This window comes from Streptomyces sp. NPDC041940, from assembly GCF_055589465.1.
Window position 1 is genome coordinate 149,040 of record NZ_JBVJBP010000014.1, and the last position, 55,521, is coordinate 204,560.

Here is a 55,521-nt window from a genome sequence, read left to right on the forward strand (position 1 = left end):
CGGTTTGGGGCCGGGTCGTCTCGGCGTTGGGCCTGGTCATGTCGGCCTGAGGCCTGGTGGTCTTGGTTTGGGGCGTGGTGATCTCGGTTTGGGGCCGGGTGGCTTCGGTTTGGGGCCGGGTCGTCTCGGCGTTGGGCCTGGTCATGTCGGCCTGAGGCCTGGTGGTCTTGGTTTGGGGCGTGGTGATCTCGGTTTGGGGCCCGGTGGCTTCGGTTTGGGGCCGGGTCGTCTCGGCGTTGGGCCGGGACATGCCGGCCTGGGGCCTGGTGATCTCGGTCCGGGGCCCGGTGGCTTCGGTTTGGGGCCGGTTCGGCTCGGCCTGCGGCCTGGGCATGGCGGCCCGGAGCCCGGGCGTCTCGGCCTTCGCACCGGTCATCTCGACCTGTGGACTGGTCATCGCAGGGCCTCCCCGGCCGCCCCGGCTCTGTCCCCGGGCGGGGCCTGCCGCCGTATTCGGTCGGCCGTGTGCTGGTGCAGGGCCCGCATCGGGGCCGCGGTCTTCAGCAGCATCTCGTCGTACTCCGCCTCCGGATCGGAGCCGAGCACGATCGCGCCGCCCGCGCCCAGATGCAGCTGGCCGTCGGCGAACACGGCGGTACGGATGACGATGCTGAGATCCGCGCCGCCGCCGCACCCGAAGTAGCCGAGTGCGCCGGAGTACACGCCCCGGGCCTCGGTCTCCAGCGAGTCGATGATCTCCAGCGTGCGCAGCTTCGGCGCGCCGGTCATCGACCCGCCCGGGAAGCAGGCCCGGACGCAGTCCACCGCGTCCGTGCCCGGCCGCAGCCGTCCCACCACGGTCGAGACGAGCTGATGCACCGTGGCGTACGTCTCCGTGGCCATCAGCTTGGAGACCCGCACCGACCCCGTCCGGCAGACCTGCCCCAGGTCGTTGCGGAGCAGATCGACGATCATCAGATTCTCGGCCCGGGTCTTGTCGTCCGACGCGAGCGCGTCCCGCAGCCGGGCGTCCTCCTCCGGTCCGTCGCCCCGGGGCGCGGTCCCCTTGATGGGCCTGGCCTCCGCGGTACCGTCCCGGCCGATCTTCAGGAACCGCTCGGGCGAGGAGCCGGCCACCTCCAGCTCCCCGAACCTCAGGAACGCCGCGTACGGGGCCGGGTTGTCGCGGCGCAGCGTCCGGTAGAAGTCGAGCGCGTCGGGCGGAGCGGGTAAACGGGCGGCGTTCGTGAGGCACACCTCGTAGCTGGTGCCGGCCCGCAACTCCCGCTGGCACGCCTCGATGTCCGCGAGATAGGTCGCCCGGTCGCGTACGAGCCACGGCTCGGCGGCGCCGGGGTCGGCCGGGGCCGCAGACACGGGCAGGGGCGCCCGCTCCGTCGCCACGCAGCTGAGGTCCGCCAGCGCGCCCTCCAGCCAGTCCGCGGCCTCCCGGGCCGCCTGCGGGGTGTCCTCCGCCAGGCATACGGCGTAGGTGAAGCCCTCCTCGTGGTCCACCGCGATCACCCGGTCGGCGAACAGCCAGGCGGCGTCCGGGGCGGGGGAGCGGTGCCGGTTGGGCGAGCCGCAGTCGGCCTTCACCTCGTAGCCGAGGTAGCCGACGTAGCCCCCGGTGAAGTCGAACGGCAGCCCGGTCGCGTCCACCCGGCGATTCGTCAACTGCCGCTTCAGATAGTCGAAGACACTCGCCGCGACCTTCCGCACCGGCCGCCCGGCCCGCTCGATCTCACAGCGCCCGGTGGTGACGTCGTACCGCACGAACTCCGCGAGCGGCCCGCTGTCGTCCCCCAGGAACGAGAACCGCGACCGCCCGGGCTCGACCAGCGAACTGTCCAGCCAGAACGACCGGGGCGACCCGGCGAACATCCGGCTGAAGGCCGCCTCGGTGTCGACAGCACCGGTGACCCGGCGGGTGTGCAGCCGGTACCCCACTCGTCCGGGGCGCCGGGGGCGGGGAATGGCGACGGTGGGCGCCGCCGCGGGTGGCAGGGGGACGTCGGCGCCCGCGGTGGCCCCACCGTCTCCGGCCGCTCCGGCCCCGTCAGCGCGGGACATCGCCGAGACGGGGAAGACAGCGGCAGGCCGAGGCCCCGCGGCCCGCGTCGGGCCCGCCTCGCGCCCGCCCTCGGAAGCGGCCGCGGCCGGACTGCTCACCGCAGCCCTGGCGTCGGCGACGGTTGCCGCCGTGGCCCTCCGAGCCCCCGTCGGTCGCCGGACGCCCGCGTCGCACTCCGGTACCAATGCCCGGCGTCGGGCCGGTGCCTCGGGGGACGGGACCGCCGTGTTCTTCGTGCGCAGCTTGCCGGCGCGCTCGGCGGTCAGGTTACGGAAGTTCACGAGCATGCGGTGGCCGTACTCCGTGAGGACGGACTCCGGGTGGAACTGCACGCCCCACAGCGGCCGGCTGCGGTGCCGCAGTCCCATCAGGACGCCGTCCTCCGCCCAGGCCGTCGCCTCGAGCGCCGCAGGCAACGGCTCGCGCACGGCCAGCGAGTGATAGCGGACGGCGGTGAAATGCTGCGGCAGGCCCTGGAACAGATCCCGTGCGTCGTGCCGGACCGCGGAGAGGTGCCCGTGCCGCGGCTCCGGAGCCGGCCCCACCACACCCCGCTCCCCGAGCGCGATGCCCTGATGACCGAGACACACGCCGAGCACGGGAACCGGGGAGGTCGCGAGCAGCCTGGTCCCGATGCCGAAGTCTCGCGCGTCGCCCGGGTGCCCGGGGCCCGGGGACACCACCAGATTGTCGAACTCCCGGAGATCCGGAATCCCGTCGACGGGCGCGTCGTTACGCACCACCACCGGCTCCTCGCCATTGACCTCGGCGATCAGCTGGAACAGGTTGTACGTGTACGAGTCGTAATTGTCGATGAGCAGGGTCTTCACCCGCCCACCTCCCTCTGTTCGTTCGCGGACCTAAGTGGCCCGGCGTTTGTGCCGCCCACGAAGCGCCTGGAGCGACGGGTACAGCCATTTCCTGAAGAAACGCTGAAGGCGCGGCATGAGAATCCAGGTGACAAGGGCGGTCACACACAGACATAACAACAGCGTGCGTATCAGTGCGTTGAGATCACCGAGATAGGGAAGAATCGTCAGATTGAACAGGAGCACCGGCGGGAAAACCGCGCTCATATTCACGAACCACAGTTTCCATTTCTTCGGCGGCGCCGGCGGCGCGGGCGTCAGAGTCTGCGCTTCGAACCAGGCCCGGGCACCCGGCACCCTCCGGCGCTCCGCCTCCCGGGCGACCCCCTCCAGCCGGGCGTCCCACTGTGTCCGGGAAAGCGATTGCTCCCAGGCCAGGGCCGACCCCTCGCTGGCGAAGCGATAGACGACATGCCACTCCGCCCCTCCGTCGACAAGTACCCCACCCCCCAGAAACCCCGGCTGCCGCGCGGTCGCGCCCAGCATGGCCCACCCCCATGAGTGGAAGTCGGCCGCACGGCCCGGCGACACGCGATAGGCCACGGTGACCGTGACGGGATTACTGGTCACGCCGTCCCATACGGAAAGCGGTTCCCGCGCGTTCAAGTTTCAACAAACAATTTTCCGGCCGCCCGGAAGTTGCCCGGAAGCCGTCCGGAAGCCGCCCGGAACGTGAAGCCTCACGGCACGCGCACCCCCTGCGGGAAAGACCAGCTCACTTCGGTGCGACCGCGTCCTCCCCGGCTTCCCCGGCCGCCCCGCCCCCGGACTCCACCGGCGCCTCCCCGAACCGCGACAGCGCCAGCGCCCCGGCCACCGCCACCGCGAAACCGAGCACCGCCAGCCAGCCCAGCCCCTCCCGGGTACGGTCCCCGAGCCACACCACGCCGATCAGCGCGGGCGCGACCGTCTCCCCGAGCACCAGACCGGCGGTCGCCGTGGTCACCGAGCCGCGCTGCAGGGCCGAGGTCAGCAGCAGGAACGCGGCCCCGCCCCCGAGCACCAGCGCGTAGGCCGCCGGATTCGTGAAGAGCTCCCCGGGCGACAGCCCGTCGATGAGCCGGACCGCCACCTCCACCACCCCGAACCCGCAGCCGGCCCCCAGGCCGAGCGCGAGCGCCCGCCCCCGCTCCGGCAGCCGCCCGCCCACCGCCCCGAGCAGCAGCACCCCGCCCGCCGCCCCGAGCATCGCCCACCTCAGCCAGGCCGGCCCGGACTCGTCGCCCTCCGCCCCGGCCGCGAGGCCCAGCAGCGCGAGCCCGGCGCACACCACCCCCACCGCCCCCCACTCCATACGGCTCAGCCGCACCTTGAGCAGCCGCGCCGCGACCACGGCCGTCACCGCGAGGCTCGCGGCCAGCGCCGCCCCCACCGCGTAGATCGGCACCGACCGCAGCGCCACGATCTGCAGCAGGAAACCGAGCCCGTCCAGCGCGAGCCCCACCAGATACCGCCACTGCCGCAGCGCCCGCCACAGCAACGCCACGTCCCCGCCCGGGCCGGTCGCCGCAGCAGTCCGCGCGGCCATCGCCTGCAACACCGTCGCCGTACCGAAGCAGACGGCCGCACCAAGGGCGCACACCATTCCAAAGATCACAAAACGACAGTAGGGGAGGGGGCGCGGGCAGGGGGGCATGCGCGCCCGCTCTCACCCCTCTCTAGGCTGACCGCTCGGCGGTACACGGCGCGATACCCGAAGCGGTACCCGACGCCGTGCACGACACGAAGAACACGGGGGAGAGACGAGCATGGCCGAAACACGACGGCGTCTGCGCTCCAGCACGGTGGTGCTGGGCGGCATGGGTGTCCTCGCGGCGACCCTGTCCGCCTGCGGCTCCGACCCGGACCGCCGCTGCGTGGACCGGGACAGCTACGACTACATCAACGGCTACAAGATCGTCGCCGACAAGAACTGCAACGCGTCCTCCTCGTCCGGCTCCTCCTACGGCAAGGGCAAGGGCGGTAAGAAGACCGGCAAGACCACGACCTCGGACGCCGACTGGTACTACGACGCCGACGTCAGCGGCGGCTACGCCGACCACGGCACCTTCAGCCGCAGCGAGGCCGTCGACCGGGGCGGCTTCGGCTGCTCGGGCTCCGGCAGCGGCGGCGGCTGAACGGGCCCGGGCAGATGGAACGCCGCACCATGGAGCCCCGCCCGGGCTGGCAGCAGACCGTCGAGGAACAGGGCCTGATCTACCCCCTCACCCGCTACCCCGACGACTCCCTGCGCCCCTACTGGGACGAGAGCGCGTACTACGTCTTCACCCTGCCGGAGATCGAGGCCCTGGAGGAGGTCGTCGAGGAACTCCACCGCATGTGCCTGGAGGCGGCCCGCCACATCGTCGCCGAGGACCGTTTCGCCGACCTCGGCATCACCGACCCCCGCGTCGCCCACGCGGTCGCCGAGTCCTGGCACCGCCGCGCCGAACTCCCCTCCATCTACGGCCGTTTCGACCTCCGCTACGACGGAACCGGCCCGGCCAAGCTCCTGGAGTACAACGCCGACACCCCCACCTCACTGGTGGAGGCCGCGTCACCCCAGTGGTTCTGGATGGAGGAGCGCTTCCCCGGCGCCGACCAGTGGAACTCCCTCCACGAACGCCTGATCGACGCCTGGAAGAAGCAGGCCGCCCTCCTCCCGCCGGGCAGCCCCCTGTACTTCGCGTACTCCTCCGCCGACGAACTCGGCGAGGACATGATGACCGTCGCCTACCTCAAGGAGACGGCCGAGCAGGCGGGCCTGGAGACCGACTGGATCTCCATGGAGGAGATCGGCTGGGACCGCCTCTCCGGCCGCTTCGTCGACCAGCGCCTCCGCTTCATCCGCAGCGCCTTCAAGCTCTACCCCTGGGAGTGGCTCACCACCGACCGCTTCGCCGGCCACGTCCTGGACACCCTCGACAACGGCGGCGGCACCGGCTCCACCCTGTGGATCGAACCGGCCTGGAAGATGCTCCTCAGCAACAAGGCCCTGCTCGCCATCCTCTGGGAGCTCTACCCCGGCCACCCCAACCTCCTCCCGGCCCACCTGGACGGCCCCCGCGACCTGCCCGCCCAGGGCTGGGTCGCCAAGCCCCTCCTCGGCCGAGAGGGCGCCGGCGTCACGATCCACGACCCGGGCACCGCCCCCGTCGTCCGGGACGAACCCTGCGTCTACCAGCAGCTCGCCCCCCTGCCCGACTTCGACGGCAACCGGGTGGTCCTCGGCGCCTGGGTGGTCGAGAACGAGTCGGCGGGCCTGGGCATCAGAGAGTCGTCCGGCTTGATCACGGACGAGTACGCAAGGTTCCTGCCCCACGTGATCCTTTAGGACCTGCTTTTCAGGGGCGCGGGGAACTGCGCGACCAGCCACAACGAAACCCGCACAGGTGGTCCGGTAGGCTGATCGCCGGGCCGTGACTGGCGCGCTGGGATGGGACTGACCATCGGGAAGCGGCCCCCGGACCTGGTTGAACCCAGGGGACCGGAACTGTGCCGTGCGCCTGGGCCGTACCGTGAACGCCGAACGCAACGTCCGGAGGTCCCCCATGCCCGAGCAACTCTCCCCCGCTTCCACCGCCTACCGCGCCGCGCTGGACGTCATCCGCACCGTGGAACCCCGCGTAGCGGACGCCATCGGCCAGGAGGTCGCCGACCAGCGCGAGATGCTCAAGCTGATCGCCTCCGAGAACTACGCCTCCCCGGCCACGCTCCTGACCATGGGCAACTGGTTCAGCGACAAGTACGCCGAGGGCACCATCGGCCGCCGTTTCTACGCCGGCTGCCGCAACGTCGACACCGTCGAGTCGCTGGCCGCCGAGCACGCCAGGGAGCTCTTCGGCGCCCGCCACGCCTACGTCCAGCCGCACTCCGGCATCGACGCCAACCTCGTCGCCTTCTGGGCCGTCCTCGGCGCCCGCGTGGAGGTGCCGTTCCTGGAGAAGACCGGCGTCCGCCAGATCAACGACCTCACGGACGCCGACTGGGCCGAGCTGCGCCAGGCCTTCGGCAACCAGCGCATGCTGGGCATGTCCCTGGACGCCGGCGGCCACCTCACCCACGGCTTCCGCCCGAACATCTCCGGCAAGATGTTCGACCAGCGCTCCTACGGCACCGACCCGGCCACCGGCCTGATCGACTACGAGGCCCTGCGCGCCCAGGCCCGCGAGTTCAAGCCGCTGATCATCGTCGCGGGCTACTCGGCCTACCCCCGCCTGGTGAACTTCCGGATCATGCGCGAGATCGCCGACGAGGTCGGCGCCACGCTGATGGTCGACATGGCGCACTTCGCCGGCCTGGTCGCGGGCAAGGTCCTGACCGGCGACTTCGACCCGGTCCCGCACGCCCAGATCGTGACGACGACCACCCACAAGTCGCTGCGCGGCCCCCGCGGCGGCATGGTCCTGTGCGACGACTCCCTGAAGGACCAGGTCGACCGCGGCTGCCCGATGGTCCTCGGCGGCCCGCTCCCGCACGTCATGGCCGCCAAGGCCGTCGCCCTCGCCGAGGCCCGCCAGGAGTCCTTCCGCGACTACGCCCAGCGCATCGTCGACAACTCCCGCGCCCTCGCCGAGGGCCTGATGCGCCGCGGCGCCACGCTGGTCACGGGCGGCACGGACAACCACCTCAACCTGATCGACGTCGCCTCCTCCTACGGCCTCACCGGCCGCCAGGCCGAGGCCGCCCTGCTCGACTCGGGCATCGTCACCAACCGCAACGCGATCCCCGCCGACCCGAACGGCGCCTGGTACACCTCCGGCATCCGCATCGGCACCCCGGCCCTGACCACCCGCGGCCTGGGCACGGCGGAGATGGACGAGGTCGCCGGCCTGATCGACCGCGTCCTCACCAGCACGGAAGCGGGCACGACCAAGTCGGGCGCCCCCTCCAAGGCCCAGCACATCCTCGACGCGAAGGTGGCGGACGAGATCTCCCAGAGGGCGACGGACCTGGTCGCGGGCTTCCCGCTCTACCCGGAGATCGACCTCGGCTGAAGGTCTTAAGGGGCGCGGGGCCGCATCCATATGCGGCTCCGCCGCGGGGCGCGACCAGCCACAACCGGTCCGCGGTTCCCCACCCGCCGAAACCACCCACACCCCTCTGAGACAATAAGAAACATGGCCTCTGACCGACCCCGCGTGCTCTCCGGCATCCAGCCCACCGCCGGCTCGTTCCACCTCGGCAACTACCTCGGCGCCGTCCGCCAGTGGGTGGCCCTCCAGGAGACCCACGACGCGTTCTACATGGTCGTCGACCTGCACGCGATCACCATCCCGCAGGACCCGAAGGACCTGCGCGCGAACACGCGCCTGGCCGCCGCCCAGCTCCTCGCCGCCGGTCTCGACCCCGACCGCTGCACGCTCTTCGTCCAGAGCCACGTCCCCGAGCACGCCCAGCTCGCCTGGATCATGAACTGCCTCACCGGCTTCGGCGAGGCCGGCCGGATGACCCAGTTCAAGGACAAGTCCGCCAAGCAGGGCGCCGAGCGCGCCTCCGTCGGCCTGTTCACGTACCCGATCCTCCAGGTCGCGGACATCCTGCTCTACCAGGCGAACGAGGTCCCGGTCGGCGAGGACCAGCGCCAGCACATCGAGCTCACCCGCGACCTCGCCACGCGCTTCAACGGCCGCTTCGGCGAGACCTTCACGCTCCCCAAGCCGTACATCCTCAAGGAGACGGCGAAGATCTACGACCTCCAGGACCCGTCGATCAAGATGAGCAAGTCGGCGTCCACGCCGAAGGGCCTCATCAACCTCCTCGACGAGCCGAAGGCCACCGCGAAGAAGGTCAAGAGCGCGGTCACGGACACCGACACCGTCATCCGCTTCGACGCGGCGGAGAAGCCCGGCATCAGCAACCTCCTCGGCATCTACTCGACCCTCACCGGCGAGACCGTCGCCGAGCTGGAGGCGAAGTACGAGGGCAAGGGCTACGGCGCGCTCAAGACGGACCTCGCGGAGGTCATGGTCGATTTCGTGACGCCGTTCCGGGAGCGCACCCAGCAGTACCTGGACGACCCCGAGACGCTCGACTCGATCCTCGCCAAGGGCGCCGAGAAGGCACGCGCGGTCGCCGCGGAGACCCTTTCCCAGGCGTACGACAGGGTCGGTTTCCTGCCCGCCAAGCACTGAACCCGCCCCCGCGCACAGCCGTACCACCCGACAGCGCTGTACATCACTCCGGTTGCGCCTGCCCGTAACCCGGTCGTGGCCGTACAGTCGATAACCGGGTGGTCGTATCAGCGACCCGCCAACTGAACGACAGGAGACGACGTGGGGACCGTAACGATCGGTGTCTCGATCGCGGTCCCGGAGCCTCACGGCAGCGAGCTCCAGCAGCTGCGCGCGGGCTTCGGCGACGCCTCGGCTCACGGCATCCCCACCCACGTCACCCTGCTGCCGCCGACGGAGATCGACGAGGACGCCCTGCCGACCGTCGAGGCGCATCTGACGGAGGTCGCCGCGGCAGGCAGGCCGTTCCCCATGCGGCTGTCCGGCACGGGCACGTTCCGGCCCGTCTCGCCGGTCGTGTTCGTCCAGGTCGCCTCGGGAGCGGAGTCCTGCACGGGGCTCCAGGAACAGGTCCGCGACCCCGTCGGGCCGGTCCCGCGCGAACTGCAGTTCCCGTACCACCCGCACGTCACGGTGGCGCACGGCATCGACGACGCGGCGATGGACCGCGCCTTCGAGGACCTCGCCGGCTACGAGGCCGAGTGGCCCTGCACCGGCTTCGCCCTCTACGAACAGGGCTCCGACGGCGTCTGGCGCAAGCTCCGCGACTTCCCCTTCGGCGGCGCGGTCGTACCGACCCAGGCGGGCCCCGCGGAACGCGGCTCGGTCCCCACGCGCTGAAACGGAATCAGATCGGCGGCCGCGTCAGATCGGCAGCCGCCGGAACACCCCGCGCGGCAGGTGGCGCAGTGCCGCCATCACCACGCGCAGGGCGCCCGGTACCCACACCGTCTCCGAGCGGCGGCGCAGACCCAGTTCCACGGCTGTGGCGACGGCCTCGGGCGTGGTCGCCAGGGGCGTCTCGGACAGACCTGCGGTCATCCGCGTACGGACGAAGCCGGGGCGTACGACCATGACGTGCACGCCCGTGCCGTGCAGCGCGTCGCCCAGGCCCTGCGCGAAGGCGTCGAGGCCGGCCTTGCTGGAGCCGTAGATGAAGTTCGCGCGGCGGGCCCGCTCGCCCGCGACGGAGGACATGACGACCAGGGAGCCGTGCCCCTGGGCCTGGAGCGCGCGGGCGCACACCAGGCTCGCCGAGACCGCGCCGGTGTAGTTGGTCTGCGCGACCCGCACCGCCGCCTCCGGCTCCCGCTCGTCACGCGCCTGGTCGCCTAGGAGGCCGAAGGCGAGCAGCACCATGTCGATGTCGCCCTCGGCGAAGACCTTGCCGAGCACGGCCTCGTGGGAGCCGGGGTCGAGCGCGTCGAAGGCGATGGTGTGCACATCGGCCCCGAGCCCGCGCAGCCGCCCGGCGGCCTCCTCCAGGGCGGCCGAGGGGCGGCCCGCGAGCCAGACCGTGCGGGTGCGGCGGGCGATCAGCCGGCGGGCGGTCGCCAGCGCGATCTCCGACGTACCGCCGAGGACGAGCAGGGACTGGGGGAGACCGAAGGCGTCCTTCATGACAGCTCCTTGAGGTTGCCTAGAGGTGGAGGCGGCGGGCCAGGTCGGACACGAACACCCCGTGCGGGTCCAGTTCGGCGCGCAGCGCGCGGAAGTCGTCCAGGCGTGGGTACATGGCCGCGAGCAGCTCCGGACGCAGCCGGGCGTCCTTGGCGAGGTAGACGCGCCCGCCCGCGTCGGCGACCTCCTCGTCGAGTTCGTCGAGGAACGCCCCGAGGCCGGGCAGCCCCGCCGGGATGTCCAGCGCCAGCGTCCAGCCCGGCACGGGGAACGACAGCCAGCCCGGGTCGGACTCCCCGAACCGCTTGAGGACGGCCAGGAAGGACGGGCAGCGGCGCTCCGAGATACGGCGGACGACGCGGCGCAGCGCGTCCTCCCGGCCGTGGCCGACGACGAACTGGTACTGCACGAAGCCGCCCCGGCCGTAGACCCGGTTCCAGTGCGGCACACCGTCCAGGGGGTGGAAGAAGGCGGAGATCCGCTGGAGCCGGCCGACCCGCGCGCGAGGGGCCTTGCGGTACCAGAACTCGTTGAAGAGGCCCACGGTCGTCCGGCTGAGCAGGCCCTCGGGGACGACGGCCGGGGCGGCCGGGAGGCGGGCGGTGCGGAAGGCCAGCGGGTCCGTGCGCAGCCGGGCGGGCAGCGCGTCCAGGGGCGCGTGGTCGCCGCGGGTGAGGACCGCCCGGCCGGTGGCGGCGCCCCGGGCCAGCAGGTCGATCCAGGCGACCGAGTAGCGGTAGCGGTGGTCGGTGGCCGTCAGCCGGGCCATCAGGTCGTCGAGGTCGGCGGCCCGTTCGGTGTCGACCGACATCAGCGAGGTCTCGACCGGCTGGAGGCGGATCGTCGCGGTGAGGATCACGCCGGTCAGCCCCATGCCGCCCGCGGTGGCGTCGAACAGGGGCGTGCCCGGGACCACCGTACGGATCTGGCCGTCGGCGGTGAGCAGTTCGAAGGACAGCACGTGCCGCGCGAACGAGCCCGAGACATGGTGGTTCTTGCCGTGGATGTCGGCGCCGATCGCCCCGCCGACGGTGACGTAGCGCGTGCCGGGGGTGACCGGCACGAACCAGCCGAGCGGCAGCAGCACCCGCATCAGCCGGTGCAGGGAGACGCCCGCGTCGCACAGCACCGTGCCGCCGGCGGCGTCGATCGCGTGGACGCGGTCCAGGCCCGTCATGTCGAGCACGGCACCGCCCGCGTTCTGCGCCGCGTCCCCGTACGCCCGCCCCAGGCCCCGGGGGATCCCGCCGCGCGCCCCGCACTCCCGGACGGCCGTCGCGGCCTCCTCGTACGTCCTCGGGCGGATCAGCCAGCCCGCGGTGGGAGCGGTGCGGCCCCAGCCGGTGACGGTGGTGTGGTCCGGGCCCATGACGTCCGGGTCGGAATCGGTGTCGGCAGACATGTCCGTGACCGTATCGCCCTCTTGTGAGCGATTAGTTAGCGAACATGGCATCCCTCCCCGAAATGGGTGATTAATGGGATGTCGCTCAATATTGCCGGAGTTCGGGCCGCGCGGGCGTGAACAGTGAATCCACATGGACGACCTCGACGACCCGCACGACATGGACCACCGGATCGTTTCGGCGCTCAGGGCGTGCGGCACCGACCCACGCGTGGCAGCCGCCGCGCGTGCCCTGTCCTGGGCCGGGGAGCACGCGGCGCTGTGGCTGGCGGCGGGGCTCGCCGGAGCCGCCGTGGACGGCGGGCGGCGCGGTGCCTGGCTGCGCGGCACGGCGCTGACCGCCGGGGCGCATCTCGTCAGCATGGGCGTGAAACAAGTCGTGCGCCGACCCCGCCCCGCGCATGTCGAGCCCCTGGTACGCACCGCCGGCCGGCACTCCTTCCCCAGCTCGCACGCTGCCTCCGCCACGGCCGCCGCCGTCGCCTTCGGCGCCCTGGGAGCGCGCGCGGTCCCGCCGCTGGCCGCCGCCGTGTGCGTCTCACGGCTGGTGGCCGGCGTCCACTACCCCTCGGACGTCGCGGCCGGCGCCGCCCTCGGCGCGCTCACCGCCCGGCTGGGCGCCCGCTGGGTGAAGGGAGGCGCCCGACATGACTGAGGCGCCCGCCATGACCGAGACGGCCGTACTGCGGCAGCGCGCCGGCGAGGAGCGGCCCGCGCCACCCCGCAGGGGCGGTCTCCTGGCCGGTCTCCTCAGGACCGCGCGCCCCCGGCAGTGGATCAAGAACATCCTCGTGGTCGCCGCCCCGGCCGCCGCCGGCGAGCTCTTCTCCCGGCACGCGGTCGTGCAACTCGCCCTGGTCTTCGTCCTCTTCACCGCCTGCGCCGCCGCCGTCTACCTCGTCAACGACGCCCGCGACGCCGAGGCCGACCGCGCCCACCCCACCAAGCGGCACCGCCCGGTCGCCGCCGGGCAGGTCCCGGTGCCGGTCGCCTACGCCGTCGGCGGCGTCCTCGCCGTCCTCGCGCCCGCCGCCGCGGCCCGGCTCTGCTCCCCGGCCGTCGCCGCCCTGCTGGCCGCCTACCTCGGCATGCAACTGGCCTACTGCATCAGCCTCAAGCACGTCCTCGTCGTCGACCTCGCCGTCGTCACGACCGGCTTCCTGATGCGGGCGATGATCGGCGGACTCGCCCTCGGCATCCCGCTGTCACGCTGGTTCCTGATCACCACCGGCTTCGGCGCGCTGTTCATGGTGTCGGCCAAGCGCTACTCCGAAGCCGTGCAGATGGCCGGAAGAGCGGGCGCCACGCGCGCGTTGCTCACCGAGTACACCAGCGACTACCTCCGCTTCGTCTGGCAGCTCGCGGCCGGGGCCGCCGTCCTCGGCTACTGCCTGTGGGCCATGGAGGAGGGCGGCGTCCCGCACACCAGCGTGCTGCCCTGGCGGCAGCTGTCCATGGTCGCCTTCATCCTCGCCGTCCTCAGATACGCCGTCTTCGCCGACCGCGGCACGGCCGGCGAACCCGAGGACGTCGTCCTGCGCGACCGGGCGCTCGCCCTCATCGGCCTGGTGTGGATGGCGATGTACGGCCTGGCGGTGGCCAATTGGTGACCACGCGCGCGTGGCGAAGCCGGCCGGCCCTCCCCTCACGCCGGGAACTGACCGGCTTCGCCACCGCCGGTCTCCTCGCCTACGCCGTCGACCTGGCCCTGTTCACCTGCCTGCGCGGCCCCGCCGGACTCGACCCGCTCACCGCCAAGGCCCTGTCCTTCGTGGCGGCCTGCTCGGTGGCCTACGCGGGCAACGCCCTCGGCACCTACGGATCCGAGCGGGTCCGGGGCTGGCGGCCGTACGCCGTCTTCTGCGCGGTGAACCTCGCCGGGGCCGCCGTCCAACTGCTCTGCCTCACCGTCAGCCACTACGGCCTCGGGCTCACCTCCCAGCGTGCGGACACGGTCTCCGGCGCTGTCGTCGGCATGGCCCTGGCCACGATTCTGCGGTTCTGGGGTACCCGTACATGGGTGTTCCGGGCGGAGGGCAGAAGCGGATCATGGACTGGCTGAAAAAGCTCCCGATGGTCGGGCCGTGGGTGGAGCGGCTGATGATCACCCACGCGTGGCGGTCGTACGAGCGGCTGGACCGCGTGGCGTGGACGCGGCTGGCCGCCGCGATGACCTTCACCAGCTTCGTCGCGCTGTTCCCGCTGCTGACGGTCTCCGCGGCGATCGCCGCCGCCACGCTCGGCAAGGACCAGCAGGACAAGCTGCAGGACAAGATCGCCGAGCAGGTGCCCGGCATCTCCGACCAGCTGGACATCTCGGGCCTGGTCGACAACGCCGGCGCCATCGGCCTCATCGCGGGCGCGCTGCTGCTCTTCACCGGCATCAGCTGGGCCGGCTCCATGCGCGAGTGTCTGCGCGCGGTGTGGGAGCTGCCCGAGGAGGAGGAGAACCCGGTCCTGCGCTACGCCAAGGACGCGGGTGTCCTGATCGGCCTCGGCGGCGCGATCCTCGTCACCCTCGCCGCCTCCGCCGTCGCCTCCGCGATGGTCGGCTGGATCATCCGGCAGCTGGGCATCGACGAGGGCGGCTGGGGCGGGGTCCTGCTCCGGATCGCCGCGTTCCTCGTCGCCGTCCTCGCGGACTTCCTGCTCCTCCTCTACGTCCTGACACTCCTGCCCGGAGTGGAGCCCACGCGCCACCGCCTGGTCGTCGCCGCGCTGACCGGCGCGGTCGGCTTCGAACTCCTGAAACTGCTCCTCAGCGGCTACCTCCAGGGCGTCGCCGCGAAGAGCATGTACGGCGCGTTCGGCGTCCCCGTGGCCCTGCTGCTGTGGATCAACTTCACCTCGAAGCTCGTCCTGTTCTGCGCGGCCTGGACGGCGACGCAGAGCAAGGAGGACGAACTCCCGGACACCGGCCACCGCGCCCCGGACGGGTCGGGCGGCACGTCGGATCCGGCGGTGGCGAGCGGCGGGTGACCTGGAGGGCGCCGGGGGTGCCGCGGTGGTGCTGGTCCCTGGGTGCCAGCCGGCGCCCTCCGGCGGTGGCTGGGCAGGGGCTGGCTGCCGGGTGTGAGTTGTCGTCGTTGGGGCGGGTCGGGTGGCGTGTTGGGCCCGGCCGTTGGCGGTTGACCGGATGGTGCCGCCTGCGAGCGGTGCCGGCGCCCCCCGGCGATGGCTGAGCAGGGGGGGGCTGGCCCCCGGGCGTGAGTTGTCGTTGTTCGGGCGGGTCGGGTGGCGAGTCGGTCCGGCGGTGGTGGGTGGCGGTTGACCGGATGGTGCCGCCCGCGAGTGGTGCCGGCGCCCCCTGGCGATGACCGGGCAGGGGCTGGCTGCCGGGTGTCAGCTGTCGTCGCCCGAACGGGCCCGGCGGCGTACCAGGTCCGGCAGGGGCCAGCGGCGGTTGATCAGGAAGGCGCCGGCCGCGAGGAGCACCAGCACGCCGGCGGTGATGCCGAGCGCGGTCCCGATGCCGCTGGAGCCGTCCGCGGCGGAGGCGCCGGCCACCGGCTCCGAGCCGGTTCCGGCCTTGCCGCCGTCGCCCGAGCCACCGGCCTCGCCGGAGGGGTTCGCGCCGGGCCGGTCATTGCCCTGCGCGGCGCTCTTCGGCGGCACCAGCTCACCGACCGGCTGCACCTTCCCGGCCGCCTTGAACCCCCAGTCGAACAGCCGGGCGGTCTCCTTGTAGACCTCGTTGTGCTCGGGCTTCTCCGGGTTCATCACCGTCACCAGCAGCACCTTGCCGTTCCGCTCGGCGACCCCGGTGAAGGTGGCACCCGCGTTGGTGGTGTTGCCGTTCTTCACGCCCGCGATGCCCTGGTAGACGGGCACGTCCGAGTCACCGCTCAGCAGCCGGTTGGTGTTGCGGATCTCGAAGGACTTGCGGACGGACTTCCCCTTCTTGTCCTTCTTCGTCTCGCCGGGGAACTTCGCGCTGACCGTCGAGCTGTACTCCCGGAAGTCCTTCTTCTGCAGCCCCGAACGCGCGATCAGCGTCAGGTCGTACGCCGACGAGACCTGCCCCTCGGCGTCGTAGCCGTCCGGGCTGACGACATGCGTGTCGAGGGCCTGGAGCTCCTCGGCGTGCGCGTTCATCTCCTTGACGGTGTTCTCGACGCCCTTGTTCATCGCGGACAGCACATGCACCGCGTCGTTGCCGGACTGCAGGAAGACACCGAGCCACAGATCGTGGACGGTGTACGTCTCCTCCTCCTTTATCCCGACCATGCTGGACCCCGCCCCGATACCCGCCAGGTCGGAGGGCACGACCTTGTGCTCGGTCGTACTGGGGAACTTCGGCAGCAGTGTGTCCGCGAACAGCATCTTCAGCGTGCTCGCCGGGGCCAGCCGCCAGTGCGCGTTGTGCGCGGCGAGCACATCACCGGTCTCGGCGTCCGAGACGATCCAGGAGCGGGCGCTCAGGTCCTTCGGCAGCACCGGCACCCCGCTCGCCAGGTTCACCTGCGTCCCCGGCCGCCCGAGCCGGGCACCGCCCACGCCCGACATCTTCGCCGGGGGAGTGACCGACGGACTCGCCGACGGGCTGCCCGAGGGCTTCGGGGCCGCGACGGCGACGGGCGCGGCCAGGGCGAGGGACGACAGGACGGCGGCGGTGACCAGCAGGGATCCCCTGGTGGTCTTCTTCGGTGCGGGCACGGTCGGAAACGTACATGCCGTACGCAGGGAAGTCCCGCTTCCACCCCCACCCCGGGAACGGAACAGGACACGCTCTGGCGATACTGGACTCATGAAGCTCAGCCGCCCCGTCTCCTGGTTCCTGCTCGCCTTCGGGGTGTGGAGCTGGGTCATCTGGATCACTTTCGTCAAAAACCTTGTCAAGGACGGCAGCGGGCTCGCCTTCGACGACGGTCATCCCACGGCGTACTTCTGGGTGCACCTGGTGCTCGCCGTCGTGTCCTTCGTATTGGGGACGGTCGTCGGGGCCATCGGGTTGCGTGGTCTGCGCGCACTGCGCCGGACGTCATAACGGCAATCGGGAGACACAACACCGTGGCCATCGTCTTCGTACTCGTCGCACTGCTGGTCCTGGCCGTCATCGTGACGGCCAACTGGTACGTGTGGCGCCGCCTGTTCCGCGACACGACCCGCGGCCCGGGCCTCACCCGCCGCGCGGGCGCGGTCCTGATCGCCGGCGGCTGGATCCTGGCGATCGCGGCCCTGGTCGCCGAACGCTCCGGCGCCCCCTTCTGGCTCCAGCAGACCCTCGCCTGGCCGGGCTTCCTGTGGCTGGCCCTGTCGATATACCTGCTGCTGGCGGTCGTGGCGGGCGAGGTCGTACGCCCCCTGCTGCGGCGGTACCTGGAACGCCGGGACAGGGCGAGGGCCGAGGCCGGGACGGGGCCGACGGCGTCGACCGCGGACCAGTCACACACCACGACGCCCCAGGACACCGACGAGGGCCCGCACACCCCGGCCGCACCGGGCGGAGCGACTGATGCCGGGACGGCGCCCGCCCCGAAGGCGGGCGTCGGCGCCGCGGCGCCGGGTGTGGCGGCGGCAGCCGCAGCACAGGCCGGCCTCCGCGGCGGAGCGACCGCCTCCGCGCCGGCTGCCGGCCCGCGGGCGGGCGCGGGTGCCGGAGTGCCGAGCGGACTGGCTGATGCCGGAACGGCGGCCGATGCGCAGACCGACGTCGGCGCCGGACCCGGTGCGGCACCGGCTGCCGCAGCACCGGCCGGCCTCCGCGGCGGAGCGGCTGACGCCGGGACGGCGGTCGACCCGCAGGCCGGCGTCGCCGCCGCGCCCGGTGCGGCACCGGCTTCCCCGGCGGCACCCGCCGCACAGGCCCACCCCCGCGCCGGAGGGACCGCCTCCGCCACCCAGCCCCACCCCGCGACGGCCCCCACCCCCGACGACGCCCCAGAACCCACCCCGCAGCTACTGGGCCCCACCCCCACCACCGACCACCCCGCCCCCACCGGCCCCTCCCGCCGCCTCTTCGTCTCGCGGGTCGTCGCCGGGGCCGCCGCGGCCGCCGCCGTCGGGACGGTCGGGTACGGCACGTACGGCGTGCTGCGGGGGCCGAAGGTCAGACGGGTCACCGTCCCCCTGGCCAAGCTGCCGCGCGCGGCGCACGGCTTCCGGATCGCGGTGGTCAGCGACGTCCACCTCGGCCCGGTCCTGGGCCGCGGCTTCGCGCAGACGGTCGTCGACACGATCAACGCGACCCAGCCCGACCTGATCGCGGTCGTCGGCGACCTGGTCGACGGCAGCGTCAAGGACCTCGGCCCCGCCGCGGCCCCCCTGGCCCGGCTGAGGGCCCGTCACGGTTCCTACTTCGTCACGGGCAACCACGAGTACTTCTCCGGCGCCGAACAGTGGGTCGAGGAGGTCCGGAGCCTCGGCATCAACCCCCTGGAGAACGCCCGCCGGGAACTCCCGTACTTCGACCTGGCCGGAGTCAACGACATCGCCGGCGAGGAGGAGGGCCAGGGCCCCGACTTCGCCCGGGCACTCGGCGACCGGGACACCGCACGCGCGTGCGTGCTGCTCGCCCACCAGCCCGTCCAGATCCACGACGCCGTCGAACACGGCGTCGACCTCCAGCTCTCCGGCCACACCCACGGCGGCCAGCTCTGGCCCGGCAACCTCATCGCCTCCGCCGCGAACCCGACCCTCGCGGGCCTGGAGCGCTACGGCGACACCCAGCTCTACGTCTCGCGCGGCGCGGGCGCCTGGGGCCCGCCCACCAGGGTCGGCGCACCCTCGGACATCACGCTGATCGAGCTGGCGTCGAAGCAGGCCTGATCCGGACCGATCCGCCCATCGGTAAGTTCTTTCCCAAGTCGGCGGATCTCCCTTCCCGGGGGTCAAAAGCCTGTGATTGTGTGAGGCCGCCACGAAGGGGTGTGGCATACGCACAAGGGCCTCAACGGGCCCAAAGGGCCTGGGGAGGACAAGGCCGATGCGATCGATTCGCATGCGGATACTCGCGGGGCTGCTCGTACTGGCCGCCGTGGGCGTGGGCGCCTGGCAGTTCCTGCCGTCGAGGAGCGACGGCAGGACCATCACGGTGGGCACGACGGACGCCGTCACCTCGCTCGACCCGGCCGGTGCCTACGACGCCGGCTCCTGGGCGCTGTTCAGCAACGTCTTCCAGTCGCTGCTCACCTTCACGCCGGGCGGCACCGCCCCCGTACCGGACGCGGCGAAGAGCTGCGCGTTCACCGGCGGCGACCTGACGACGTACCGCTGCGACCTGCGCTCCGGCCTGACTTTCCCGAGCGGCCGGACGATGACCGCCGAGGACGTGAAGTACTCCTTCGACCGGATCCTGCGGATCAAGTCGCCCGTCGGCCCGGCGCCCCTGCTCGACACCCTGCGCTCCGTGGACGCCGACCGGCTGACCGTCACCTTCCACCTGTCCTCGCCCGACGCGACGTTCCCGTTCAAGGTGGCCACCGGCGCCGGCTCCATCGTCGACCACACCGCGTACCCGGCCGCCGGACTGCGCACCGACAACGGTGTCGACGGCACCGGCCCGTACACCCTCACCTCCTACACGAAGAACGCCGAGGCGGTCCTCACGCCCGACACCGGCTACCAGGGCGCCGTCAAGGGCGGCGCGGACCGCTCCGTCGAACTGCGCTATTACGACACCCCCGACGCCCTCGACACCGCGTGGAAGGACCGTCAGGTCGAGGTCGCGACCCGCCAGTTGCCGCCCCAGGTCCTCGCAAGCCTCAACCCGAGCGACCCCGCGCAGCGCGTCTTCGAGGCGGACGGTTCCGAGACCCGCAACCTGTACTTCAACACCCGCGCGGGCAAGCCCCTGCACAAAGCCGAGGTGCGCCGGGCCATGGCGTGGCTGATCGACCGCGAACGGCTGGCCGCCACCGTCTACGACGGCACCGTGGACCCCCTGTACTCCCTCATCCCGGCGGGCATCACCGGCCACACCGCCTCGTTCTTCGACGACTATCCCGAGCAGGACGCGAAGAAGGCCCGGCAGTTGCTCACCAAAGCCGGCGTCACCCTGCCCGTCCGCATCACCTACGGCTACGCCAAGGGCCGCGGCGCCGGTGCCCAGGAGGGCGCCGAGATCAAGAAGGAGCTGGAGGCGAGCGGCCTGTTCAAGGTCACCCTCCAGGGCTACGAGTGGACCGCCTTCCAGAAGCGGTGGGCGGACGGCAAGCTCGACGCGTACGCCGTCGGCTGGGTCGCCGACTTCCCCGACCCGGACACCTTCGGCGCCGCGCTCGTCGGCACCGGCAGCGCCATGAACACCGGCTACAGCAGCAAGACCGTGGACCGCCTCATCAAGGACAGCCAGCGCTACGCCGACCGCGGCGAGGCCGACCGGGACTTCCGCGAGGTGCAGCAGACTGTCGCGCAGGACGTGCCGGTGCTGCCGCTGTGGCAGGCGAAGGAGTACGTCGTCACCACCGAGGACATCGGCGGCGGCCAGTACCTCACCGACGGCACGGGCGTCTTCCGCCTCTGGAGCCTCACCAGGCTCTGAGATGCCCTGCGCGGCCTAGGACTCGGTGCGCCGCGCCGCCGGGTCCGGGATCGCCCGGGTCATCCCCGGCAGGAAGTCCGTGAACAGCTCGTGCACCTCCCGCACCAGGGGCCGCAGCACACGGAAGCGGGCCAGGGCGACACCCCGCGAGGTGAGCCGGGCCCCGCGCTCGGCGAGCCGGTAGCTGCGCTCCCGCCCCTCCGTACGGTCGAAGATCCAGTACAGGACGAGCCCCATCTGGGACAGCCACATCAACTCGGGCAGGATGTCCCGCAGTTCCTCGGGCACCTTCGTCTTGGTCGCCCCGGCCAGCACCTCCCGGTGGACGCTGATGGCCTCCACGCGCGCGTGCTCCGACTCGGGGGAGAAGGGGCTGAGCGGGCTGTCCGGGTCGGCGGCGTTCTTGAAGAACTGCACCGCGAACTCGTGGTAGGGCGCGGCGATGTCCAGCCAGGTCCGCAGGACACCCGCGAGCCGGGTCTCCAGGTCGGTCTCCCGGTCCAGGATCTCCCGGACCGCCACCTGGTGCTCGGCGGCGATCCGGTCGTAGAAGCCCTGGATCAGGTGCTCCTTGCCCGCGAAGTAGTAGTACGCGTTGCCGACGGAGACCCCGGCCTCCTGGGCGATGGCCCGCATCGTCGTCTTGTCGTAGCCGCGCTCCTGGAACAGCCGCATGGCCGTCTCCAGGATCAGGGCGCGGGTCTGTTCGGACTTCGTGGGGGTGGCGCCGTCGTCGGGGCCGTCGTTCTTCGCGGACACGGGAAGAGAGCCTAACGTCAGCACCGGTGCGGCTACCGAGGGGCGCAGGTGCCGTCGGCGCAGCCCGGCGCGGTGTAGGTCCAGCCGGTGTCCGGCGCGTACGCCCACCCGTCCGCGCCCCGGTACACCCGGCCGCCCCACCCCGTCCCGCCCCACTGCGACCCGCGCCACTTCGCGGCGGCCAGCACCGCGCCCTTGGCCAGCAGGGCGCCGGACGGGGTGCTCAGCCGGTGGGCGAGCGGCCGGTGCTCGCGCAGCGCCCACAGGGTGACGACCCAGGCGGCGGGCCCCCGGTAGATCTGCCCGGCGTCGCCGACGACGGTGATCTCGTCGAGGGTGGCGCCGTGATCGAGTCCGGGAAACCGCCGCCGGGCCTCCTCGGAAGCGGCCGGGACCAGCTCCAGCGGCACCAGCTGCCGCTGCCGCAGGAGCCAGTCGCGCAGGAACGCGCACAGGGAGCACTCGGCGTCGTACAGAACGGTGAGCCGGCGGACCGGTGCGGTGGCGTTCATACCGGTCTCCGCTCAGGCCCGGGCCGACGGCGCCGCCCAGCCCTGCGGTGGCACGGGCGGCACCTGCTCCCGCTCCATCACACCCCGCCGCCGGATCCGGTTCAGCACATAGACGTTGGCCAGGTGCATCACGCCGAGCACCAGCAGCACCACACCGAGCTTGGTCGAAAGGGCCTCGAAGACACCGCGCGTGTCCGTGATGGTCTCGTCCCCGCTCAGATACAGCGCCACGAACCCGAGGTTGACCAGATAGAAGCCGACCACCAGCAGGTGGTTGACGGCATCGGCGAGCTTCTCGTTGCCGTGCAGCACATCGGCCAGGAACACCTTCCCGTTCCGGCTGAGCGTGCGAGCCACCCAGATGGTCAACGCGACGCTGACCAGCAGGTAGATGACGTAGGCGATGACCGTGCGGTCCATTGCCCCACCCTTCTTGAACACGTTCAAAACGCTGTCGAGGATGACTGTAGACCCTTTTTTGAACGTGTTCAACACGCGGTCGCGGTGATTGTCAGTGGTGCCTCGTACTGTCTGCGGCATGGCAATCGTGACGTTCGTCGACGAGACGACAGCGGGGGAGCGGCGGACGGCCTGGGGGCTGGAGATCGCCGAGGAGCGGCTGACCGCGCGGGAGTTGATCCGGCGCCGGGTGTTCCAGGAGGTCGCCGAGTACAACGCCCGCACGCCCGAGGTGTTCCAGGGGCTCGTCCAGCCCGAGGACACCGAGCGCGTACTGAACGGCTACGCGGTGCGCACACCCCGCCGCATCGACCCCGAGGCGCAGACGGCCCTGGCCCTGCGCGCCTTCGCCGGGAACGGCTTCCTGGTGCTGGTGGGGGACCGTCAGATCACGAACCCGGACGAGGAGATCGAGCTGCCGCTCGGCACCGAGGTCACGTTCCTGAAGCTCGTCCCCCTGGTCGGTGGCTGATGAGCGCCTTCCGCACACCCCGGTCGCACACGGACCGGCTGCGCAACAGGATCGCCGACGGCGACATCGGCCGGGTCGCCGACGAGGCACTGCGCATCATGGACTCCAGCCGTGGCGCCTGGGGCGGAGGCTGGGAGCAGGTGCTGGACCAGCTCCGGGACCTGCCGGCCGAGCGCCGCCGCGAGCTGCTGCACGCCCTGGCCGACCGCTTCCACCAGGCCGGTGACGACACGGAGGCCCGCTGCCGCCATCTCGCCCTGTGCGGCCTGGTCTCCGAAGGCCTCACCGACGACCCGCTGGCCGTCGAGCGGCACCGGGCCCTGGCCGACCTGGCCCGGCACCAGTCCTTCTGGTACGCGGTCCGCTTCGACGTGCTGGCCCGGGCCGAACTGGCCGTGGGCCGCCTGCTCCCCGCGCCCGTCGTGGCCGTGGTCCGCCGCGCGGCCCTGGACGCCTACCGCGCGGACGACCTCACGGAGCTGGCCGGGCAGCTCACCGACCCCGTCCTCAACGTCGGCGAGGAATGGGCCGACCAGGCCATGCGCGACGCCACGGCCCCCGAATGGCAGGCCCTCCTCGCCCACGCCCTCACGGCCACCGCCTCCAAGCCCACGGCCAGGTGGGACAAGGGCGCCCGCGCCCTGCTCGACACCCTCGGCACCGACCACGTCCGCGCACGGCTTCACTCCTGGCTCGCCCTCGTCGGACGCCCCCGCACCCTCCCGCTGGAGCGCCGCGCGTGGGAGCCGGACATCAACAACGCCTACGACCCGTACAACGCGACCGCCCTGCGCGGCCTGGCCTGGCTTCTCTCCCTCCTGCCGCCCCACCCCGACACGGCCCGGGCCCTCGGTGCCCTCGTCGAGACCTCACTGCGGAAGGCCGCGGGCATCGGACCCCGCAATCCCAAGGTCGCCAACGCGGGAGTCGTCGCGCTCGCCCGCATCGACAGCGAGGCCGCCCTCGCCGAACTCGCCCGGCTGGCCACCCGCGTGACGTACAAGAACACCGCCAAGCTCCTCGACACGGCCCTCGAGGCGCGGGCCGGCGCGCTCGGCCTCAGCCGCGAGGAGATCGAGGAACTGGCGGTCCCCGCCTACGACCTCACCGAGGTCGGCCGGGCGGAACACCGCTTCGGCGCGGCGACCGCGCTGCTGGAGATCCAGGGCACCCGGGCCGTGCTCGGCTGGCGCAACGCCGAGGGCAAGCCCGTCAAGAGCGTGCCCGCCGCCGTGAAGCGCGACCACGCCGACGACCTCAAGGAGCTGAAGACCGGGCTCAAGGACATCGACAAGATGCTCTCCGCGCAGAGCGAGCGCCTGGACCGTCAGTTCCTGGCCCGCCGCACCTGGTCGTACACCGCCTGGCGCGAGCGCTACCTCGACCACCCCCTGGTCGGCACCCTGGCCCGCCGCCTGCTGTGGACCGTCGACGGCACGACGGCCGGATTCGCGGACGGCGAGCTGCGCACCTTGGCCGACGAACCGCTCACGGAAGGCACACGGGTCGAACTCTGGCACCCGGCCGGCCATGAACCCGCCGAGATCGTCGCCTGGCGCGACTGGCTGGAACGGCACGGCATCACCCAGCCGTTCAAACAGGCCCACCGCGAGATCTACCTGCTCACGGACGCCGAGCGCGCCACCGGCACCTACTCCAACCGCTTCGCCGCCCACATCCTGCGCCAGCACCAGTTCCACTCCCTGGCCGCCGTCCGAGGCTGGCGCAACAAGCTCCGCCTCTGCGTCGACGACTCGGCCCCGCCGGCCACCCGCGAGCTGCCCCAGTGGGGCCTGCGTGCCGAGTACTGGATCGAGGGCGACGGCGAGGACTACGGCGTCGACACCACCGACTCCGGCAGCTATCTGCGCCTGCGCACCGACCAGGTCCGCTTCTATCCGATCGACGCCCCGCAGAATTCGGCACACTGCTCCGGCGGCGAGTACGGCATGTGGCTCCGCGACGGCCAGGACCCCGTCGACCCGCTCCCTCTGACGGACATCCCGCCCCTGGTCCTCTCCGAAGTCCTGCGCGACGTCGACCTGTTCGTCGGCGTGGCCAGCATCGGCAACGACCCGACCTGGCAGGACGGCGGCCCCGGCGGCCGCTTCCGGGAGTACTGGACGTCGTACGGCTTCGGCGAACTGAACCAGAGCGCCGAAACGCGGCGCGCGCTGCTGCGACGTCTGATACCCCGCCTGGCCATCGCCGACCGCTGCACCCTGGAGGCCCGCTTCCTGCACGTGAAGGGCGAACGCCACACCTACAAGATCCACCTCGGCTCGGGCAACATCCTCATGACCCCGAACGACCAGTACCTCTGCATCGTCCCGAAGTCCGACCCGGCCGCCCCGGGGACGGGCTACCTCCCCTTCGAGGGCGACCGCGTGCTGGCGGTCATCCTGAGCAAGGCGATGCTCCTGGCGGCGGACACGAAGATCACGGACCCCACGATCCTGAGCCAGTTGTGACTCAGTCGCTCGTCTTCGGCCGGCCGGCCTTGAGGATCTCCGCCACTTCGAGGGTCACCTTGGCGCCGATGGAGTCCGGGAGAGTGACGAGCTCGCCGGGGGCATGGGGGCGGTGGTTCTCGTAGGTGCTTCCGGCCGGGTCGGTCAGGACGTGGAGGCGCTGGTGCTTGCGGTCGACGACGACGTAGACGGGCACCTTGGCCTCGGCGTATGCGGCGACCTTGGTCTTGAGGTCGTCCTTCCAGTTGCCGGAGGTGACCTCCAGGACGAGGCGGAAGCAGGCCGGATCGTACGCGTTGTTCTCGACGAAGTGCTCGTCGATGTCGGCGTCCACCACCACGAGATCGGGGATGGCGTAGTCCTCGGTGCCTGTGGGAAGCCAGAGTCCAACGTTCTGGAGGACCTCGGTTTCGCCGTCGTCCAGACCTGCTGCGATGAACGGGCGCATGAGTTTGGTCAAGGCGCGGGCATGAGGAGCATCCGGGGACGGGGTCACGAGGAGATGGCCTCCGATGATCTCGACGCGGTAGCCCGGATGGCGCTCCATGATCTCGTCGGCGATGGTCGTGAGAGTGACCGGCTCTTCGTGGTCGAAGGGCTGCTCGACGGAAGCTGCGGACATCAGGTGCCTCCTGGGAACTGGTGTCGAGAGCATCATCGTAGGTCGGACCCGGCCCACACGTCCGTCCCGGAGGTCTTCACCCGAAGGTATGGCATATGCCCGAGGGCCCCGTTCCCAGCGGAAACGGGGCCCTCGAAAGCTGCGGAGGAAGACCTCAGAAGCGGCGCGTGATCAGCGCCCGCTTCACCTCCGCGATCGCCTTCGTGACCTCGATGCCGCGCGGGCACGCGTCCGTGCAGTTGAAGGTCGTGCGGCAGCGCCAGACGCCGTCGCGGTCGTTGAGGACCTCCAGGCGCTGCTCTCCGGCCTCGTCGCGCGAGTCGAAGATGAAGCGGTGCGCGTTGACGATGGCCGCCGGGCCGAAGTACTGGCCGTCGTTCCAGAAGACCGGGCACGACGAGGTGCAGGCCGCGCAGAGGATGCACTTCGTGGTGTCGTCGAAGCGCTCGCGGTCCTCGGCCGACTGGAGGCGCTCACGCGTCGGCTCGTTCGTGTCCTTCGTGATGAGGAAGGGCATGACGTCGCGGTACGCCTGGAAGAACGGCTCCATGTCGACCACGAGGTCCTTCAGGACCGTGAGGCCCTTGATGGGCTCGACCGTGATCGGCTTCTCGGGGTTGATGTCCTTGATCAGCGTCTTGCACGCGAGGCGGTTCTTGCCGTTGATCCGCATGGCGTCGGAGCCGCAGATGCCGTGCGCGCAGGAGCGGCGGAAGGTCAGCGTGCCGTCGACGTCCCACTTGATCTTGTGGAGGCCGTCGAGGACGCGCTCCTTGGGGTCGATCTCCAGCTGGAAGTCTTCCCAGGACGCCTCGGCCGAGACCTCCGGGTTGAAGCGGCGGACCCGGAAGGTGACGGTGATGTAGGGGGAGTCGGCGAAGCCGGGCTCGGGCTGGCCGGCCGCTTCCGCCTTGTCCACAACAGGGGTAGCCATCAGTACTTACGCTCCATCGGCTGGTAGCGGGTCTGGACGACCGGCTTGTAGTCGAGACGGACGGTTTCGGAACCGTCGGCGCCGACCTCGCGGTACGCCATGGTGTGCCGCATGAAGTTGACGTCGTCGCGGTTCGGGTAGTCCTCGCGGTAGTGACCGCCGCGGGACTCCTTGCGGGCGAGCGCGGAGACCGCCATGACCTCGGCGAGGTCGAGCAGGTTGCCCAGCTCGATGGCCTCCAGCAGGTCCGTGTTGAACCGCTTGCCCTTGTCCTGGATCGACACGTTCTTGAACCGCTCGCGCAGCTCCGCGATCTTCTCGACCGCGGTCTTGATCGTCTGCTCGGTGCGGAACACCATGACGTTGGCGTCCATGGTGTCCTGCAGTTCGCGGCGGATCGCCGTCACGCGCTCGGTGCCGGTGGAGTCGCGCAGGCGCTCCACCTGCTCGACCACGAGCTCCGCCGGGTTCTCCGGCAGCTCGACGAACTCCGCCGTCTGCGCGTACTCCGCGGCGGCGATGCCCGCGCGCTTGCCGAACACGTTGATGTCCAGCAGCGAGTTGGTGCCGAGGCGGTTGGCGCCGTGGACCGAGACGCAGGCGACCTCGCCCGCGGCGTACAGACCGGGAACGACGGTGGTGTTGTCCGCCAGGACCTCACCCTCGACGTTCGTCGGGATGCCGCCCATGACGTAGTGCGCCGTGGGCTGGATCGGGATCGGGTCCGTGTACGGCTCGATGCCGAGGTAGGTGCGGGCGAACTCCGTGATGTCCGGGAGCTTCGCGTCCAGCTGCTCCGGCGGGAGGTGCGTCAGGTCCAGGAAGACGTGGTCGCCCTCGGGGCCGCAGCCGCGGCCCTCGCGGATCTCCGTGTAGATGGAGCGGGAGACGACGTCACGGGACGCGAGGTCCTTCATGACCGGCGCGTACTTCTCCATGAAGCGCTCGCCGTCCTTGTTGCGGAGGATGCCGCCCTCACCACGGGCGCCCTCCGTCAGCAGGATGCCCATGCGCCAGATGCCGGTCGGGTGGAACTGGAAGAACTCCATGTCCTCCAGCGGCAGACCCCGGCGGTAGACCGCGGCCTGGCCGTCGCCCGTCAGCGTGTGCGCGTTGGACGTCACCTTGAAGAACTTGCCGCAGCCGCCGGACGCGTAGACCACGGACTTCGCCTGGAAGACGTGGATCTCGCCGGTGGCGAGCTCGTACGCCACCACACCGGCCGACTTCCGGACGCCGTCGACCTCGGTGATCAGCTGGTCCAGGACGTAGAACTCGTTGTAGAACTCCACGCCCTCCTTGACGCAGTTCTGGTACAGCGTCTGGAGGATCATGTGGCCGGTGCGGTCGGCCGCGTAGCAGGAGCGGCGGACCGGGGCCTCGCCGTGGTTACGGCTGTGGCCGCCGAAGCGGCGCTGGTCGATGGTGCCGTTCGGCGTGCGGTTGAACGGCAGGCCCATCTTCTCCAGGTCGAGGACGGAGTCGATGGCCTCCTTCGCCAGGATCTCGGCGGCGTCCTGGTCGACCAGGTAGTCACCGCCCTTGACCGTGTCGAAGGTGTGCCACTCCCAGTTGTCCTCCTCCACGTTGGCCAGCGCGGCGGCCATGCCGCCCTGCGCGGCGCCCGTGTGGGAGCGGGTGGGGTACAGCTTGGTCAGGACCGCGGTGCGGCTGCGCTTCGTCGACTCGATGGCGGCGCGCATGCCCGCGCCACCGGCGCCGACGATGACGGTGTCGTACTTGTGGATCTTCATGATTCTCGCAGCCCCGTGCCTAGCGGATGTTCGGGTCGAAGGTGAAGATCACCAGCGTGCCCAGCAGGATGGTGAACACCGTGGCGGTGTAGAGCAGGCCCTTGAGCCACAGCCGGGTGTTCGCGCGCTCCGCGTAGTCGTTGATGACCGTGCGCAGGCCGTTGGCGCCGTGCAGCATCGCGAGCCACAGCATCAGCAGGTCCCAGACCTGCCAGAAGGGGCTCGCCCAGCGGCCCGCCACGAAGGCGAAGCCGATCTTCGACACGCCGCCGTCCAGCACGAGCTGGATCAGCAGGTGGCCGAGGACCAGCACGACCAGCACCACGCCGGACAGGCGCATGAACAGCCAGGCGGCCATCTCGAAGTTGCCCCGGGTCGACTTCGGGGACTTCTTGGTGCGCTTGCGCGGGGCCTCGATGAAGGGGGCCGGGTTGTCGACGGTGTAGACGGCGTCGCCCTCGACGGGGCCGACGCCGGCGGCGGTCTTCTCAGACGTGGACATTGGCGTCAGCTCCCGAACAGTTCACGAGCGGCGTGGCCGAGGACGGGGTAGATGGCCCCGAGCATCAGCACGGCCCACAGGGCGACGACGGTCCAGAGCATCTGCTTCTGGTAGCGGGCGCCCTTGGTCCAGAAGTCGACGGCGATGACGCGCAGGCCGTTGAGCGCGTGGAAGAGGATGGCGGCGACGAGGCCGTACTCCAGCAGCGCGACGATCGGCGTCTTGTACGTGGCCACGACGGTGTCGTAGGCCTCAGGGGACACGCGGACGAGAGCGGTGTCCAGCACGTGAACGAACAGGAAGAAGAAGATGAGGACGCCGGTGACTCGATGAGCCACCCAGGACCACATTCCTTCCCGGCCGCGGTACAGCGTTCCAGCCGGCACGGAAGTTTCCTCCGGGAGCGGGGATTGGGGCCGCGCCGGCTTGGTGTGTCGGTCGGGCCCGGCCGGGTACGGTCCACCGGCCCCCAGCATCGTAGCGATGTGCTGCCGCTGGGCTGCGCCGGGGTCCCTGGGTGTGATCAAACTGGCATGCAAAGAGGTACAGGTGGGCTAGTGCGGCCAGGGGGTGGGGTGTCCTGTCATCGGCCGGGTGCGGGTTCGCTGTGGTTGATCGCGCAGTTCCCCGCGCCCCTGAGGAGGGTGTCGATCAGCCGTTCTCTCGCCAGGCGCCGTAGCTCATCGGCCACCACCGCTCGCTCTTCCTCGGGATCGTTGGTCAATCGTGATCGGACGGCTTCCAGGAGACGATCGAGGGTCCCTCCCGGGGACACCCCGTCCAGGCAGATGACGAACACATGGCCGAAGCGGGCCTCGTAGGCGGCGTAGGCGGCGCTGAGGGCCGTGTGGGCCGCGGCGTAAGTGTCCGGCGGGAGCGCGGGCAGGGGCTCGGCCGCCAGGGCTTCCGTGAGATCGCCCCATGCCAGGTCGTACGCCGCCTCGTCGGCGGCGGCGAGCAGGGAGGCCAGGTCCGGATAGGGGCGGTGTTCCGCGACACGCCGGGACCAGCGGTGGCTGCGCAAGCAGGTGAGGAGCGTCTGCTCCAGCTCCTGCGCGGAGGCTGCGTTGACGTGCTCCACCGGTATGGCGGCTCGGCCGGGGAGGTCTGGGAGATGGTGCGCGGGCAGCGTGGATCCTCGTGGGCGTCACGTGTGTCGGCAGGGCAAGGTGTGAGAGATGTGACGTCACGCTATCGAGTGCGACCGAGACGTGTCCGACGGATGCCCGAATTTCACCCGGGGGAGAGAGTTTCGGAACGTGTGGTGGACGCGCGCCGGGCGGCCATGGGTTTTAGGTTGGCCGTGTGAGTCAGCACAGGCGCCGGGAAACGGCGAAGCAGGTGAAACAGCGGCCAGTGCTGGTCGTGGCCATGGCCGTCGCACTGGTCATGGTCGCGGCCGGGGTGAGTCTCGGGCTCTGGGCGGCCTCGGACGGTGACGGCGGGTCCACGGGGACGGAGGCCAGACCCTCCCAGGGCCGGACCGCTGCCGCCCCGCAGGGCACCTCGCCGGAGAGCAGCCCGAGTCCCAGCCGCTCGTACGCCCTGTCCAAGGCGCCGCGGACGATCCCCGCCGTGCGCGACCACGAGCCGGCGCGCGGCCCGGGCTGGCAGCCCGGGAGCGGCGACCGCGTGGTCGTGGACGACGCCTCGCTGGCCGACGAGGGACGGCTGGTCGCCGGTGAGCTGGGGCTGACCTACGCGGGCGAGAAGGACGACCGGCGCGCCGGGGACCTGCGGCTGGCGCTGGGCGGCGACAAGAAGGCGAACCCGGAGTCGTACGTCATGACCGTGCGCGACGGGCGCGCGGAGATCACCGGGCCCACCGACGCGGGCGTCTTCTACGGCACTCGCACGCTCAAGCAGGAGACCCACGACGGCGGCACGGCGCCCGAGGGCGTGGTGCGGGACGAGCCGGCCAAGCCGCAGCGCGGCTTCATGCTGGACATCGCGCGCAAGAACTTCACGGCCGGCTGGATCGAGGACCGGGTCCGGGAGCTGGGCGATCTGAAGTTCAACCAGCTCGGCCTGCACTTCTCCGACGACCAGGGGTTCCGGATCCAGTCCGACACGCAGCCGGAGATCGTGTCCCAGCCGCACCTGACCAAGGCGCAGGTGCGGAAGATCATCGACCTCGCGGAGAGCCGGCACATCACCGTCGTGCCCGAGATCGACTCGCCCGGGCACCTGGGCGCGGTCCTGCGCGCCCACCCGGACCTCCAGCTGCGCACCGCGCAGGGGTCGGCGGTGCAGGGCGCCATCGACATCTCCAAGCCCGAGAGCGCCGAGATCGTCGACGAGCTGCTGAACGAGTACGCGGAGCTCTTCCCCGGCAAGCCCTGGCACCTCGGGGCCGACGAGTACCAGGCGCTGGTCCGCTCCGACCCGGAGGCGGCGTTCCCGCAGCTGGCCGCCGCGGCGCAGAAGAAGTACGGCTCCGGCGCCACGGTCGCCGACCTCACCACGGGCTGGCTCAACGACCGGGCCGCCACCGTCCGCGAGCACGACCGCACCCCGCGCGCGTGGAACGACGGCTTCTTCCGCGGCACGTCCGTCGAGCCCGACAAGGACATCCAGGTCGCCTACTGGACCGGCAAGGAGATCGGCGCCCGGGAGCCCCTGGAGTACCTGGAGGCGGGCCGGAAGGTGATCAACTACAACGACGAGTACCTGTACTACGTGCTCGGCGAGCCGCAGACCTTCGTCTATCCGACGGGGCAGCGGATCTACGAGCAGTGGACGCCACGGGTGCTGCGCGGCAGCACGGCGGTGCCGGAGCGCTACGACGGGCAGATCCTCGGCGGGAACTTCGCCGTCTGGTGCGACCTGGCCGACTCGCAGACGCAGGACCAGGTGGCGGCCGGGATCCGGATGCCGCTGCGGGCGACGGTCCAGAAGCTGTGGGACCCGGACCGGCCCGAGCTGTCCTGGGCGGAGTTCCGGGCGCTGGCGGACAGGCTCGGCTGACTCCCCACGAATTGGCCCATACGGCTGCGAACTCCCGTACGACTGTGGTGGTCTTCTGACGGGAGTCGGATCGAATATGCCGGGGGGAACCGGAACATGGGCTACTGGGGTTACTTCGTCGTGGGCAGAGCGGAGCAGCCACTGGCGGAGCTGGCCGCGCTGCCGGGGGCCGAGGGCGGTATGACACCGCACAGCTCGGCGTCCGGCGGCTGGCAGCTGTGGGAGTACCCGAGCGGCGAGGGCGACATCGGGAACATGAACGACCTCGCCCGGGAGACCGGGGCGCCCGCGCTCTTCGGGTACGTCATGAACAGCGAGTGCGTGGTGCTGGAGGCCGCGGCGCCTCAGAGCGGGGCGTGGACGACCTGTCTCGCGCGGACCGCGATGGCCGGCTACTTGGGAGCGGACCGGGAGGGCCTCACGCTGGAGGACTACTTCCTCGAACCCGGCGACGCCGCCGAGCGCGCGGTGCGCTGGGCCGCCGAGGCCGGACACGAGGTGAACGCCGACGCCCTGGTGGACGTACTGACTTCAGACCCTGATCCTCTGGCCGAAAACCTCTTTTTCCGTTTCCTCGACAGACTCGGCGTGGTGCCCCTGTGACACTCCGGGGCTGTTGCGCGCAGTAAGGGGAAGTGCGGGTTCCGTGAGGGGCGAGGGCTGGTAGCGGCCTGGTTGGGCCCTGGAGATGGCCCGCGGAGGGAGGCGTGGATGAGCCTGGTGGAGTTGATCGCACAGGCCGACGAGCGAGGGCTGGCCGCGAGCGGGCTGGCTTGTTTGGATCGGTGCGTGCCCCTGCTGGGCGGCGACGACGAGATCCTGCGGCCGCTGTGGGCGAGCCTCACCGACGACGCCGGTCCCGGCGACTGGGGTGACGGTCTTGAGCAGGCGCGCGGGAAGCTGGACGCCGCCGGCGACGGGGACGAGGCGGTCGCGCTCGCCCACCGGATGCTCGAGGCCGCCCCCGCGGAGCGGTCCGCCGCCGCGGTGCGGGTGTGGGCCGACGCCTGCTCAGTCGCCTCCCTCCAGATCCACCGCCTCCTCGACACCGCCCCGGACGAGGCCTCCTCGGTCGACACCCGTCGCCAGGGCCGTACGGAGGGCATGTCGCCGCTCGTCGCCGCCGAACTGCGCCGCCAGGTCGTCGTCCTGGAGGTCCTGGCCGGACACGGTCCGGCCGGGCTGCGGCGGGCGCTGGAGGTGTCGACGGAGGGACGCCGGGTGCTGCGCGCCGTGGTCTCCCGCCGGACCCGGCAGCGGGGCTAAACCTCGTTCCTGAAAGAGTCCTGTGATTGTCGTAGGACCGAGGTGGGGCGGTCCTGCACCACTTCCGGAAAGTCGCCGATTCCGCGTGACGAAACGCCGCCCCGCAGCGCATTGAAGAGGTGTGACGACTCAGCAGGAGACCAGGCCATCGGCGGCTGCGAAGCCGCTGCGGTGGGCGGCGGACACGGTGGCGACGATGCGCGAGGGAGCACGACTGCGCCTCGACTACTCGGCACAGAGTCTGTGGAGCATCGACCGCATGATCGACGGGATACGGCGGGAAGGAGCGCCGTACGCGGCCGTGGAGGAGGTGCTGCGCGGGTTCGGGGCCTATGCCGGTGAGGTGATGGCGCGGCAGACCGGGGCCGAGTGGTGGGCCACCGGCGGCGACCACTGGATACGCACCCCCGACGGGCGCCTCTGGGACCCGATCGACGAGGCCCGCCGCTGCTACGGCGGTCATGGATCGCTGCGGCTGCTGTGCCGGGACGCGGTGGGCACGGCGCCCCGGCCGTAGCGTCAGCGGGCGAGCATGCCCTCGATTCCCAGCTCGGCGAGTTCCTGCTCCCAGTCCGGCCCTGGTTCCGGCCGCGGTTGCGTCTGTGGTTCCGGAGTCGGTTGCGGCGCGACGAGCGTGCCGGCCTTCGAGGCGAGGGAGCGGATCTCGGGCAGGTCGTCGTAGAGGTTCTGTCCGGGGCACTCCGTCGGGGAGCCGTCGCGGTGCCCGGAGATGCGGTTCAGCGTGACCCTCTGGCCCGTCTGGTACTTGCCGTTGTCGGCACCGGAGGTCAGCACCACGGTCCCGGCCGGGTCGAGGCCGTACAGGCCGAGCTTCCAGGCCGCCACCTTGGCGACCGACGCGCGCACCGCGGCGTTGGTGGTCGCCGTGGAGTAGTCGCCGAGCACCGACACGCTGCTGGTGGCGGTGTTGAAACCGTAGGTGTGCGCGCCCAGGACGGGCTTGTCGATGCCGCCCGCACGGCCCTCGAAGACGGTTCCGCACTTGTCGACGAGGAAGTGGTAGCCGATGTCGTTCCAGCCGTTGCTCTGCACGTGGTAGAGGAACACACCGCGCACGACCGACGCCGACTGGGCGCAGGTGTAGTCGTTGGTGCCCGCCGTGTGGTGGACGAACATCGCCTGGGTGCCGGAGGTGTAGGTGGGCGGGTCCTTCACCAGGGACTCGTCGGCGCCCCAGGCGGAGCGCGACGTCACGGTGGGGCGGCCGGCCGGCGGCAGCGCTCCGGGGGCCGGTTCGACGACCGAGGTCTGCACGGCGTCCGACCCGCCGTCGGGGTCGACCAGTTCGACGCGCAGCCCCCGCGGCAGCCGCCCGCCGGAGACGCGCACCTGGACGCCGTCCGAGGGCCCGGTCCACAGCGGCTGGGTGCCGCCGCGCACCCCGGAGTGGTCGTGGTCGGGGCCGCTCTCGGGCGTGCGTACATCGGTGTCCAGCGCCCGCCACGCGCTCCACTCGCCGCTCTCGCGGGAGCGGGTGCGCACATACGCGGTGCCGTCCAGGGCGGCGTCCGGGTCCGCCCAGGTGACTCCGACCATGCTGAACGGCTCGGTGGTGCGCGGGGCGAGGGACCGCTTGTGCGGGTCACCGTCCGGCACCCGGACGGTGTACACGCCGTCCGAGGACGACGCCCGGGCGGGCTGGGCCAGACCGAGGGCACCGAGGGCCAGAGCGGTGGCGACGGCGGTGCGCAGGAGGGGAGATGGCATACGGCGCTCGCCTTTCGTGGGGCGGTTGCATCCCGTGCAGAGCTCCCCGGTACGTCACTTGGCCCAAACCTCCGCGGGCCGGCGCTCCCGAGGACGGCGGGTCGGGTTGACCCGAACGGTGGTCGGCCTCCGGGCGCCTGACGCGCTGTGACACTTCCGCCCGCACCGGCGCTGATCACCCTGAGGGCGTGGAACGGGAGGGCGCGCACTCGGTACGGACGGGGACGGTACGTGGGTCAGGGAGCGGCACCCCGGCGCATGCGGGCGTACGACGGGGAACTGGGCGCGGCCGTCGCGCGGGCCCAGCAGGGCGACGAGGCGGCCTTCGCGGTCGCCTACCGGCTCGTGCAGCCCGGCCTGCTCGGCTATCTGCGCGGCCTGGTCGGGGACGACGCGGAGGACGTGGCGTCCGACGCCTGGCTGGAGATCGCCCGGGACCTGGGGAGGTTCCAGGGCGACGGGGCCGGTTTCCGCGGCTGGACGGCGACCATCGCCCGGCACCGGGCGCTGGACCATCTGCGCCGGCAGCGGGTACGGCCCCGGCCGGCCGTGCTGGAACAGGACGTCCTGGACCTGCCCGGGCCGCACAGCACGCACGACCAGGCGCTGGAGGCCCTGTCCACCGAGCACGCCCTGGAGCTGGTCCGCGGGCTGCCCCGCGACCAGGCCGAGGCCGTGCTGCTGCGTGTCGTGGTCGGCCTCGACGGCCCGGCCGCCGCGCGCGTCCTGGGCAAGCGGCCGGGCGCGGTACGCACGGCCGCGTACCGGGGGCTGAGGCGCCTCGCCCGGCAGTTGGGCGCGGAGGGTGTGACGGATGAGGCTCCCCGGACGCTGGGGGAGTCGACGTGAACAACGCTCAGCTTCTCCGGCGGGGCCGGAGGGACAGCGCGGTCGCTCCGTCCTGAACAGGCCGGACGCGCGGGACGTACTGGTGGCCCGGCGGCCGTGCGGCCGTGCGGATCGAGCACGAACCGAGCACGAACCGAGCAGGAACCGAGCAGGAACCGAGCAGAATTCGAGCAGGAACGGAATCGGACATGGGTGAACGGCAGAGCGGCGGCGGGCTTCCCGGCCGTCGTTCCCGCCCCGCCCTTCCCGACGCCGAAGTCGAGGCGCTGATCGTCGCCTCCCTTGTCCGGGACGGTGTCGACGCCGAGGCCGAGCAGCGGGCCGTGGCCGCCTTCCGGGCGGCCCGGGACGCCGGGGCCCACCGCGGCCGTGCCCGCCGCCGGGACGACCGGGGGCCCGGGGGGCGATGCCACCCGGGGCCGTCCCTGCGGACGACGCTCTCCGTGCTGTTCGCCGGTCTGATGCTGGTCGGTGTCGCCATGGGGCTGCTCGGCGCGGCGGGCTTCCCGGCGGACGACGGCCCCGAACGCCCGGCCCCCGCCCCGGCCACCGAGGACGACTGCCGCGACTACCGGGAGGTCGGGGGAGACGGCCAGGGCGTGAACGAGACGGTCTGGCAGCGTCTCGTGGCCGCGGCGGGCGGTGAGCGGAACGTCACGGCGTACTGCACGGCACAACTGGCCGAGCCGCCGTAGAAGTGTCCTGAGGATCCTTCCGGTCCTCCTTCAGTCGCACAGGCTCGCCACCACGAGGCTGTCGAAGGCGAGTCGGCCGGACTGCCACGCGGTGACCCGGAGCGCGGCGTCCTCGCTCGCGTCCTGCGCGGGGAGCCGGGTCGCGGAGATGCGGCAGGGGAGGTCGAGGGTCAGGGGGGCGTGGAAGGCGCTGCGCAGTTCCACGGGGAGCACGCGGTACGGGGCGCAGGCCGCCTGTGCGGCCTGGCGGGCGGCCTCCAGGAGCACCATGCCGGGGATCTGGTGGGTGGGGTGGTCGAAGAGCACCGGGTGGCCGGGGTCGATCCGCAGGTCCCAGTTCAGGCCCCGGCGGGCGGCGGCGGAGCGGGGGACGCCGAGGACGACGTCGCGTTCGTCGAGGCGGCCCACGATCGCGGGCGGCACGGGGTCGGGCAGGGGCGGGTACCCGCCGCCCTCCCCTGCGGCGGGGTCCCGGGGGGCGGACGCGCGCAGGGTCAGCCGTCCCGCGCCGGCGAAGTCGTCGCCGCGCAGCAGGTCGGCCTCCAGGGTGAGCGCGGTCGGGGGGCCGTGGCGGTGTGTGGCGCCCCGGACGGCCGTGGCCGCGGCCTCCAGGCGCATCTCGGCGGGGCGGGTGCCGAGCAGGATGACACCCGGCACGACCTCGAACTCCAGTTCGGTGATGGTGAAGTGATGGTCCGCCGGGACGCCGTAGTACGTCTGGCCGACCAGGACGGAGGCCTGCCGTAGCGACTCCGCTGTGAGCAGGGGGTCGTACCAGGCACCCGCGATGGGGGCGTAGAAGTGATGCCCGCGCGGCCACTGCGCGCCCAGCCGGAACGTGTCGGGGCCCAGCCGCCTCCAGTCGGTGATCAGTACCTCGGCCACGGCGCTGCGGTCGACGAGGTGACGCGGGGCGGTCCGGACGAAGCGGAGGTCGGCCTCCGGCCCGGCATCCGGCGGCAGGGGGAGGGTGAGCGCCTCGGGTATCGGATCGGTGTGGGACACGCGGTTGCCTTTCTCATGGGCGTCGACGCGACGAACGCGTCCCGGGGCGGGTCCGGGGCGGGGCCAGTTCGGGGGCAGGGGGAGCACGGAGCCGGGCCCAGGGCCGGGGCGGGCGGATCTCGGAGTCGGGTCCCGGGGCGGAGTGGGTCGGGTCCCCGGCTGGGCGAACCGTCCAGCCGGGCTGTGCCCCGCGCCGGGCCGAGGACGCCGGTGGCCTCGGATCGGCGGGTGGCGGGCGGGGAGGGTAGGTGCGGGTGCGGGTGGGTGCTGATGTGGGTGCCGGTGTGGCGGGTGGTGAGCGACGGCTCCGGTCGGCCCACCCTTCCGGGTCCGGCAACCTCGGCCACCCCGGTGCGGGGTGCCGCGTCGTGCCTGGCGGCCCGGCCCTTACAGCGCCCGGTCCCGGTGCGGGAACGGGACCGTAGCCACGATGAAGGCCGTGCCTGCGACTGGGACTCGGTGCCTGAGCTGGATCAGTGCTGGAACAGGGCCCGTAGCCATGGCCGAGGCCCTGCCCGCGGCGGGATCCGGTGTCTGTGCGGAACCCGGTGCCCGCGCTGGACCCGGTGTCCCCGGCTGGGACTGCGTGCCCCCGGCTGGACCCGGTCCCCCCCCCGGCCGGGACCCCGTGCCCCACCCGTTCCGCCGCCGGAGGCAGTGGCGTCGGGCCGTGTCCGGAGGGTGGCGGGTCAGGCCGCTGCCAGGGCCGTGAAGCGGCCGGCGTGGAAGACCAGGGGGCCCGCCTGGGCCGTCAGGGCGCCTTCCAGGGCCTCGGCGATGACCAGTTCGTGGTCGCCCGCCGGATGGACCGTGGTGATACGGCAGTCCAGCCAGCCGAGACCGTCGGCGGGGATGGGATGCCCGGCACGGGTCGTGGACCAGGCGCCTGTGGCGAAGCGGTCGGCGCCCTTGGTGCTGAACAGGCGGCACAGCTCCGCGTGCCGGTCGCCGAGGATCGTGACCGCGAAGGAGCCGGCCTCGCGGATCGCCGGCCAGGTCGAGGAGGTGTCCGCGGCACACAGGGCGACCAGCGGCGGGTCGAGGGAGACGGAGGTGAAGGAGTTGACCGCCATGCCCTTGGGGCCTTCGGCCGTGTCGGCGGTGACCAGTACCACTCCCGTGGTGAACCGGCCGAGTATGTCGCGGAACGAGCGTTGCTCCAGCATGAGTTCTTTCCGATCGGGTGGGACGCACGGCCGGGCCGACGCAGCGGCCCGGCCTCGCGTGACATGACGTGGCATACGGCGGGCTCGGCGAGGACGCTTCCTCGCACCAGGTGCTACAGCGCGCTACTTCTTCCGGCTGGCGATCGCGAAGTCCACCGCCTCCTGCGGCCGGGCCGCCGAGCCGTTGATGCGGGGGGCGACATGACGGGCCAGCAGCTCCATGCTGCGGTTGGTCTTCTCCCAGGACGTCCAGTCGGCGACGTAGACGAGCAGCGTGCCGAAGCCGCCGGTGATCTCGTGCAGCCGCTCGATGCCGGCGACCACGTCGTCCACCGAGCCGACGAGCGCGCCGCCCGCCTCGACCCGGGCCTCCAGCGCCTTCTCGCGCGGCACGTCGGGGCTGAGGACCTCACGGCCGGCCGCCTTGCCGAAGTACTCGAACAGCCAGCGGTCGTAGCCCTCGCGGACGTCCGCGAACGCCTCCTCGCGGGTCTCGGCCACGTGCACCGGCAGCGCGATACGCCACTTGTCGCGGTCCAGGGTCTGCCCGTGCTCGGCGGCGGCCTCCTCCGCGTACTTCCACTGGTGGGCCAGGTTGATGTGCGCGGGGGCGCCCGGCGTGAGGAGGGCGAAGGGCAGCGCGAACGAGGTCATGCTCAGCCCGTACTGGCCGATCAGGCGCGGGCTGGACTGCGAGGTGCCGGAGGTCGCCACCGCGACCTCGATGCCCTGCGGGCTGAAGCGCGGCAGCTGGAGCTTGGCGTCGCGCAGGTCGAACCAGTCCGTCTGCTGGGTGATCCGCTCGTCGCCGTTGACCAGCTCCAGGACCGTCGGCAGGGCCTCCTCCAGGCGGCGGCGCTGCACCGGCTGCTCCAGGCCGAACATCTTCGCGTCGAAGGGCACGCCCGGGCCGACGCCCAGGATGTACCGGCCGCGGGTGAGGTGGTCGAGGTGGACCGCCCGGCTCGCCACGTGGAAGGGGTGGTGGCCGGAGAGCGGTACGACGCCGTGGGCCAGCTTGATCTGGGTGGTGCGCTGGGAGGCGGCGGCTATCAGCGTCTCGGGCGCACCGACCAGGCCCCAGCCCAGCGTGTGGTGCTCGCCGAACCACGCCTCGTCGAAGTTGAGGTCGTCGACGTACTCGACGAGGTCCAGGTTGCGGCGGATCGCGAGGTGCGGGTCCTGGCCGGTCTCGTGGACGGGGGACAGGAAGAGACCGATACGGCTGTGCATGACAGACCTCCGGGAAGCAAGTCGTGGAAGAGGGAAGAGAACAAAGACAGGAGCGGGGAGCGAGCGGGGGTCAGGCGACCCGGTACACGGCGTCCTTGAGCGCGCGGACCTTCTCGTAGCCGGCCGTCAGGGCCGTCTCGTCCGGCGCCGTGAGGAACACCCGCATCGAGCTGGTCAGCAGGTCGACCGTGGGCCTGATCCGGGCGCCGGGCGCGTACTTGACCGCCGCGAGGAAGACGCTCTCCAGGCCGCGGATCTCCGCCACGGCCGCCTCGTCGACGCTGTCGACGACACCGTCGAGTTCGGTGGGGGCGTTGTAGACGACGGCGGGCTGAAGCCTCGTGTACGTCCGGCCGGCGTACTCGGCGCGGAACTCGTCGGGCCGGGTGTACGCCCGCGCGGTGAGCGCCGCCTGGTTGTGGCCGAGGCACACGTCGTGGAAGGGGGCGTTGATGTTGCCGTTGAGGCGGGTGCCGATCTCGACCAGGACGGGGCCCTCGTCGGTGACGATGACCTCGGCGTGGGCCGGCCCCCAGGCGACCCCGAGGGCGGCGAGGACCTCGTCGACGTACGCGGTGAGCTCGGCGACCACCGGGTTCTCGTACGGGTCGGCGAGGAGGTCGCGGTTGTAGATGTTCTTGCCGGACGGCAGCAGCGTCTTCTCGTACTCCCAGACCCCGCAGACGTACCGCTCGCCGCCGCAGCTGACGGTGTCGACGATGTACTCGGTGCCCTTGAGATAGGACTGCACGAGGATCTCGGTGTTGGCGAGGCCGAACATGTTCGGGGCGTCGAGGACGGTCCGGGCGGCCGCGCGGACCGCGTCGGGGCCGTCGCAGACGAAGACGCCGTCGGAGGCCGCCGAGCTCAGCGGTTTGACGACCACCGGGTAACTGCCGTGCTCCTCGGCCCAGTCGACCGCCGCGTCCGGGTCGTCGGTCTTGAGCTGCCGCGCGCAGCGCACCCCGGCGCGGCGCAGCGTCTCGATCATCTCGTACTTGTCGCGGCGGGCCGGTGACAGCGCCGAGCCGTTGGAGGGGACGCCGACCGCCTCGCTCAGCCGGTCGGCGAGCGGCACGGACGACTCCTGGCCGGCGATCACGCACACGGGGCCGAGGGCGCGCAGCCACTCGACGAGGGCGCTCTCGTCGCCGTGTCCGGCGATGTTCTCCCGGTAGGCGGTGAGGTCCGGCGGTGCCATCGCCGGGATCAGCTCCGGGGTGGACTGGACGTGGACGACGTCCGTGCCGTACGCGGCGAAGGCGGCGGGGTAGAAGTTGCCGGCGGAGTAGCCGTCGACGATCACCGCCACGGGGCGCGTGGGGCTGTTGCTCATGAGGTGGCCTCCGGTTCGGACGTGGACTCGGCCTCGATGAAGCGGGCCAGGCGGGCGATGCCCTCGCGGATCGCGGCGGGCGTGAGGTTGCTGAAGCCGAGGCGCAGGGCGCGTTCGCCGCTGCCGTCGAGGTGGAACATGCTCATCGGCGCCCAGCTGACCGCGTAGTCGCGGGCCGACCGTTCCATGGCGACGAGGTCGGCCTCGAAGGGCACCTCGACGACCAGGAAGAAGCCGCCGCGCGGCCGGTTCCAGCGCACGCCGTGCTCGGCGTACCGCTCGGGTGGGAAGTGCTCGGCGAGGGCGTCGAGGGTGGCGGCGAGCCGCTCCTGGTAGACGGCGGCCAGGTCGCGGGTGGCGGAGCGCAGGTCGTAGCCGGCGTCGACGAGGATGCCGCCGATCGCGGCCTGGGAGAGCGAGGACGAGCCGACCGTGAACATCGCCTTGGCCTTGGAGAGTTCCTGGGCGAGGGTGCGCCGGGTGCCGTCCTCGCCGACGACCTCCCGGTCACCGACCAGATAGCCGAGGCGGGCGCCCGGGAACGCGGACTTGGCGAAGGAGCCGAGGTAGACGACGTCACCGCGGGTGTCCAGCGCCTTCAGCGTCGGCAGCCGCTCCTCGTCGTCCGCGAAGAGCCCGTACGGGTTGTCCTCCAGGATGGTGAACCCCTCCTCGGCGGCCAGCGCTAGCAGCCGCCGCCGGGCCTCCAGGGGTACGACCGTGCCGGACGGGTTGGAGAAGTCGGGGACCAGGTAGAGCGCGGCGGGCCGCTTGCCCTCGGCGCGCACGGCACGCACGGCGGCGGCCACGGCCTCCGGTTCGAGGCCGTTGGGCCCCTCGGTGATGCCCTTGACCGGAATGTCCAGCATGCGGGCGGCGCCGCGAATACCGACGTACGCCGGGGACACGGACAGCAGTACGTCGTCGGGCGAGCGGAACAGCCCCCGCAGGGCGACGAGTGCCGCCTCCTGGAAGCCGTGCGTGATCATGATGGCATCGGGCGCGACATCGATGTCCTCGTCCTTGGCGAGCATCCGGGCGACCTCTTCCCGGATGAACCCGTTGACGGGTCCGTACTGGAAGTGCAGCCGGGTGACGCGCTGCTCGGGCACCCCCTGCTCCCGCAGGTGCGCGATGTACCGGTCGACGTAGTACGAGAGCTTCGTGAGGTCGTGCGTACCGTCGTGGGGCGCACCCGACGAGAACGACAGCGCCTCGGGGAACCTCATCGCCGTCTCGCTGAGCAGCCGCATCGAGTCCATGCCCGGATCGACGATCCCGGCGTGCAGGGCTTCCCGGCGCAGAGGGGTGGGGGTTTGCTGAACTGGCGTCACGAGCACGTCAGTCGGTCCTTTCGGGGGAGGCTTGCTTCATTACGGGGAGGGCGGGGAGCCGAAGCCCCGGGCTCAGGCGGCGGTCTTCTCCGACGCCGCGGCGGCCCACGCGCCCTTGCCCGGTGCCCACTGCCGGATACGGACCCGGCAGACGATGCCGCCCTTGACGTAGGGCTCGGCGTCCAGGACCTCCTGGAGGCGGTCGCGGTCCTCGGCCTCGTAGACCAGCAGGCCGCCGTTGGTGTCCTGGAGCGGCCCGGCGAGCAGCAGGACGCCGCTGTCGGTGAGGGCCCGCAGATAGTCGGTGTGGGCGCGGTGCAGATGCTCCCGGCCCGCACGGTCGACGTTGTACTCGAACTCGACGACGAACTTCGCCATGGATACCTCCGGTGTCACTGGGCGTGGGACGGTGTGCGGGCGGGACTCACATGTAGATGCCGCCGTTGATGTCGATGACGGACCCGGTCGAGTAGCCGGCGCTCTCGGAGCAGAGGTGCAGCACACTGCCGACGGCCTCGGCGACGGTGCCGTAGCGGCCCATCGGCAGCTTGGCCAGGACGGCCTGCCGCTGCTCCGGGTCGCGCCGCTCGAACGCCCCGGCTACCCGCTCGGTGGCGATGGGCCCGTGGGCGACGACGTTGACGACGACCCCGGTCGGGGCCAGCTCGAACGCCAGCTGCTTGGTCATGCCGATGACGGCGGCCTTGGCGGCGACGTACGCGGCGTTGTTGAAGCGGCTGTAGGTACGGCCGCCCGCCGAGGCGAAGTTGACGATGCGGCCGTAGCCGTCGGCGGCCATGCGCGGGGCGCACACCTTGACCGCGATCCAGCTGCTGACGACGTTCTCCAGGAAGGACTCGTCGAAGTGGCCGGTGGTGAGGTCGGCGTAGCCGATCACGCGGGTGTCGCCGCCGACGCCGTTGACGAGGATGGACGGGGCGAACCGGTCGACGATGTCGGTCAGCTGGCGTTCCGCCGCCGGGATGTCGGTGATGTCACCGACGACGGCCTCGACCTTGGTGATCCGTCCCAGCTCCTCGGCGAGCTTGCCGAGGGCCTCGGCGTCCCGGTCGAACAGGACCAGCGTGTGGCCCTCCTCGGCGAGCTCGCGGGAGACCTCCTTGAGGATGCCGCCGGCGGCGCCGACGAGGAGTGCGGTGCGGGGGGTGGGTGCGGGCATGGTGGGTCACCTTGTCTCTCGGGTCGGGGATTACGGGGTGGTCGCTCGGGCGGTGGTGACGGACCCGGTGTCGGGGTCGGAGGTGGAGCCGGGGTCGGTGTCGGGCTTGGTCACGAACCCGGCCAGTCGGGGCAGCAGGGCGAAGCCGGCCGTCACCGCGAGCCCCAGGCCGAGGACGGACATCCACAGCGCCTCGTAGCCGTGGGAGTGGGCGAGGGCGAGTCCGGCGGGGCTGCCGACGACGAACGCCGCGTTCCAGGCGAAGAAGTACGAGCCCTGGTAGGTGCCGCTGCGTCCCGCCGGGGCCCGGTCGGCGATGAAGGTGGCGGACATCGGGGCCCACAGCACCTCGCCGAGCGTCCATACGACGGTGGCGATCGTGAAGGAGACCATGCCGCCGGCGAGGGCGTTGCCGCCGAAGCCGAGGGCCATGAACACGGCCGCCAGGATCAGCGGGACGTGGGCGCGCAGCCCGCCGACCAGACGGGGCACGAGCGGGAGCAGCAGCACGGACAGCACGGCGTTGACGGCGAGGACGAAGCCGATGTCCCCGGTGCTCAGGCCGCTGGCCCGCATGTCGAGCGGCAACGCGGAGTTGACTTGGAGGTAGATGCAGGCCAGCAGGAAGGTCAGGAGGAGGAAGGCGACCAGGACGGGGGTCCGGAAGGGTTCGGCGATCCCGCGGGCGGCCGACTTGAGGGCCGCCGCGGCCCCGGCGGGCCGGTCGGAGTCCTGCGCGGGCGGCGGATCGGCGGGCACCGCGAAGACGAGGGCCGCGTAGACGAGGCTGGAGGCCGCCCAGACGACGAAGAGGGCACCGGGGCTGACTTCGAGCAGGAAACCGGAGAAGACGGGGCTCAGCGACATGCCGATGTTGAAGCCGACGAGGAAGAGGCTGTACGCCTTCGCGAACTGTTCCTGCGGAACGATCGCGGAGATCAGCCCGGCCCCGGCCGGCCGGTCGACGGACGACAGGAACCCGGTGATCAGCGACAGCGCGCACAGGGCGACGACGTTCTCCGCGACGCCGAAGAGCAGAGCCATCGCGGCGGTGACCGGCTGGGCGGCGACGATGGTGCGACGCGGCCCGATCAGATCGGCGACCGCCCCTCCCACCAACCCGGACAACACGACACCGGCGCCGAAGAGACCGACGACTAGCGGGGTCGTACCCGGGGCGACGAGCCCGTCCTGCTCCATGTAGAGCACGAGAAAGGCAGGGGCGAGCGTCCCGAGCCGGCTGACGGTCTGCCCGAACCACAACAACCAGAACGCTTTGGGGAGGGCCATCAGGAGTCCGTTCGTATCGGGGTGGGGAGCGGGTGCGATGGGTGTGTGGGGGGTTGGGGTGGGATGGCGAGGGCGCGTGTCGGGGGCCCGGGGAGCCGGGCGTGTGGCGCGAGGGCCACCGGAGTCCACGTCGAAGCCGCATCAGCTCGTCCGAGAGGCACCGGAGTCCGCACCAGAGCCCCGGCAGCGCGCGTCGGAGCCGCCGGAACCCCCGAGCCCCGCTCAGGAGCCCCGCTGGCCCGCGCCGGTGTCTCAGCCGTCCGCGCCGGAGCCGCTGGGGTTCGCCCGGGTGTCGTGACCGCCCGGGCCGGGGCCCCGGCGGCGCGTCCCGGGGCCGTGCCGGCCCGCCCACCTGTGGTCGAAGTCCGTGCCCGTCGCGGTGGACGGGCGGTGCGTGGCCGGGGTATCGCGTGGGCCGGGTCGGCGTGCCGCGTCGGGGCGGCGGAGCCGAGCGCGCTGTAGGCGAAGGCGGCGGAGACCAGGGTCTTGTGGTGGTGCCAGCCGGCGTACGACCGCCCCTCGAAGGCGCGCAGACCGAAGTCGTCGGCCAGCCGCTCCACCGTGTCGACGGCACCCGTGTGCAGTCTGGCCAGCGCCGACACCTCGCGCGGCGATCTGTCCACGAGATCCGTGAGCCAGATCCGCCCGCCTTCGGACTCGCCGACCAACCGGAGGGCGACGGGGATGCCGGGGAGGCGGACCACCCCCGTCGCCAGTCGCGCCGGCTGGGCTCTGAGAAGGCTCCGCGCGGACACACCACCGACGCCGGCACCGGCACGAGAGCCGGGCCCACCGGGAGCCGCACGGTCCGGGTGCACCACAAGGTCATCGGGTACGGCCACGACGAACCGCCGCCCCCGGCCGACGAGCCCGCCCACCAGCGCGGCGCTGTCCGCGAACCCGACCAGGTCGGCGACCACCGGCACCCCGCCCGGGCCGGTCACATCCCGGGTCCCCACCCCGTCGACCAGGTCCAGTGCCAGGGCATCGGCCGAACCCGCGGCCGGACCCGAACCCGCGTCCTCGGCCCACCGTCCGGGCAGCAGCAACCGCCAGTCGACCGGAGCCGTCCCCTGCTCCACCGCGAGGAACGCCCCGATACCGACCTGGCAGTTGACGGTACGTCCGTCCTGCGGGACGAAGCGGCGGTGCACTCCGCAGGAGCGGTCGCCCCGCTTGGGCAGCACCGCCGTGGCGATGACCAGGGCACGCGGCCGGGACCGCCGGACGACCCAGTCGGCCAGGCGGGCGCGGACCGGTTCCCAGTCCCAGGGGCTGGCGTTGACGAACTGGTGCAGGGCCTGGGCCGCGGTGGCGGAGTCCGAGGCGGAGGCCGCGAGCCGGCGTACCGTCTTGCGACCCGGCGTCACCAGCAGGCCCCGCGTGTAGACATGGGCCCAGCCGCGCTGGTCGGCCCGGGGCAGCCGTTCGAAGATCTCCGCGATGAAGGCATCGAAGGTGCCTGAGGAGGAGCGGCGTGCGGAGGATCCGCCCCGCCCGTGAGCCACGCTGGAAAACGCCCTCACCATGACGCGTTCCCTTCCTCTGGACTGGTCGCACTGGGCGGGCCCCGCCGGTTCGAACGAAGCCTGCCCCTAAAAAATAGAGAACGAACTCTTTGTTTTCAATCGAAGGGGCCACCTTCACCTACGACTTTGAGGAGTCCGCACTCCCGCAGGGCTCTCACCTGCGGTTGTGCAAAAGCATCGCGTCACTCAACTCCCGCTCCGCCACCGGCGCCCAAGGCCCGCCGACGGCCAGCCCCACCGTCAACGCCCCCTTGAACGACGACAGATGCAGCGCGCCGTGGAGTGCCCCGTCACCCCGGGCCGCCACGGTCCGGAACCCCGTGACCCTCCCCGCGTGCGGCCCGAGCGCGGTGTCCACCGAACCGGCGTCGGTCACCCGCAGCTCCGGACCGCCGCCGCCCTCCGTCTCCCGTTCCACGGCCCGGCGGATCGCGGTGTGCGCCCGCCGCTCCGGACGCCACTCCCGCCCCGCCGAGCACAGCACCTCCGCATGGCCCAGGGCCCGGCCCACGAGGTCGCCCCCCGCGGCCACGGCGTCGCGACCGGCGCCGCCCGCCCGCAGCCGCGCCCGCACCAGACCCAGCACACACCCGGGCTCGCTGATCAGCGCCCGCTCGGCGTACCGCCGGCGCAGGGACACCGCCCTGGCGACCGTGACCTCCCGGCGGCCGCTCTCCCGGGCGAACGCGTCGGCCAGCACGGTCGCGAGGAACCCGCTGACCGTCAGCCGCCGCGCACCGCACCAGTCACGCAGCCGCCGGGTCTCGTACGGACCGATGGCGAGGGTCACACCCCCGTCACTCTCACGCACCACCCCGGTCGACCGCCCGCGCCCCGGCCCCGGCCCTGCTTCCGTGCCGTACGACGTCACAGGCCGCCGCGCCGGCCCCGGCACGCACACCCCGCACACCCCACCGCTCTCGTACGTCAGCTCGTCGGTGTCCGGCGGCAGTTCCTCCGGCCCGGCACAGGCGCCCGGAACGCCGAACAGGGCGTCCAGCAGCGGCCGTACGAGACGCCCGACGGAGTGGCCGTCGCAGATCGCGGGGTGAAAGCTGAGGGAGAAACGTGTCGCCCCCTGCGACGTCCGCCCGACCCGCAGCCCCCACAGCCGCTCACCCGCCGCCGGCGCGGGCGTCCCCTGCCGGAACCACAGCCCCCCGCCCCCGGTGTCCTCGATCCGCAGCGACAGCAGCGGCAGCCTCCTCAGCCACAGCTCCACGGCCGCCTCCACCCGCTCCGGCGGGAACGCGCCGTTCACCGTGAAGGAGGTGGTGAGCCCGCCCCTGCCGCGCAGCAGCGCATGGGAGTACGCGAACGTCGCCTCCGTGTCACTGAGCCTGCGCACCCCGTCGACCGGCATACGCTCCCGCTCGCCGCCGCTCACGGTCCCTCGTGCGCGGCGGCCGCGAGAGTCGGTGACGCACATCGCACGGTGTTCGACAGGGTGACCCCATGGCTCGCGAAGTCCAGGGTGACGCGGTCGCGGTCGGCCATGCGGAAGCCGTCGTGGAAACTGCTGCGGTCGGCGCCGATGTAGGCGTAGTGCACACGGCCGGGGGCCAGCAGGGCGTCGTAGGAGAACAGTTCGGACATGATGGCGTCGAGCCCGTAGTGCAGGGCCTTGGTGCCGGTGGTGAACTCGCCCCGCCAGCACGGCTCGCCGTCCCGCTCGATGGTGACGTGCCCGGTGACGTGGCGCGGCGGTTCGTCCAGGAAGAGCCAGGGCGCCACGGCCGCGTCGCACAGCTTGGCGTACGAGAGGTGACCCCGGTGGCGGCGGAAGCGGCCGATGTCGGTGAGGTCGTTGCCGAAGGTGTAGCCGACGTACCGGGGGATGCCCTCCGCGTCGGTGACATAGACCAGGACGACCTCCGCCTCCTCGGTCAGCGCGACGGACCCGGCCGGTGCGCGCAATGCCTCCCCCGAGGTCCTCAGCACATCGCCGAGGCCCTTGAGGAACCAGTTCGGCTGGGACGGGGTGTCCGCGTCCACCTTGACGTTGTGGGTCTGCATGAAGCCGCCGACGAGCGCGTCACCGAGGTGGTCGGGCAGCAGCGGCGGGCGGAAGGACACGGTGTCGCGTTCGCTCACGGGAACGGTCACCGTCTCGGAGGAGGCGAGCAGCACGGCGACGTCACCGCCCTCGGCGAGCAGCTTCCCCAGGCTCAGGTTCCTGAGCGGCGTGAGGCTCAACGGCTGGTCGGACTGGGGCAGTCCGAAGCCGAAGTAACGGCCGCCCCGGTAGGTGCATTCGAACAGTACGGTCATGACGTTCCCGCCTTTCAGGCATGGGTGTGGTGGGTGAGGTGCTTCGGTGGTGTGCGTCAGTGATGTGCGCGTGGGAAGGCCGGGTCAGTAGTCCCGTACGGCCCAGCGCTCCGCGCTCGCGGCGAGGTCCATGCCCCAGCCGGTGCCGTCCGCCGGCGCCAGCGTGTTCGTGTGGCGGTCGACGGCCGGGGGCGGGGCGACGATCATCTCCGGGAAGAAGCGGTCGGACTGCCCGGCCTCGACGGTGAGCGCGTCCGGGTGGCCGAAGGCCAGGGCCCGGCCGGAGTTGATGAGCGGTCCCACCTCGGCGACCTGGACCCCGAACTGGTAGCGGACGCCGTTCTCCCGGGCGTAGGCGACGAGCCCGGCGGCCGGCAGCGGCCCCCCGTTCTTCGACACCCGGATGTTGAACGCGTCGCAGGCCCCGGACTCGACCGCCGTACGGGCGTCCCGGGCCGTGCACACCGACTCGTCGAGCATGATCCGCAGCCCGCCGTCGCGGCGCAGCGCGCGCAGCGCCTCCCACGAGCCCTTGGGCAGCGGTTCCTCCACATAGTCGACGCCGGCCTCGCGCAGCCGGTGGGCGTGGCCGACCGAGTTCTCGGGTGTCCAGCACATGTTGGCGTCGACCATGACCGGCACGTCGTCGCCGACCTTGTCGCGGATCGTCCGGACGGTACGGGTGTCGTGCTCGATGTCGTCCGACGCCTTGATCTTCACGAAGTGGAAGGGGCCCCGGGTGGCGAGGAACTCCTCGGCGTCCAGGCTGAGGTCGAGCACCTGCGAGACGGGCAGCGAACGGCGCCCCTCGCCGGCCTCGCCCGGCAGCAGCTCCCGTCCGCCCACCCCGGTCCGGTGCCCCAGCCAGTCGAGGACCGCCGTCTCCAGCAGGCAGAGCAGGTTGTTGCCGCCGTCGATCCCGAAGGTCCGCGCGAAGCCGTCCCGGTGGAGCAGTCCCAGCAGTTCCCCCGGGTCGCGGCCGGTCAGCAGCGCGAACAACGCGTCGAAGTCGACCTGTTCGAGCGCCGTGCGCACACTCGCGGTGGTCTCCCCGGTGACGTACGAGCGGGGCGCGCACTCGCCGAGGCCGTCCACGCCGTCGGCCGAGAGCCTCAGGACCAGGCTGTCGGAGGTACGCCGCCGGGCGGCCGGATGGTCGAACGGCGTCCGCATGGGCAGCTCGACGTGGTACAGCCGGGCCCGTCCGGACCTGCCGGCCTCAGGCGCCACGGTTCACCCCCTGGAGCAGGGTGTACGTCGACGTCCAGTCGACGAGGTCGGCGCTGACGTCGGTGTAGAAGAGGTAGTGCTTGTCGGTGGGGAACTTCATGATCGAGCCGCGCCCGGAGACCAGGTCCTGGAAGACGGAGTGCGCGGCGTCGAGGTCCACGATCGGGTCGGTCATCCCGGAGACGAACGTCGCGGCGGGGACCGCCGGGCTCAGGCGTCCGCGCGTCAGATAGAGCCGCTCCAGTTCCAGCAGCACCGCCCGCGACCGCCGCGTCAGCTGCCGTACCGCCAGGTCGTCGTGGTCGATGAAGTGCTGGTACTTGACCTCGTCGGTGAAGTCGCCGGCCCGCAGCCCCGCGTCCCACAACTCCTCGCTCCCGCTCGCCGCGACGGCCTCGCGTGCCTCCGGGTCGAGGGTCGCGTGCATCCGGCCCAGCCAGGACGAGCAGAACACGGCCGCGTCGTACGAGGTGGTGAAGCCCTCGTACGCCATCAGGGCCGCCAGGAAGGAGCCGCCGAGGCAGTGCCCGAACAGGGACAGCGGTACGGTCTCGCCGATCATCTCCCGGACGAAGGCGACGCCCTTCGCGTAGTCGCCGAGGACGGTGTCGACGTCCGGTATCTCGTGCCGCGGCCCGGGGCTGATGCCGCTGCCGCGCCGGTCGAGGACGAAGAACGCGATGTCGTTGTCGGCGAACTGCGGGCCCACTTCCCACAGCCATCCGGCGTGGCTCTGCAGCCCGTGGAAGTAGAAGACGGCTCCCTTGATCTGCTCCGGCCGCCACACGTGCAGGGCGAGCCGGGTGTCGCCGCACGGCAGGTCGATGATCTCGCGGCGGGTGTTCTGCGGGGGCCTGAGGGTCTCCAGCATGGTCAACTCTCCTTGATCGGCACTGATGGGTGGGTGAGGGGCGGTTCAGTCGGCGAGGATCGCGTCGACGAAGTCGATGTCCTTCTGGAACGGCTTGTACTTGTACTGAGTGGCGTTGCCCCGCTGCCGCCGGGACTCGACGTACGCGGCGATCGCGCCCTGCGCCACGGTCCGCACCTGGAGCGCGGAGAGCCGTCCGCTGTCCCGCTTCGAGGCGTACTCGATGTTGATGACGGACAGTTCGCGGTCGATCGCGGCGGACAGCACCTCGTCGAGGTCCGCTCCGGGTTCCGGTACCTCGACGACGACGGTGTAGGACGGCGGCTCGTCCCAGCGCGGGCCGCACATGTACAGCCCGGTGTCGAGCCCGCTGCCTTCGAGTCCCTGCCGGATGGCCTGGGTGACCTGGCCCTCGGTGATCTTCTCGCCGGTGAAGGAGTGGAAGACGCCGTCGCGGTGGGTGAAGTGGACCCAGGGGGTGCCGTCCGCGATCCGGTCCACCCGGTAGATGTCACCGGTCCACAGCCGGTAGAGGCCGTTCCCCTGGGACATGATCAGGTGGTAGTCGCGGCCCGCCTCGACCTCGTCGTACAGCAGCGTCTCGACCTTCTCGCCGGCGTCGAGGAGGGCGCCGAGCGGTACGTCGGCGGGGACGAACTCGAAGTACGCCTGGCTGACGGCGAGCGGCTGGCTCTCCAGTGTGTCGTCCACGGGGATGGTGGTGACGCCCTCGGTCCCGCAGCTCATGAACGGCAGCTTGGCGACACCGGGCAGCACGGCCTCCAGGCGCGGCCGGTACAGCTCGGCGGAGGCCGACAGCCAGCAGCTGTACAGCGTCAGCGAGGGCCAGAGGTCCACCAGGCTGAACTCGCCCTTGTCCAGGACCTGTTCGAGGTGCAGCGCGGCCTTCTCGTCGGGCTCGGTCCACGGCTTGCCCTGGAGGGTGCCCTCTCTCAGGTCGCGCACCAGCTCGGCGCCGTGCTCGGCGATCAGGTCGCGCAGCGAGACGAGGGTGCTGGGGTTGATCGCCGAGATGTAGTGCAGGTCCTTGCCGACGAGGTGCCGTACGCGGTGGTACATCCGCCCGGCGTGGCTGGTGGGTGTGTCGGGGCCGAACCACGGCGACTCGTACCACGGCGGGTTCCAGTCCCGGCTGTTGATCTGCGGATGCCGGTTGCTGATCGCCTGGTGCTCGACGCCGTGCACGAAGTCGTACACGTCCTCGCGGACGGTCTGGGTGTCGAGGGTGGCGAAGGGGTGGGCGAGGATCTCGGGGTGGTGTTCGAGGTAGGTGCCCCACATCGCCTTCATCGCGGGGATGCGGTACTTGAGCAGCCAGTGCAGGGTGTACGGGACGCGCTTGGGGGTGCCCGTCGTCCCGCTGGTCTTGAGCCAGCGCAGTACGGGGCTGCACGACAGGATCCCGCCCTTGGTGTGGGTCTCCCGGTCGATCTGCTCGACGAAGTCGTTGTAGCGCATGATCGGCAGCACCGCCCGGAAGGTGTCCGGGGCGGCGGCGACGACGTCGTACCCCTGCTCCTTCCAGTGCAGCGAGGCGGTGCCGATGTCGATGAGGTCGTCGAGGACACGGGCCTGGGCGGCGCCGGGGTCCTTCAGGTCGGCGAGCAGGCTCTCACGGGCCCGGAAGCACTCCTCGACGAAGGGGTCGCGCCGGTCCTGCCAGTGCTGCTGCCACTGCGATGTGCCGTGCGTCTCCATGGCTGTCTCTCCTCAAGAGCTGTGCCGGCGGCCTGTTTTCGGGCATGCCGAAGGGCCGCGCGGCGGTGGCCGAACGGTGGGGTGGGTGCTGTCGGAGGGGGGAGGTCTTCGGTGCGGGGCGGGTCTCTACGGGGTGGAGGGCTACGCGCCGTTCTCCCCGGCCGCGAGCGCGGCCAGCTCGTTCAGGTCGTACAGGGCCTGGCGTTTGGTCCCGTACCGGGTGATCTTGCCGCGGTTGGCCCACTGGCGGATCGTGCCCTCGCGGACGCCGAGGGCGAGGGCGGCGAGCGAGGTGGGGACGCGTTTGCCGCGCGGGGCGCGCAGGTCGTCGTTCATCCCGACTCCTTGGTCTCGAGGGTCGATTGACGATGGTTCATCAGCAGCCACTGGCGTGGCGTGAGCACATGCCCCGCGGCGCACATCGGTCCGCGCAGCACCAGCTCGTCGCCGCCGCGCCCGGGGAGCGACACCTCGGCGTCGCAGTCCGGCTCCACGCACCGGCCGAGCGGTACGAGGTCGGGCTTGGGCGGCGCGACCACGAGCCGCAGGGCGGTGGCGGTGCGGGCGATCTCGTCGGCCGCCGGGCCCGCGGCGGGGTGGGCGGCCAGGAAGTCGATGTGCCGGCCGAGGAAGACGGCCAGCTCGGGCACGGACCGCTCCGGCGCGGCTCCGGCGTCCGGGTCCTCGTCCAGGACGAGCCGGGTCCAGGACGCCAGTCGTACGACGGCGTCGTGCCGGGCGTCCAGCGCCGCGTCGCTCACGGGCGGCGTGTCCGGGCGGTGGCCGGTGACCCGGGCGAGGCCGCCCTGCCGGGCGGGGAGTACGAGCCGCTGCTCGCTCTCGTGGTGGAGCGCGGGCAGGGCGGTCAGATCGGCCGCGAGGGCGCGTTTGCAGGGGCCGCAGAGCCGGGCACCGGGCGCGGCGGGTCTGCGTCGCAGACTGTCGGAGCGGGCCGCACGGCGGCAGCGGCTCGACGCGCACTGTTCCGGGCGGGGACGCGAGGGGATCGGGTCGGCCATGGTCACTGGTCGCCTCACCTTCAGGAGACAAGGAGATGCGGGGAAACGGGGAGCCCCGGAAAACAAAAAAGCGCCGCTCGACGGCGACGCGATGGCACTGCGAAGGCTCCTGGAAGTGGGCAGACTGCCTCGCGAAAGAGTGTTACACGTCTGCCTTGTGGGCCGCAAGAGGCCACCGGAAAAAATCCAACCCGCTTGTGCCGCCCGGTACTTGGCCGCCCACAGACGACAGGTGCCGTCCGCCCCGGCACTCGCGGGGCGGACGGCACCTGTCGCCGACGGCCGGTCAGCGGGGCGTCGGCACACCGAGAACACGGTCGCGAAGGGCGGGGAACTCGGCACGGGTCTTGGCGACGAGCGCCGGGTCGAGGTCGACGACGAGCGTCTCCTCGCCCGCCCCGGCCTCGGCGAGGACCTCGCCCCATGGATCGACCACCACGCTGTGGCCCGCCAGTTCCACCCCGGCGTGCGTACCGGCCGTACCGCAGGCGAGGACGTACGCCTGGGACTCGACGGCCCGGGCGCGGGCCAGCAGCGACCAGTGGGCGCGTCGGGCGGCGGGCCAGCCGGCCGGGACGAGGAACAGCTCCGCGCCGGCGTCCACCAGCAGCCGGAACTGCTCGGGGAAGCGCAGGTCGTAGCAGGTGGCGAGCCCCGCCGTCAGCTCCGCCGGGCCGCCGTCGTCCAGCGTGACGGTGACGGTCTCCTCGCCCCGGCCCAGCAGGGCGGCCTCGCCCCGGTCGAAGCCGAAGCGGTGGATCTTCCGGTACGTCCGGTTCAGCCGGCCGTCGGGCGCGAAGACGAGGGAGGTGTTGAACAGCGTGCCGTCCGGGCCTTGTTCGATGATCGAGCCCGCGTGCAGCCAGACCCGGGCCGCGGCCGCGGCCGCGCCCATCGCCTGTGCCGTGGGCCCGTCCAGCGGCTCGGCGTGGGCGCGGAACTCGTCGAAGGCGAACGCGCCGACCGTCCAGAGTTCCGGCAGGACCACCAGGTCGGCGGTGTGCTGTTCATGAACGAGACCGGCCACGCGGGCACGCCGCTCGGCGACGGTCTCGTCCGGTCGTACGGCGATCTGCGACAGCGCGACGCGCACGGGGTCTCCCTGAGGTGTCGGACGGCCCGGGAGGGCCGGGGGTGGGTTCAGCGCAGGTGCGAGGCGCCGTTGACGTCGATCACGGCACCGCTGCACCACTCGGCCCGCTCACCGCTGAGCCAGGCCACGGCGGCGGCGACGTCCGAGGGCGCGGCGATCCTGCCGAACGGGCTCTGGCGGCGGACCTGCTCCTCGGCGTCCCCGACGAGCATGCTCTCCGCCAGTTCCGTACGGACGAAGCCCGGGGCCACGGCGGTCACCGCGACGCCGAGCGGGCCCAGGGACTGGGCGAGCGACTGGGTCAGCGCATGCAGGGCGGCCTTGGTCGCGCCGTAGGCGGGGGCGTCGGGTTCGCCCCGGTAGGCGCCGCGCGAGCCGACGTTGACGATCCGGGCGCCCCGCGGGCCCTGCGGCCGCTGCCGGAGATGGTCGACGAGGTGCCAGATCAGGTCGGCGGGTCCGAGCAGGTTGACGTCGACGACGCGCCGCCAGTCGGCCTGCCAGTCCTCGTACGAGGTGGTGGCGACGGGCTGCTCGGCGTAGATGCCGGCGTTGTTGACGAGGACGTCCACGGTGCCCAGTCGCGCGACGGCGGACTCGATGATCCCGCGGGCCGCTCCCGGTGTGCCGACATCGCCGGTGACCAGGACGTGGCCGGTGCCGGGCAGGGCGTCCAGGACTGCCTGCGCGGCGGCGGAGTCGGCACGGCAGTGCACGGCCACGCGGTGTCCGTCGGCGGCGAGTTCGGTCGCGATGGCGGCCCCGATGCCCCGGGAACCACCGGTGACGAGCGCGCAGCGTCGAGTCATGGGATGAGCCTTTTCGTCGGAACGGTCAGAAGGAAAAAGGGGATCAGCGCGGCCCGACCGGACACT

General features: G+C 71.8%; 55 protein-coding genes, 1 pseudogene and 1 riboswitch (1 of these 57 cut by a window edge). Of the genes and pseudogenes, 20 read left to right on the top strand and 36 right to left on the bottom strand.

Features of this window, described 5'->3' with window-relative positions:
- The 4 genes from ACZ6I3_RS23930 to ACZ6I3_RS23945 all read right to left on the bottom strand — a co-directional run.
- A partial coding sequence (locus tag ACZ6I3_RS23930) for a hypothetical protein (RefSeq protein ID WP_469417198.1) occupies positions 1–397 on the bottom strand: 397 nt, incomplete at its 3' end.
- On the bottom strand, positions 394–2,844 hold the full coding sequence (gene pabB, locus ACZ6I3_RS23935) for an aminodeoxychorismate synthase component I (protein WP_469417200.1): 2,451 nt from the start codon (positions 2,842–2,844) through the stop codon (positions 394–396). The genes pabB and ACZ6I3_RS23930, both read right to left, overlap by 4 nt.
- A gap of 30 nt (positions 2,845–2,874) precedes the next feature.
- A complete protein-coding gene (locus tag ACZ6I3_RS23940; protein ID WP_469417202.1) occupies positions 2,875–3,453 on the bottom strand; it encodes an antibiotic biosynthesis monooxygenase in 579 nt (192 codons plus the stop codon).
- 145 nt (positions 3,454–3,598) lie between these two features.
- The gene (locus ACZ6I3_RS23945; RefSeq protein ID WP_469417304.1) at positions 3,599–4,468 is read right to left on the bottom strand and encodes a DMT family protein; all 870 of its coding nucleotides are present in this window, start codon (positions 4,466–4,468) and stop codon (positions 3,599–3,601) included.
- A 163-nt stretch (positions 4,469–4,631) separates the two neighbouring features.
- Between ACZ6I3_RS23945 and ACZ6I3_RS23950 the strand changes: the two genes are divergently transcribed.
- From ACZ6I3_RS23950 to ACZ6I3_RS23970, 5 genes are all read left to right on the top strand, one after another.
- Positions 4,632–5,000 (top strand): hypothetical protein, encoded by a 369-nt coding sequence (locus ACZ6I3_RS23950; protein WP_469417204.1) that lies wholly within the window; start codon positions 4,632–4,634, stop codon positions 4,998–5,000.
- Between the two features lie 14 nt (positions 5,001–5,014).
- Complete coding sequence (locus ACZ6I3_RS23955) at positions 5,015–6,196, top strand: glutathionylspermidine synthase family protein (protein WP_469417205.1); 1,182 nt, start codon at positions 5,015–5,017, stop codon at positions 6,194–6,196.
- Between the two features lie 75 nt (positions 6,197–6,271).
- Positions 6,272–6,381: riboswitch (ZMP/ZTP riboswitch) on the top strand.
- Positions 6,363–7,859, top strand: a complete 1,497-nt coding sequence (locus ACZ6I3_RS23960) for a glycine hydroxymethyltransferase (protein WP_469417206.1) — start codon at positions 6,363–6,365, stop codon at positions 7,857–7,859. (Overlaps the previous riboswitch by 19 nt.)
- 123 nt (positions 7,860–7,982) lie before the next feature.
- Positions 7,983–8,996 carry a tryptophan--tRNA ligase gene (gene trpS / locus ACZ6I3_RS23965; RefSeq protein WP_469417207.1) on the top strand — a complete coding sequence of 338 codons (1,014 nt, stop codon included), beginning with the start codon at positions 7,983–7,985 and terminating at the stop codon, positions 8,994–8,996.
- A gap of 141 nt (positions 8,997–9,137) precedes the next feature.
- Entirely contained in the window at positions 9,138–9,716 is a 579-nt protein-coding gene (locus tag ACZ6I3_RS23970) for a 2'-5' RNA ligase family protein (RefSeq protein WP_469417208.1), read from the top strand.
- A 24-nt stretch (positions 9,717–9,740) separates the two neighbouring features.
- Here the strand turns inward: ACZ6I3_RS23970 and ACZ6I3_RS23975 are convergent, their stop codons facing one another.
- Together ACZ6I3_RS23975 and ACZ6I3_RS23980 are read right to left on the bottom strand one after the other, a co-directional pair.
- Entirely contained in the window at positions 9,741–10,496 is a 756-nt protein-coding gene (locus ACZ6I3_RS23975) for a decaprenylphospho-beta-D-erythro-pentofuranosid-2-ulose 2-reductase (protein WP_469417209.1), read from the bottom strand.
- A gap of 19 nt (positions 10,497–10,515) precedes the next feature.
- Positions 10,516–11,898 carry an FAD-binding oxidoreductase gene (locus ACZ6I3_RS23980; protein WP_469417210.1) on the bottom strand — a complete coding sequence of 461 codons (1,383 nt, stop codon included), beginning with the start codon at positions 11,896–11,898 and terminating at the stop codon, positions 10,516–10,518.
- Between the two features lie 133 nt (positions 11,899–12,031).
- Between ACZ6I3_RS23980 and ACZ6I3_RS23985 the strand changes: the two genes are divergently transcribed.
- The 4 genes from ACZ6I3_RS23985 to ACZ6I3_RS24000 are packed head-to-tail and all read left to right on the top strand — an operon-like array spanning position 12,032 to position 14,877.
- The gene (locus ACZ6I3_RS23985; RefSeq protein WP_469417211.1) at positions 12,032–12,553 is read left to right on the top strand and encodes a phosphatase PAP2 family protein; all 522 of its coding nucleotides are present in this window, start codon (positions 12,032–12,034) and stop codon (positions 12,551–12,553) included.
- A 10-nt stretch (positions 12,554–12,563) separates the two neighbouring features.
- On the top strand, positions 12,564–13,508 hold the full coding sequence (locus ACZ6I3_RS23990) for a decaprenyl-phosphate phosphoribosyltransferase (protein ID WP_469417306.1): 945 nt from the start codon (positions 12,564–12,566) through the stop codon (positions 13,506–13,508).
- Positions 13,505–13,960 (top strand): GtrA family protein, encoded by a 456-nt coding sequence (locus ACZ6I3_RS23995; RefSeq protein WP_469417212.1) that lies wholly within the window; start codon positions 13,505–13,507, stop codon positions 13,958–13,960. Before ACZ6I3_RS23990 ends, ACZ6I3_RS23995 begins: the two co-directional genes overlap by 4 nt.
- The gene (locus ACZ6I3_RS24000; protein ID WP_469417214.1) at positions 13,948–14,877 is read left to right on the top strand and encodes a YihY/virulence factor BrkB family protein; all 930 of its coding nucleotides are present in this window, start codon (positions 13,948–13,950) and stop codon (positions 14,875–14,877) included. Before ACZ6I3_RS23995 ends, ACZ6I3_RS24000 begins: the two co-directional genes overlap by 13 nt.
- Positions 14,878–15,240: 363 nt before the next feature.
- On the opposite strand, the gene ACZ6I3_RS24005 is transcribed toward ACZ6I3_RS24000, so the two are convergent.
- Complete coding sequence (locus tag ACZ6I3_RS24005; protein WP_469417215.1) at positions 15,241–16,554, bottom strand: D-alanyl-D-alanine carboxypeptidase family protein; 1,314 nt, start codon at positions 16,552–16,554, stop codon at positions 15,241–15,243.
- Between the two features lie 91 nt (positions 16,555–16,645).
- Here ACZ6I3_RS24005 and ACZ6I3_RS24010 point away from each other — a divergent pair, with 91 nt between their 5' ends.
- From ACZ6I3_RS24010 to ACZ6I3_RS24020, 3 genes are all read left to right on the top strand, one after another.
- On the top strand, positions 16,646–16,885 hold the full coding sequence (locus tag ACZ6I3_RS24010; RefSeq protein ID WP_469417217.1) for an SCO4848 family membrane protein: 240 nt from the start codon (positions 16,646–16,648) through the stop codon (positions 16,883–16,885).
- 23 nt (positions 16,886–16,908) lie between these two features.
- Positions 16,909–18,666 (top strand): metallophosphoesterase, encoded by a 1,758-nt coding sequence (locus tag ACZ6I3_RS24015; protein WP_469417218.1) that lies wholly within the window; start codon positions 16,909–16,911, stop codon positions 18,664–18,666.
- Positions 18,667–18,823: 157 nt separating this feature from the next.
- Positions 18,824–20,380, top strand: a complete 1,557-nt coding sequence (locus ACZ6I3_RS24020; protein ID WP_469417220.1) for an ABC transporter substrate-binding protein — start codon at positions 18,824–18,826, stop codon at positions 20,378–20,380.
- A gap of 15 nt (positions 20,381–20,395) precedes the next feature.
- Here the strand turns inward: ACZ6I3_RS24020 and ACZ6I3_RS24025 are convergent, their stop codons facing one another.
- The 3 genes from ACZ6I3_RS24025 to ACZ6I3_RS24035 are packed head-to-tail and all read right to left on the bottom strand — an operon-like array spanning position 20,396 to position 22,071.
- On the bottom strand, positions 20,396–21,139 hold the full coding sequence (locus tag ACZ6I3_RS24025; RefSeq protein WP_469417221.1) for a TetR/AcrR family transcriptional regulator: 744 nt from the start codon (positions 21,137–21,139) through the stop codon (positions 20,396–20,398).
- Positions 21,140–21,171: 32 nt separating this feature from the next.
- On the bottom strand, positions 21,172–21,651 hold the full coding sequence (locus ACZ6I3_RS24030) for a thiol-disulfide oxidoreductase DCC family protein (RefSeq protein WP_469417223.1): 480 nt from the start codon (positions 21,649–21,651) through the stop codon (positions 21,172–21,174).
- A gap of 12 nt (positions 21,652–21,663) precedes the next feature.
- Positions 21,664–22,071 carry a hypothetical protein gene (locus ACZ6I3_RS24035; RefSeq protein ID WP_184591204.1) on the bottom strand — a complete coding sequence of 136 codons (408 nt, stop codon included), beginning with the start codon at positions 22,069–22,071 and terminating at the stop codon, positions 21,664–21,666.
- A 118-nt stretch (positions 22,072–22,189) separates the two neighbouring features.
- Between ACZ6I3_RS24035 and ACZ6I3_RS24040 the strand changes: the two genes are divergently transcribed.
- Positions 22,190–22,582 (top strand): hypothetical protein, encoded by a 393-nt coding sequence (locus ACZ6I3_RS24040; protein ID WP_469417224.1) that lies wholly within the window; start codon positions 22,190–22,192, stop codon positions 22,580–22,582.
- Positions 22,582–25,053, top strand: a complete 2,472-nt coding sequence (locus ACZ6I3_RS24045) for a DUF4132 domain-containing protein (protein ID WP_469417226.1) — start codon at positions 22,582–22,584, stop codon at positions 25,051–25,053. The genes ACZ6I3_RS24040 and ACZ6I3_RS24045 overlap by 1 nt, the downstream gene beginning before the upstream one ends.
- A gap of 1 nt (position 25,054) precedes the next feature.
- Here ACZ6I3_RS24045 and ACZ6I3_RS24050 read toward each other — a convergent pair whose 3' ends face one another.
- From ACZ6I3_RS24050 to ACZ6I3_RS24075, 6 genes are all read right to left on the bottom strand, one after another.
- Complete coding sequence (locus ACZ6I3_RS24050) at positions 25,055–25,675, bottom strand: Uma2 family endonuclease (RefSeq protein WP_469417227.1); 621 nt, start codon at positions 25,673–25,675, stop codon at positions 25,055–25,057.
- A 154-nt stretch (positions 25,676–25,829) separates the two neighbouring features.
- Complete coding sequence (locus ACZ6I3_RS24055; protein WP_399019041.1) at positions 25,830–26,609, bottom strand: succinate dehydrogenase iron-sulfur subunit; 780 nt, start codon at positions 26,607–26,609, stop codon at positions 25,830–25,832.
- Positions 26,609–28,363 carry a succinate dehydrogenase flavoprotein subunit gene (gene sdhA, locus ACZ6I3_RS24060; RefSeq protein WP_469417228.1) on the bottom strand — a complete coding sequence of 585 codons (1,755 nt, stop codon included), beginning with the start codon at positions 28,361–28,363 and terminating at the stop codon, positions 26,609–26,611. The genes ACZ6I3_RS24055 and sdhA overlap by 1 nt, the downstream gene beginning before the upstream one ends.
- A gap of 19 nt (positions 28,364–28,382) precedes the next feature.
- The gene (locus tag ACZ6I3_RS24065; protein ID WP_469417230.1) at positions 28,383–28,865 is read right to left on the bottom strand and encodes a succinate dehydrogenase hydrophobic membrane anchor subunit; all 483 of its coding nucleotides are present in this window, start codon (positions 28,863–28,865) and stop codon (positions 28,383–28,385) included.
- 5 nt (positions 28,866–28,870) lie between these two features.
- Positions 28,871–29,251, bottom strand: a complete 381-nt coding sequence (sdhC, locus tag ACZ6I3_RS24070) for a succinate dehydrogenase, cytochrome b556 subunit (RefSeq protein WP_184591193.1) — start codon at positions 29,249–29,251, stop codon at positions 28,871–28,873.
- 197 nt (positions 29,252–29,448) lie between these two features.
- Positions 29,449–29,946, bottom strand: a complete 498-nt coding sequence (locus ACZ6I3_RS24075) for a 2-oxo-4-hydroxy-4-carboxy-5-ureidoimidazoline decarboxylase (protein ID WP_469417231.1) — start codon at positions 29,944–29,946, stop codon at positions 29,449–29,451.
- A 308-nt stretch (positions 29,947–30,254) separates the two neighbouring features.
- Here ACZ6I3_RS24075 and ACZ6I3_RS24080 point away from each other — a divergent pair, with 308 nt between their 5' ends.
- The 4 genes from ACZ6I3_RS24080 to ACZ6I3_RS24095 all read left to right on the top strand — a co-directional run bounded on the left by ACZ6I3_RS24080 (position 30,255) and on the right by ACZ6I3_RS24095 (position 33,615).
- Positions 30,255–31,832: a beta-N-acetylhexosaminidase gene (locus tag ACZ6I3_RS24080; protein ID WP_469417307.1), complete on the top strand. Its 1,578-nt coding sequence runs from the start codon at positions 30,255–30,257 to the stop codon at positions 31,830–31,832.
- 96 nt (positions 31,833–31,928) lie between these two features.
- Positions 31,929–32,435 carry a hypothetical protein gene (locus ACZ6I3_RS24085; protein ID WP_469417232.1) on the top strand — a complete coding sequence of 169 codons (507 nt, stop codon included), beginning with the start codon at positions 31,929–31,931 and terminating at the stop codon, positions 32,433–32,435.
- A 108-nt stretch (positions 32,436–32,543) separates the two neighbouring features.
- Complete coding sequence (locus tag ACZ6I3_RS24090; protein ID WP_469417234.1) at positions 32,544–33,098, top strand: hypothetical protein; 555 nt, start codon at positions 32,544–32,546, stop codon at positions 33,096–33,098.
- 121 nt (positions 33,099–33,219) lie between these two features.
- Complete coding sequence (locus ACZ6I3_RS24095) at positions 33,220–33,615, top strand: hypothetical protein (protein ID WP_469417236.1); 396 nt, start codon at positions 33,220–33,222, stop codon at positions 33,613–33,615.
- A 2-nt stretch (positions 33,616–33,617) separates the two neighbouring features.
- On the opposite strand, the gene ACZ6I3_RS24100 is transcribed toward ACZ6I3_RS24095, so the two are convergent.
- Positions 33,618–34,826, bottom strand: coding sequence for a peptidoglycan recognition protein family protein (locus ACZ6I3_RS24100; protein ID WP_469417237.1), 1,209 nt, complete (start codon positions 34,824–34,826; stop codon positions 33,618–33,620).
- 231 nt (positions 34,827–35,057) lie between these two features.
- Here ACZ6I3_RS24100 and ACZ6I3_RS24105 point away from each other — a divergent pair, with 231 nt between their 5' ends.
- The gene (locus ACZ6I3_RS24105) at positions 35,058–35,675 is read left to right on the top strand and encodes an RNA polymerase sigma factor (protein WP_469417238.1); all 618 of its coding nucleotides are present in this window, start codon (positions 35,058–35,060) and stop codon (positions 35,673–35,675) included.
- A 188-nt stretch (positions 35,676–35,863) separates the two neighbouring features.
- On the top strand, positions 35,864–36,370 hold the full coding sequence (locus tag ACZ6I3_RS24110; protein ID WP_469417239.1) for a hypothetical protein: 507 nt from the start codon (positions 35,864–35,866) through the stop codon (positions 36,368–36,370).
- Positions 36,371–36,400: 30 nt separating this feature from the next.
- Here ACZ6I3_RS24110 and ACZ6I3_RS24115 read toward each other — a convergent pair whose 3' ends face one another.
- The 19 genes and pseudogenes from ACZ6I3_RS24115 to ACZ6I3_RS24205 form a co-directional block, all read right to left on the bottom strand.
- The gene (locus ACZ6I3_RS24115) at positions 36,401–37,375 is read right to left on the bottom strand and encodes a ScbA/BarX family gamma-butyrolactone biosynthesis protein (RefSeq protein ID WP_469417241.1); all 975 of its coding nucleotides are present in this window, start codon (positions 37,373–37,375) and stop codon (positions 36,401–36,403) included.
- A 689-nt stretch (positions 37,376–38,064) separates the two neighbouring features.
- Complete coding sequence (locus tag ACZ6I3_RS24120) at positions 38,065–38,541, bottom strand: flavin reductase family protein (protein WP_469417243.1); 477 nt, start codon at positions 38,539–38,541, stop codon at positions 38,065–38,067.
- 123 nt (positions 38,542–38,664) lie between these two features.
- Entirely contained in the window at positions 38,665–39,774 is a 1,110-nt protein-coding gene (locus tag ACZ6I3_RS24125) for an LLM class flavin-dependent oxidoreductase (protein WP_215119158.1), read from the bottom strand.
- Positions 39,775–39,844: 70 nt separating this feature from the next.
- Positions 39,845–41,110, bottom strand: a complete 1,266-nt coding sequence (locus ACZ6I3_RS24130; protein ID WP_469417244.1) for an ATP-grasp domain-containing protein — start codon at positions 41,108–41,110, stop codon at positions 39,845–39,847.
- On the bottom strand, positions 41,107–42,444 hold the full coding sequence (locus ACZ6I3_RS24135) for an aminotransferase-like domain-containing protein (protein WP_469417245.1): 1,338 nt from the start codon (positions 42,442–42,444) through the stop codon (positions 41,107–41,109). Before ACZ6I3_RS24135 ends, ACZ6I3_RS24130 begins: the two co-directional genes overlap by 4 nt.
- Positions 42,445–42,516: 72 nt before the next feature.
- A complete protein-coding gene (locus ACZ6I3_RS24140) occupies positions 42,517–42,822 on the bottom strand; it encodes a YciI family protein (RefSeq protein WP_469417246.1) in 306 nt (101 codons plus the stop codon).
- Between the two features lie 46 nt (positions 42,823–42,868).
- Positions 42,869–43,624: an SDR family NAD(P)-dependent oxidoreductase gene (locus ACZ6I3_RS24145; protein ID WP_469417248.1), complete on the bottom strand. Its 756-nt coding sequence runs from the start codon at positions 43,622–43,624 to the stop codon at positions 42,869–42,871.
- A 30-nt stretch (positions 43,625–43,654) separates the two neighbouring features.
- Positions 43,655–44,914: an MFS transporter gene (locus tag ACZ6I3_RS24150; RefSeq protein ID WP_469417250.1), complete on the bottom strand. Its 1,260-nt coding sequence runs from the start codon at positions 44,912–44,914 to the stop codon at positions 43,655–43,657.
- Positions 44,915–45,342: 428 nt separating this feature from the next.
- Positions 45,343–46,443: pseudogene (locus ACZ6I3_RS24155) on the bottom strand (IS701 family transposase); the annotation flags it as partial.
- Between the two features lie 154 nt (positions 46,444–46,597).
- Positions 46,598–47,830, bottom strand: coding sequence for a hypothetical protein (locus ACZ6I3_RS24160; protein WP_469417251.1), 1,233 nt, complete (start codon positions 47,828–47,830; stop codon positions 46,598–46,600).
- Entirely contained in the window at positions 47,827–48,714 is an 888-nt protein-coding gene (locus tag ACZ6I3_RS24165) for an FAH family protein (RefSeq protein WP_469417253.1), read from the bottom strand. The genes ACZ6I3_RS24160 and ACZ6I3_RS24165 overlap by 4 nt, the downstream gene beginning before the upstream one ends.
- An 84-nt stretch (positions 48,715–48,798) precedes the next feature.
- Positions 48,799–49,944: a mandelate racemase/muconate lactonizing enzyme family protein gene (locus ACZ6I3_RS24170; RefSeq protein ID WP_469417255.1), complete on the bottom strand. Its 1,146-nt coding sequence runs from the start codon at positions 49,942–49,944 to the stop codon at positions 48,799–48,801.
- Entirely contained in the window at positions 49,934–50,815 is an 882-nt protein-coding gene (locus ACZ6I3_RS24175) for an alpha/beta hydrolase (protein ID WP_469417256.1), read from the bottom strand. The genes ACZ6I3_RS24170 and ACZ6I3_RS24175 overlap by 11 nt, the downstream gene beginning before the upstream one ends.
- 45 nt (positions 50,816–50,860) lie before the next feature.
- Complete coding sequence (locus ACZ6I3_RS24180) at positions 50,861–52,534, bottom strand: GH3 family acyl-acid amido synthetase (protein WP_469417257.1); 1,674 nt, start codon at positions 52,532–52,534, stop codon at positions 50,861–50,863.
- Positions 52,535–52,675: 141 nt separating this feature from the next.
- The gene (locus tag ACZ6I3_RS24185; RefSeq protein ID WP_391099252.1) at positions 52,676–52,870 is read right to left on the bottom strand and encodes a hypothetical protein; all 195 of its coding nucleotides are present in this window, start codon (positions 52,868–52,870) and stop codon (positions 52,676–52,678) included.
- Positions 52,867–53,559, bottom strand: a complete 693-nt coding sequence (locus ACZ6I3_RS24190; RefSeq protein WP_469417259.1) for a hypothetical protein — start codon at positions 53,557–53,559, stop codon at positions 52,867–52,869. The genes ACZ6I3_RS24185 and ACZ6I3_RS24190 overlap by 4 nt, the downstream gene beginning before the upstream one ends.
- A gap of 280 nt (positions 53,560–53,839) precedes the next feature.
- Positions 53,840–54,646, bottom strand: coding sequence for a carbon-nitrogen family hydrolase (locus ACZ6I3_RS24195; protein ID WP_469417260.1), 807 nt, complete (start codon positions 54,644–54,646; stop codon positions 53,840–53,842).
- Between the two features lie 47 nt (positions 54,647–54,693).
- On the bottom strand, positions 54,694–55,455 hold the full coding sequence (locus ACZ6I3_RS24200; protein WP_469417262.1) for an SDR family NAD(P)-dependent oxidoreductase: 762 nt from the start codon (positions 55,453–55,455) through the stop codon (positions 54,694–54,696).
- 43 nt (positions 55,456–55,498) lie between these two features.
- Positions 55,499–55,521 carry the end of a TetR family transcriptional regulator gene (locus tag ACZ6I3_RS24205; RefSeq protein ID WP_469417264.1) on the bottom strand. It continues 541 nt past the right edge of the window, so the window shows 23 of its 564 coding nt (coding positions 542–564); its start codon lies beyond the right edge, outside the window — the gene reads right to left on this strand; it ends in the stop codon at positions 55,499–55,501.

Bases quoted from the DNA above. Each gene is read 5' to 3' on its own strand.
- ACZ6I3_RS24040 (WP_469417224.1), top strand. From the start codon at position 22,190: ATGGCAATCGTGACGTTCGTCGACGAGACGACAGCGGGGGAGCGGCGG.
- ACZ6I3_RS24050 (WP_469417227.1), bottom strand. From the start codon at position 25,675: ATGTCCGCAGCTTCCGTCGAGCAGCCCTTCGACCACGAAGAGCCGGTC.
- ACZ6I3_RS24010 (WP_469417217.1), top strand. From the start codon at position 16,646: ATGAAGCTCAGCCGCCCCGTCTCCTGGTTCCTGCTCGCCTTCGGGGTG.
- ACZ6I3_RS23990 (WP_469417306.1), top strand. From the start codon at position 12,564: ATGACCGAGACGGCCGTACTGCGGCAGCGCGCCGGCGAGGAGCGGCCC.
- ACZ6I3_RS23945 (WP_469417304.1), bottom strand. From the start codon at position 4,468: ATGGTGTGCGCCCTTGGTGCGGCCGTCTGCTTCGGTACGGCGACGGTG.
- ACZ6I3_RS24175 (WP_469417256.1), bottom strand. From the start codon at position 50,815: ATGCTGGAGACCCTCAGGCCCCCGCAGAACACCCGCCGCGAGATCATC.
- ACZ6I3_RS23950 (WP_469417204.1), top strand. From the start codon at position 4,632: ATGGCCGAAACACGACGGCGTCTGCGCTCCAGCACGGTGGTGCTGGGC.
- ACZ6I3_RS24180 (WP_469417257.1), bottom strand. From the start codon at position 52,534: ATGGAGACGCACGGCACATCGCAGTGGCAGCAGCACTGGCAGGACCGG.
- ACZ6I3_RS24020 (WP_469417220.1), top strand. From the start codon at position 18,824: ATGCGATCGATTCGCATGCGGATACTCGCGGGGCTGCTCGTACTGGCC.
- ACZ6I3_RS24200 (WP_469417262.1), bottom strand. From the start codon at position 55,455: ATGACTCGACGCTGCGCGCTCGTCACCGGTGGTTCCCGGGGCATCGGG.
- ACZ6I3_RS24080 (WP_469417307.1), top strand. From the start codon at position 30,255: ATGGTCGCGGCCGGGGTGAGTCTCGGGCTCTGGGCGGCCTCGGACGGT.
- ACZ6I3_RS24000 (WP_469417214.1), top strand. From the start codon at position 13,948: ATGGACTGGCTGAAAAAGCTCCCGATGGTCGGGCCGTGGGTGGAGCGG.
- trpS (WP_469417207.1), top strand. From the start codon at position 7,983: ATGGCCTCTGACCGACCCCGCGTGCTCTCCGGCATCCAGCCCACCGCC.
- ACZ6I3_RS24120 (WP_469417243.1), bottom strand. From the start codon at position 38,541: ATGCTGGAGCAACGCTCGTTCCGCGACATACTCGGCCGGTTCACCACG.
- ACZ6I3_RS24035 (WP_184591204.1), bottom strand. From the start codon at position 22,071: ATGGACCGCACGGTCATCGCCTACGTCATCTACCTGCTGGTCAGCGTC.
- ACZ6I3_RS23980 (WP_469417210.1), bottom strand. From the start codon at position 11,898: ATGTCTGCCGACACCGATTCCGACCCGGACGTCATGGGCCCGGACCAC.
- ACZ6I3_RS24110 (WP_469417239.1), top strand. From the start codon at position 35,864: ATGGGTGAACGGCAGAGCGGCGGCGGGCTTCCCGGCCGTCGTTCCCGC.
- ACZ6I3_RS23985 (WP_469417211.1), top strand. From the start codon at position 12,032: ATGGACGACCTCGACGACCCGCACGACATGGACCACCGGATCGTTTCG.
- ACZ6I3_RS24030 (WP_469417223.1), bottom strand. From the start codon at position 21,651: ATGAACGCCACCGCACCGGTCCGCCGGCTCACCGTTCTGTACGACGCC.
- ACZ6I3_RS24055 (WP_399019041.1), bottom strand. From the start codon at position 26,609: ATGGCTACCCCTGTTGTGGACAAGGCGGAAGCGGCCGGCCAGCCCGAG.
- ACZ6I3_RS24065 (WP_469417230.1), bottom strand. From the start codon at position 28,865: ATGTCCACGTCTGAGAAGACCGCCGCCGGCGTCGGCCCCGTCGAGGGC.
- ACZ6I3_RS24130 (WP_469417244.1), bottom strand. From the start codon at position 41,110: ATGAGCAACAGCCCCACGCGCCCCGTGGCGGTGATCGTCGACGGCTAC.
- ACZ6I3_RS24145 (WP_469417248.1), bottom strand. From the start codon at position 43,624: ATGCCCGCACCCACCCCCCGCACCGCACTCCTCGTCGGCGCCGCCGGC.
- ACZ6I3_RS24045 (WP_469417226.1), top strand. From the start codon at position 22,582: ATGAGCGCCTTCCGCACACCCCGGTCGCACACGGACCGGCTGCGCAAC.
- ACZ6I3_RS24090 (WP_469417234.1), top strand. From the start codon at position 32,544: ATGAGCCTGGTGGAGTTGATCGCACAGGCCGACGAGCGAGGGCTGGCC.
- ACZ6I3_RS24100 (WP_469417237.1), bottom strand. From the start codon at position 34,826: ATGCCATCTCCCCTCCTGCGCACCGCCGTCGCCACCGCTCTGGCCCTC.
- ACZ6I3_RS24140 (WP_469417246.1), bottom strand. From the start codon at position 42,822: ATGGCGAAGTTCGTCGTCGAGTTCGAGTACAACGTCGACCGTGCGGGC.
- ACZ6I3_RS24165 (WP_469417253.1), bottom strand. From the start codon at position 48,714: ATGACCGTACTGTTCGAATGCACCTACCGGGGCGGCCGTTACTTCGGC.
- ACZ6I3_RS24085 (WP_469417232.1), top strand. From the start codon at position 31,929: ATGGGCTACTGGGGTTACTTCGTCGTGGGCAGAGCGGAGCAGCCACTG.
- ACZ6I3_RS23955 (WP_469417205.1), top strand. From the start codon at position 5,015: ATGGAACGCCGCACCATGGAGCCCCGCCCGGGCTGGCAGCAGACCGTC.
- ACZ6I3_RS24150 (WP_469417250.1), bottom strand. From the start codon at position 44,914: ATGGCCCTCCCCAAAGCGTTCTGGTTGTTGTGGTTCGGGCAGACCGTC.
- ACZ6I3_RS23975 (WP_469417209.1), bottom strand. From the start codon at position 10,496: ATGAAGGACGCCTTCGGTCTCCCCCAGTCCCTGCTCGTCCTCGGCGGT.
- ACZ6I3_RS24185 (WP_391099252.1), bottom strand. From the start codon at position 52,870: ATGAACGACGACCTGCGCGCCCCGCGCGGCAAACGCGTCCCCACCTCG.
- sdhA (WP_469417228.1), bottom strand. From the start codon at position 28,363: ATGAAGATCCACAAGTACGACACCGTCATCGTCGGCGCCGGTGGCGCG.
- ACZ6I3_RS24125 (WP_215119158.1), bottom strand. From the start codon at position 39,774: ATGCACAGCCGTATCGGTCTCTTCCTGTCCCCCGTCCACGAGACCGGC.